The 54,100-nt window shown below is 60.1% G+C and carries 64 protein-coding genes, 5 tRNA genes and 1 riboswitch; of the genes, 11 read left to right on the forward strand and 58 right to left on the reverse strand.

Features of this window, described 5'->3' with window-relative positions:
* The first annotated feature begins 109 nt into the window (after positions 1-109).
* Positions 110-1,024 carry a glutaminase gene (locus QUG01_RS15185; RefSeq protein ID WP_500830859.1) on the forward strand — a complete coding sequence of 305 codons (915 nt, stop codon included), beginning with the start codon at positions 110-112 and terminating at the stop codon, positions 1,022-1,024.
* An 89-nt stretch (positions 1,025-1,113) separates the two neighbouring features.
* On the opposite strand, the gene rplQ is transcribed toward QUG01_RS15185, so the two are convergent.
* The 49 genes from rplQ to rsmD all read right to left on the reverse strand — a co-directional run bounded on the left by rplQ (position 1,114) and on the right by rsmD (position 34,255).
* The gene (gene rplQ, locus QUG01_RS15190; RefSeq protein WP_011137706.1) at positions 1,114-1,509 is read right to left on the reverse strand and encodes a 50S ribosomal protein L17; all 396 of its coding nucleotides are present in this window, start codon (positions 1,507-1,509) and stop codon (positions 1,114-1,116) included.
* Between the two features lie 24 nt (positions 1,510-1,533).
* A complete protein-coding gene (locus QUG01_RS15195) occupies positions 1,534-2,517 on the reverse strand; it encodes a DNA-directed RNA polymerase subunit alpha (protein ID WP_043627098.1) in 984 nt (327 codons plus the stop codon).
* 23 nt (positions 2,518-2,540) lie between these two features.
* Positions 2,541-3,161 carry a 30S ribosomal protein S4 gene (gene rpsD / locus QUG01_RS15200; RefSeq protein WP_043627100.1) on the reverse strand — a complete coding sequence of 207 codons (621 nt, stop codon included), beginning with the start codon at positions 3,159-3,161 and terminating at the stop codon, positions 2,541-2,543.
* Between the two features lie 18 nt (positions 3,162-3,179).
* On the reverse strand, positions 3,180-3,575 hold the full coding sequence (gene rpsK, locus QUG01_RS15205; protein WP_011137709.1) for a 30S ribosomal protein S11: 396 nt from the start codon (positions 3,573-3,575) through the stop codon (positions 3,180-3,182).
* 18 nt (positions 3,576-3,593) lie between these two features.
* Complete coding sequence (rpsM, locus tag QUG01_RS15210) at positions 3,594-3,956, reverse strand: 30S ribosomal protein S13 (protein ID WP_043627102.1); 363 nt, start codon at positions 3,954-3,956, stop codon at positions 3,594-3,596.
* Positions 3,957-4,026: 70 nt separating this feature from the next.
* The gene (gene rpmJ / locus QUG01_RS15215) at positions 4,027-4,140 is read right to left on the reverse strand and encodes a 50S ribosomal protein L36 (protein WP_011137711.1); all 114 of its coding nucleotides are present in this window, start codon (positions 4,138-4,140) and stop codon (positions 4,027-4,029) included.
* A 36-nt stretch (positions 4,141-4,176) separates the two neighbouring features.
* Complete coding sequence (infA, locus tag QUG01_RS15220; protein ID WP_031296780.1) at positions 4,177-4,395, reverse strand: translation initiation factor IF-1; 219 nt, start codon at positions 4,393-4,395, stop codon at positions 4,177-4,179.
* 23 nt (positions 4,396-4,418) lie between these two features.
* Positions 4,419-5,738 carry a preprotein translocase subunit SecY gene (gene secY, locus QUG01_RS15225; protein WP_043627105.1) on the reverse strand — a complete coding sequence of 440 codons (1,320 nt, stop codon included), beginning with the start codon at positions 5,736-5,738 and terminating at the stop codon, positions 4,419-4,421.
* 11 nt (positions 5,739-5,749) lie between these two features.
* Entirely contained in the window at positions 5,750-6,181 is a 432-nt protein-coding gene (gene rplO, locus QUG01_RS15230; protein WP_043627107.1) for a 50S ribosomal protein L15, read from the reverse strand.
* Between the two features lie 3 nt (positions 6,182-6,184).
* Positions 6,185-6,370 (reverse strand): 50S ribosomal protein L30, encoded by a 186-nt coding sequence (gene rpmD / locus QUG01_RS15235; protein ID WP_043627110.1) that lies wholly within the window; start codon positions 6,368-6,370, stop codon positions 6,185-6,187.
* On the reverse strand, positions 6,363-6,881 hold the full coding sequence (gene rpsE, locus QUG01_RS15240) for a 30S ribosomal protein S5 (protein ID WP_071109264.1): 519 nt from the start codon (positions 6,879-6,881) through the stop codon (positions 6,363-6,365). The genes rpmD and rpsE overlap by 8 nt, the downstream gene beginning before the upstream one ends.
* A gap of 13 nt (positions 6,882-6,894) precedes the next feature.
* Positions 6,895-7,248: a 50S ribosomal protein L18 gene (gene rplR / locus QUG01_RS15245; protein WP_043627115.1), complete on the reverse strand. Its 354-nt coding sequence runs from the start codon at positions 7,246-7,248 to the stop codon at positions 6,895-6,897.
* A gap of 13 nt (positions 7,249-7,261) precedes the next feature.
* Complete coding sequence (gene rplF, locus QUG01_RS15250) at positions 7,262-7,795, reverse strand: 50S ribosomal protein L6 (protein ID WP_103317550.1); 534 nt, start codon at positions 7,793-7,795, stop codon at positions 7,262-7,264.
* Between the two features lie 9 nt (positions 7,796-7,804).
* Positions 7,805-8,200 carry a 30S ribosomal protein S8 gene (gene rpsH / locus QUG01_RS15255; protein ID WP_043627120.1) on the reverse strand — a complete coding sequence of 132 codons (396 nt, stop codon included), beginning with the start codon at positions 8,198-8,200 and terminating at the stop codon, positions 7,805-7,807.
* Between the two features lie 15 nt (positions 8,201-8,215).
* A complete protein-coding gene (gene rpsN / locus QUG01_RS15260; protein ID WP_500830860.1) occupies positions 8,216-8,521 on the reverse strand; it encodes a 30S ribosomal protein S14 in 306 nt (101 codons plus the stop codon).
* Positions 8,522-8,525: 4 nt separating this feature from the next.
* On the reverse strand, positions 8,526-9,065 hold the full coding sequence (gene rplE, locus QUG01_RS15265; protein WP_043627125.1) for a 50S ribosomal protein L5: 540 nt from the start codon (positions 9,063-9,065) through the stop codon (positions 8,526-8,528).
* A gap of 9 nt (positions 9,066-9,074) precedes the next feature.
* Positions 9,075-9,389 carry a 50S ribosomal protein L24 gene (rplX, locus tag QUG01_RS15270; RefSeq protein ID WP_011137722.1) on the reverse strand — a complete coding sequence of 105 codons (315 nt, stop codon included), beginning with the start codon at positions 9,387-9,389 and terminating at the stop codon, positions 9,075-9,077.
* A gap of 9 nt (positions 9,390-9,398) precedes the next feature.
* The gene (rplN, locus tag QUG01_RS15275; RefSeq protein ID WP_043579386.1) at positions 9,399-9,767 is read right to left on the reverse strand and encodes a 50S ribosomal protein L14; all 369 of its coding nucleotides are present in this window, start codon (positions 9,765-9,767) and stop codon (positions 9,399-9,401) included.
* 205 nt (positions 9,768-9,972) lie between these two features.
* On the reverse strand, positions 9,973-10,236 hold the full coding sequence (gene rpsQ / locus QUG01_RS15280) for a 30S ribosomal protein S17 (protein ID WP_043627127.1): 264 nt from the start codon (positions 10,234-10,236) through the stop codon (positions 9,973-9,975).
* A 1-nt stretch (position 10,237) separates the two neighbouring features.
* Positions 10,238-10,426 carry a 50S ribosomal protein L29 gene (gene rpmC, locus QUG01_RS15285; protein WP_043627129.1) on the reverse strand — a complete coding sequence of 63 codons (189 nt, stop codon included), beginning with the start codon at positions 10,424-10,426 and terminating at the stop codon, positions 10,238-10,240.
* Positions 10,426-10,842, reverse strand: coding sequence for a 50S ribosomal protein L16 (rplP, locus tag QUG01_RS15290; protein ID WP_043627131.1), 417 nt, complete (start codon positions 10,840-10,842; stop codon positions 10,426-10,428). Before rplP ends, rpmC begins: the two co-directional genes overlap by 1 nt.
* On the reverse strand, positions 10,826-11,527 hold the full coding sequence (gene rpsC, locus QUG01_RS15295) for a 30S ribosomal protein S3 (protein ID WP_103317548.1): 702 nt from the start codon (positions 11,525-11,527) through the stop codon (positions 10,826-10,828). Before rpsC ends, rplP begins: the two co-directional genes overlap by 17 nt.
* A 10-nt stretch (positions 11,528-11,537) precedes the next feature.
* Positions 11,538-11,867 carry a 50S ribosomal protein L22 gene (gene rplV / locus QUG01_RS15300; protein WP_043627133.1) on the reverse strand — a complete coding sequence of 110 codons (330 nt, stop codon included), beginning with the start codon at positions 11,865-11,867 and terminating at the stop codon, positions 11,538-11,540.
* Positions 11,868-11,876: 9 nt separating this feature from the next.
* Positions 11,877-12,155, reverse strand: coding sequence for a 30S ribosomal protein S19 (rpsS, locus tag QUG01_RS15305; RefSeq protein WP_011137729.1), 279 nt, complete (start codon positions 12,153-12,155; stop codon positions 11,877-11,879).
* Positions 12,156-12,161: 6 nt separating this feature from the next.
* Complete coding sequence (rplB, locus tag QUG01_RS15310) at positions 12,162-12,995, reverse strand: 50S ribosomal protein L2 (protein WP_011137730.1); 834 nt, start codon at positions 12,993-12,995, stop codon at positions 12,162-12,164.
* 11 nt (positions 12,996-13,006) lie between these two features.
* On the reverse strand, positions 13,007-13,315 hold the full coding sequence (gene rplW, locus QUG01_RS15315; protein WP_019100830.1) for a 50S ribosomal protein L23: 309 nt from the start codon (positions 13,313-13,315) through the stop codon (positions 13,007-13,009).
* Positions 13,312-13,932, reverse strand: coding sequence for a 50S ribosomal protein L4 (gene rplD / locus QUG01_RS15320; protein WP_071109263.1), 621 nt, complete (start codon positions 13,930-13,932; stop codon positions 13,312-13,314). Before rplD ends, rplW begins: the two co-directional genes overlap by 4 nt.
* The gene (gene rplC, locus QUG01_RS15325) at positions 13,932-14,576 is read right to left on the reverse strand and encodes a 50S ribosomal protein L3 (protein WP_043627140.1); all 645 of its coding nucleotides are present in this window, start codon (positions 14,574-14,576) and stop codon (positions 13,932-13,934) included. The genes rplD and rplC overlap by 1 nt, the downstream gene beginning before the upstream one ends.
* Before the next feature lie 158 nt (positions 14,577-14,734).
* Positions 14,735-15,046: a 30S ribosomal protein S10 gene (gene rpsJ / locus QUG01_RS15330; protein ID WP_011137734.1), complete on the reverse strand. Its 312-nt coding sequence runs from the start codon at positions 15,044-15,046 to the stop codon at positions 14,735-14,737.
* 18 nt (positions 15,047-15,064) lie between these two features.
* Positions 15,065-16,255, reverse strand: a complete 1,191-nt coding sequence (gene tuf / locus QUG01_RS15335; protein WP_103317546.1) for an elongation factor Tu — start codon at positions 16,253-16,255, stop codon at positions 15,065-15,067.
* 79 nt (positions 16,256-16,334) lie between these two features.
* Positions 16,335-18,431: an elongation factor G gene (gene fusA, locus QUG01_RS15340; RefSeq protein ID WP_103317545.1), complete on the reverse strand. Its 2,097-nt coding sequence runs from the start codon at positions 18,429-18,431 to the stop codon at positions 16,335-16,337.
* 27 nt (positions 18,432-18,458) lie between these two features.
* Positions 18,459-18,929, reverse strand: coding sequence for a 30S ribosomal protein S7 (rpsG, locus tag QUG01_RS15345; RefSeq protein WP_011137737.1), 471 nt, complete (start codon positions 18,927-18,929; stop codon positions 18,459-18,461).
* 111 nt (positions 18,930-19,040) lie between these two features.
* Positions 19,041-19,412: a 30S ribosomal protein S12 gene (rpsL, locus tag QUG01_RS15350; protein ID WP_011137738.1), complete on the reverse strand. Its 372-nt coding sequence runs from the start codon at positions 19,410-19,412 to the stop codon at positions 19,041-19,043.
* 164 nt (positions 19,413-19,576) lie between these two features.
* Positions 19,577-23,767 carry a DNA-directed RNA polymerase subunit beta' gene (gene rpoC / locus QUG01_RS15355; RefSeq protein ID WP_103317543.1) on the reverse strand — a complete coding sequence of 1,397 codons (4,191 nt, stop codon included), beginning with the start codon at positions 23,765-23,767 and terminating at the stop codon, positions 19,577-19,579.
* 57 nt (positions 23,768-23,824) lie between these two features.
* Positions 23,825-28,000 (reverse strand): DNA-directed RNA polymerase subunit beta, encoded by a 4,176-nt coding sequence (rpoB, locus tag QUG01_RS15360; RefSeq protein WP_500830861.1) that lies wholly within the window; start codon positions 27,998-28,000, stop codon positions 23,825-23,827.
* A 154-nt stretch (positions 28,001-28,154) separates the two neighbouring features.
* Positions 28,155-28,526, reverse strand: coding sequence for a 50S ribosomal protein L7/L12 (gene rplL / locus QUG01_RS15365; RefSeq protein ID WP_043629984.1), 372 nt, complete (start codon positions 28,524-28,526; stop codon positions 28,155-28,157).
* A 36-nt stretch (positions 28,527-28,562) separates the two neighbouring features.
* A complete protein-coding gene (rplJ, locus tag QUG01_RS15370) occupies positions 28,563-29,057 on the reverse strand; it encodes a 50S ribosomal protein L10 (RefSeq protein ID WP_043629983.1) in 495 nt (164 codons plus the stop codon).
* Positions 29,058-29,143: 86 nt separating this feature from the next.
* A tRNA-Thr gene (locus QUG01_RS15375) sits at positions 29,144-29,218 on the reverse strand.
* A 181-nt stretch (positions 29,219-29,399) separates the two neighbouring features.
* The gene (rplA, locus tag QUG01_RS15380; RefSeq protein ID WP_500830862.1) at positions 29,400-30,095 is read right to left on the reverse strand and encodes a 50S ribosomal protein L1; all 696 of its coding nucleotides are present in this window, start codon (positions 30,093-30,095) and stop codon (positions 29,400-29,402) included.
* A gap of 1 nt (position 30,096) precedes the next feature.
* Positions 30,097-30,528, reverse strand: a complete 432-nt coding sequence (gene rplK, locus QUG01_RS15385) for a 50S ribosomal protein L11 (RefSeq protein ID WP_011137744.1) — start codon at positions 30,526-30,528, stop codon at positions 30,097-30,099.
* A 100-nt stretch (positions 30,529-30,628) separates the two neighbouring features.
* A complete protein-coding gene (gene nusG, locus QUG01_RS15390) occupies positions 30,629-31,162 on the reverse strand; it encodes a transcription termination/antitermination protein NusG (protein WP_021479133.1) in 534 nt (177 codons plus the stop codon).
* Positions 31,162-31,518: a preprotein translocase subunit SecE gene (gene secE, locus QUG01_RS15395; RefSeq protein ID WP_052247056.1), complete on the reverse strand. Its 357-nt coding sequence runs from the start codon at positions 31,516-31,518 to the stop codon at positions 31,162-31,164. The genes nusG and secE overlap by 1 nt, the downstream gene beginning before the upstream one ends.
* A gap of 64 nt (positions 31,519-31,582) precedes the next feature.
* Positions 31,583-31,658 (reverse strand) — tRNA-Trp (locus QUG01_RS15400).
* A gap of 7 nt (positions 31,659-31,665) precedes the next feature.
* The gene (tuf, locus tag QUG01_RS15405) at positions 31,666-32,856 is read right to left on the reverse strand and encodes an elongation factor Tu (RefSeq protein WP_103317546.1); all 1,191 of its coding nucleotides are present in this window, start codon (positions 32,854-32,856) and stop codon (positions 31,666-31,668) included.
* 39 nt (positions 32,857-32,895) lie between these two features.
* Positions 32,896-32,970, reverse strand: a tRNA-Thr gene (locus QUG01_RS15410).
* Positions 32,971-32,995: 25 nt separating this feature from the next.
* Positions 32,996-33,069, reverse strand: a tRNA-Gly gene (locus QUG01_RS15415).
* A 52-nt stretch (positions 33,070-33,121) separates the two neighbouring features.
* Positions 33,122-33,206: transfer RNA gene (locus QUG01_RS15420), tRNA-Tyr, on the reverse strand.
* A 139-nt stretch (positions 33,207-33,345) separates the two neighbouring features.
* Positions 33,346-33,597: a YfhL family 4Fe-4S dicluster ferredoxin gene (locus tag QUG01_RS15425; RefSeq protein WP_043627471.1), complete on the reverse strand. Its 252-nt coding sequence runs from the start codon at positions 33,595-33,597 to the stop codon at positions 33,346-33,348.
* Positions 33,598-33,700: 103 nt separating this feature from the next.
* A complete protein-coding gene (rsmD, locus tag QUG01_RS15430) occupies positions 33,701-34,255 on the reverse strand; it encodes a 16S rRNA (guanine(966)-N(2))-methyltransferase RsmD (RefSeq protein ID WP_500830863.1) in 555 nt (184 codons plus the stop codon).
* Positions 34,256-34,482: 227 nt separating this feature from the next.
* Here rsmD and ftsY point away from each other — a divergent pair, with 227 nt between their 5' ends.
* The 4 genes from ftsY to rpoH all read left to right on the forward strand — a co-directional run bounded on the left by ftsY (position 34,483) and on the right by rpoH (position 38,218).
* A complete protein-coding gene (ftsY, locus tag QUG01_RS15435) occupies positions 34,483-35,625 on the forward strand; it encodes a signal recognition particle-docking protein FtsY (RefSeq protein WP_500830864.1) in 1,143 nt (380 codons plus the stop codon).
* A 56-nt stretch (positions 35,626-35,681) separates the two neighbouring features.
* The gene (ftsE, locus tag QUG01_RS15440) at positions 35,682-36,335 is read left to right on the forward strand and encodes a cell division ATP-binding protein FtsE (protein WP_043627476.1); all 654 of its coding nucleotides are present in this window, start codon (positions 35,682-35,684) and stop codon (positions 36,333-36,335) included.
* Positions 36,332-37,240 carry a permease-like cell division protein FtsX gene (gene ftsX, locus QUG01_RS15445; RefSeq protein ID WP_500830865.1) on the forward strand — a complete coding sequence of 303 codons (909 nt, stop codon included), beginning with the start codon at positions 36,332-36,334 and terminating at the stop codon, positions 37,238-37,240. Before ftsE ends, ftsX begins: the two co-directional genes overlap by 4 nt.
* Positions 37,241-37,354: 114 nt before the next feature.
* On the forward strand, positions 37,355-38,218 hold the full coding sequence (gene rpoH, locus QUG01_RS15450; protein WP_043627479.1) for an RNA polymerase sigma factor RpoH: 864 nt from the start codon (positions 37,355-37,357) through the stop codon (positions 38,216-38,218).
* A gap of 83 nt (positions 38,219-38,301) precedes the next feature.
* Here rpoH and QUG01_RS15455 read toward each other — a convergent pair whose 3' ends face one another.
* From QUG01_RS15455 to QUG01_RS15465, 3 genes are all read right to left on the reverse strand, one after another.
* Positions 38,302-40,095 carry a PglL family O-oligosaccharyltransferase gene (locus QUG01_RS15455; protein ID WP_500830866.1) on the reverse strand — a complete coding sequence of 598 codons (1,794 nt, stop codon included), beginning with the start codon at positions 40,093-40,095 and terminating at the stop codon, positions 38,302-38,304.
* A gap of 92 nt (positions 40,096-40,187) precedes the next feature.
* Entirely contained in the window at positions 40,188-42,014 is a 1,827-nt protein-coding gene (locus QUG01_RS15460) for a PglL family O-oligosaccharyltransferase (protein WP_500830867.1), read from the reverse strand.
* A gap of 63 nt (positions 42,015-42,077) precedes the next feature.
* Positions 42,078-42,560 carry a pilin gene (locus QUG01_RS15465; protein ID WP_500830868.1) on the reverse strand — a complete coding sequence of 161 codons (483 nt, stop codon included), beginning with the start codon at positions 42,558-42,560 and terminating at the stop codon, positions 42,078-42,080.
* Between the two features lie 276 nt (positions 42,561-42,836).
* Here QUG01_RS15465 and QUG01_RS15470 point away from each other — a divergent pair, with 276 nt between their 5' ends.
* The 4 genes from QUG01_RS15470 to QUG01_RS15485 all read left to right on the forward strand — a co-directional run bounded on the left by QUG01_RS15470 (position 42,837) and on the right by QUG01_RS15485 (position 48,163).
* Entirely contained in the window at positions 42,837-44,186 is a 1,350-nt protein-coding gene (locus tag QUG01_RS15470) for an adenosylmethionine--8-amino-7-oxononanoate transaminase (protein ID WP_500830869.1), read from the forward strand.
* Between the two features lie 94 nt (positions 44,187-44,280).
* The gene (locus tag QUG01_RS15475; protein ID WP_500830870.1) at positions 44,281-45,783 is read left to right on the forward strand and encodes a cyclic-di-GMP receptor FimW-related protein; all 1,503 of its coding nucleotides are present in this window, start codon (positions 44,281-44,283) and stop codon (positions 45,781-45,783) included.
* A gap of 86 nt (positions 45,784-45,869) precedes the next feature.
* Complete coding sequence (gene proB / locus QUG01_RS15480; protein WP_261174812.1) at positions 45,870-46,988, forward strand: glutamate 5-kinase; 1,119 nt, start codon at positions 45,870-45,872, stop codon at positions 46,986-46,988.
* Between the two features lie 101 nt (positions 46,989-47,089).
* Positions 47,090-48,163: an ABC transporter substrate-binding protein gene (locus QUG01_RS15485; protein WP_500830871.1), complete on the forward strand. Its 1,074-nt coding sequence runs from the start codon at positions 47,090-47,092 to the stop codon at positions 48,161-48,163.
* Positions 48,164-48,303: 140 nt separating this feature from the next.
* On the opposite strand, the gene QUG01_RS15490 is transcribed toward QUG01_RS15485, so the two are convergent.
* Complete coding sequence (locus tag QUG01_RS15490) at positions 48,304-48,726, reverse strand: hypothetical protein (RefSeq protein WP_500830872.1); 423 nt, start codon at positions 48,724-48,726, stop codon at positions 48,304-48,306.
* Positions 48,727-48,810: 84 nt separating this feature from the next.
* Positions 48,811-49,848 carry a Holliday junction branch migration DNA helicase RuvB gene (gene ruvB / locus QUG01_RS15495; protein WP_103317519.1) on the reverse strand — a complete coding sequence of 346 codons (1,038 nt, stop codon included), beginning with the start codon at positions 49,846-49,848 and terminating at the stop codon, positions 48,811-48,813.
* 78 nt (positions 49,849-49,926) lie between these two features.
* Positions 49,927-50,076, forward strand: a riboswitch (FMN riboswitch).
* Between the two features lie 132 nt (positions 50,077-50,208).
* On the opposite strand from ruvB, the gene ribB reads away from it, so the two are divergent.
* Together ribB and QUG01_RS15505 are read left to right on the forward strand one after the other, a co-directional pair.
* Positions 50,209-50,841: a 3,4-dihydroxy-2-butanone-4-phosphate synthase gene (gene ribB, locus QUG01_RS15500; RefSeq protein WP_500830873.1), complete on the forward strand. Its 633-nt coding sequence runs from the start codon at positions 50,209-50,211 to the stop codon at positions 50,839-50,841.
* On the forward strand, positions 50,838-51,539 hold the full coding sequence (locus QUG01_RS15505; RefSeq protein ID WP_500830874.1) for a riboflavin synthase subunit alpha: 702 nt from the start codon (positions 50,838-50,840) through the stop codon (positions 51,537-51,539). The genes ribB and QUG01_RS15505 overlap by 4 nt, the downstream gene beginning before the upstream one ends.
* A gap of 52 nt (positions 51,540-51,591) precedes the next feature.
* On the opposite strand, the gene ruvA is transcribed toward QUG01_RS15505, so the two are convergent.
* The 4 genes from ruvA to QUG01_RS15525 all read right to left on the reverse strand — a co-directional run bounded on the left by ruvA (position 51,592) and on the right by QUG01_RS15525 (position 53,997).
* The gene (ruvA, locus tag QUG01_RS15510; RefSeq protein WP_500830875.1) at positions 51,592-52,185 is read right to left on the reverse strand and encodes a Holliday junction branch migration protein RuvA; all 594 of its coding nucleotides are present in this window, start codon (positions 52,183-52,185) and stop codon (positions 51,592-51,594) included.
* Positions 52,186-52,428: 243 nt separating this feature from the next.
* Positions 52,429-52,959 (reverse strand): crossover junction endodeoxyribonuclease RuvC, encoded by a 531-nt coding sequence (gene ruvC, locus QUG01_RS15515; protein WP_500830876.1) that lies wholly within the window; start codon positions 52,957-52,959, stop codon positions 52,429-52,431.
* Positions 52,956-53,654 (reverse strand): N-acetylmuramate alpha-1-phosphate uridylyltransferase MurU, encoded by a 699-nt coding sequence (gene murU, locus QUG01_RS15520; protein ID WP_500830877.1) that lies wholly within the window; start codon positions 53,652-53,654, stop codon positions 52,956-52,958. Before murU ends, ruvC begins: the two co-directional genes overlap by 4 nt.
* A 10-nt stretch (positions 53,655-53,664) precedes the next feature.
* Positions 53,665-53,997 (reverse strand): hypothetical protein, encoded by a 333-nt coding sequence (locus tag QUG01_RS15525; protein ID WP_500830878.1) that lies wholly within the window; start codon positions 53,995-53,997, stop codon positions 53,665-53,667.
* Positions 53,998-54,100 lie beyond the last annotated feature (103 nt).

Raw genomic sequence — 54,100 nt, forward strand, 5'->3', positions numbered from 1 at the left:
CGTCGGACTGCGCGCCTTGCTTCCGGCCCAAATCGGCGCAAACGCGATCCACTCACCAAACGTCAACAGCCCCTAGACTGGCAGCCCAGGCCATGATTAAAATCTGTCGATGAATCTGCAAGCGCTTATTGAAGATATCCGGCAGCAAGTGCTGCCTTTCTACGATCAAGGCCGGGTAGCCGACTACATCCCCGCTCTGGCCTCGGTCGCCCCGCACCAGTTCGGCTTCGCCATCCATACGCTGGATGGGCAGCAATTCGCCTGCGGCGACGCCGACACGCCGTTTTCCATGCAAAGCATCAGCAAGGCCTTCATGCTGGCGCTGACGCTGCAAGCCGACGGGGAGACGCTGTGGCGCCATGTCGGCAAGGAACCGTCCGGCAACCCCTTCAACTCGCTGGTGCAGCTGGAATACGAGCACGGCATCCCGCGCAATCCCTTCATCAATGCCGGCGCCCTGGTCGTCACCGATCGCGCCATGGGCCACTTCGGCGACGCCCATCGCCATCTGCTGCATTGGCTGCGCCAGGAAACCGGCAACCCTAAGCTGGATGCCGATCCTGTCATTGCCGCATCGGAGCGCGAGCACGGCGACCGCAATGCGGCCTTGGCCCACTTCATGAAAAGTTACGGCAATATCGAACACGCGGTGCAGACCGTGCTGGAGCAATACTTCGATAGCTGCAGCATCGCTTTGACCTGCCGCGAGCTGGCGCGCGCCGGCCTCTTTCTCGCTAACCATGGCGTGTCGCCGCTGACCGGTGAACGATACCTGAGCCGCAGCCAGGCCAAACAGGTGAATGCCGTCATGTTGACCTGCGGCACCTACGATGCCGCTGGCGAATTCGCTTATCGTGTTGGCTTGCCGGTCAAGAGCGGCGTAGGCGGGGGCTTGCTGGCGGTGATCCCGGGCAAGATGAGCATCGCGGTATGGAGCCCGCAACTGGACAGCCGCGGCAATTCGGTGCTGGGTTTGGAGGCGCTGGATCGCTTTACCACGCAAACCGGCTTGTCTATCTTCTAGCTTTCGCGCCTGCGCGGACTATTGCGCCAGGCAGCAGGCATGAAAAAAGCCAGCTCAAGTGAGCTGGCTTTTTTCTGCAACTGCGTCGATTACTCGGCGGAGTTGTCTTCAACGGCAACGGCATCTTCCGGACGGTCCACCAGCTCTACCAGAGCCATCGGGGCGTTGTCGCCCTTGCGGAAACCGTACTTCAGGATACGCACGTAACCACCGTTGCGGGTAGCGTAGCGCGCGCCGAGCACGTCAAAGAGTTTAACCACGATTTCGCGGTCACGGGTGCGGTCGAACGCCAGACGACGGTTGGCGAGAGACGGCTTTTTGCCGAGCGTGATGAGCGGCTCGGCCACACGACGCAGTTCCTTGGCCTTCGGCAGCGTGGTCACGATAACTTCGTGCTTCAGCAGCGAGTTGGCCATGTTGCGCAGCATCGCCAGACGATGGCTGGTCGTGCGGTTCAGTTTACGATTACTGTAACGATGACGCATTGTTAATGTCCTTTAGTCTCAAACTTACGGCTTTTCCAGACCAGCCGGAGGCCAGTTCTCGAGCTTCATGCCGAGAGTCAGGCCCTTGGAAGCGAGAACTTCCTTGATCTCGTTCAGCGACTTGCGGCCGAGGTTCGGTGTCTTCAGAAGCTCGGTTTCGGTACGCTGGATCAGATCGCCGATGTAATAAATGTTCTCTGCTTTCAGGCAGTTGGCCGAACGGACCGTCAGTTCAAGATCGTCTACCGGACGCAGCAGGATCGGATCGATCGGCGGCGCCTTTTCAACGACTTCTTCAACCGCTGTGCCTTGGAGATCTGCAAAGATCGACAGCTGATCCATCAGGATGCGGGCTGCGTTGCGCACAGCCTGCTCCGGCTCGATGACGCCATTGGTCTCGATGTCGAGAACCAGGCGGTCGAGGTCGGTACGCTGTTCCACACGGGCGCTTTCCACAGCAAAGCTCACGCGGCGAACCGGCGAGAAGGAAGCGTCCAGTTGGATGGTACCGATGGAACGGTTGTCGTCATGGCTGGTGCGGACGGACACCGGCTGATAGCCGCGGCCCTTCTCCACCTTGACCTCCATGTCGATCTTGCCGCCAGCGGAGATGTGACAAATCACGTGTTCCGGATTGATCACTTCCACGTCGTGCGGCAGCTCGATATCGCTAGCCAAGACAGCGCCCTCGCCTTCCTTTTTCAAGGTCAGCACGACACTGTCGCGACCATGCAGCTTAAGCACTACGCCCTTGAGGTTGAGGAGGATGTCAACGACATCCTCCCGCACGCCATCAAGTGCGGAATACTCATGCAAAACGCCAGCGATAGTCACTTCGGTCGGAGCATAGCCCGGCATCGACGACAGCAGAATACGGCGCAGCGAATTGCCCAGGGTATGGGCGTAGCCGCGCTCGAACGGCTCCATCGACACGCGAGCGTGGGTGGCGGAAACCGGCTGTACGTCAATCAGACGAGGTTTCAGAAATTCCGAAGCGCTGTTTTGCATAGTCATTCCCTAAGAGCTAGCGATTACTTGGAGTAGAATTCCACAACGAGTTGTTCGTTGATATCGCTAGACAGTTCGGAACGTTCCGGAGCGGATTTGAAGACGCCTTCCATTTTCTTGGAGTCAACGGACACCCAAGTCGGGAAGCCGCCTTGCTCAGCCAGAGCCAGGCCTTCGACGATACGAGCCTGCTTCTTGGCTTTTTCGCGGACGGACACTACGTCACCGGCTTTAACCTGGTAGGACGGAATGTTCACAACCTGGCCGTTCACAACGATAGCCTTGTGGCTGACCAGCTGGCGCGCTTCGGCGCGAGTGGAGCCAAAGCCCATGCGATATACAACATTGTCCAGGCGGGACTCAAGCAGCTTCAGCAGGTTTTCACCCGTGGAGCCCTTGCGGCGAACAGCTTCCGCAAAGTAGTTGCGGAACTGACGCTCGAGTACGCCGTAGATGCGGCGGATTTTCTGCTTTTCACGCAGCTGAACGCCATAGTCGGACAGGCGGCCGCGACGGGCGCCATGCTGACCAGGAGCGGTGTCCAGTTTGCATTTGGAATCCAGTGCACGACGCGCGCTCTTCAGGAAAAGGTCGGTGCCTTCACGACGAGCGAGCTTACACTTCGGGCCAATATAACGTGCCATGTTCTCACACTCTCCGAATTAAATACGACGTTTTTTGGGCGGACGGCAACCGTTGTGCGGTACCGGCGTCACGTCGGAGATGCTGGTGATCTTGAAGCCCAGCGAGTTGAGTGCGCGAACAGCGGATTCACGACCCGGGCCCGGGCCTTTAATACGAACTTCGAGGTTCTTCACACCGTATTCTTGGGCAACTTTACCAGCGTGCTCTGCAGCTACCTGAGCGGCAAAGGGTGTACTCTTGCGCGAGCCCTTAAAACCAGCGCCGCCAGAGGTAGCCCAAGACAGTGCATTGCCTTGACGGTCGGTGATAGTGATGATGGTGTTGTTGAACGAAGCGTGCACGTGCACGATACCTTCGCTAACAGACTTGCGCACTTTTTTACGTACACGGACAGCTGTGTTTGCTTTAGCCATTCTCTGTGTTCCTTAAGATTACTTCTTGCCGGCGATCGCCTTACGCGGTCCCTTACGGGTACGCGCGTTAGTGCGAGTGCGCTGACCGCGGCACGGCAAGCCGCGACGATGGCGGAAGCCGCGATAGCAGCCCATGTCCATCAGACGCTTGATGCTCATGGTGATTTCGCGACGCAGGTCACCTTCAACGGTGAACTTAGCCACTTGATCACGCAGAGTTTCCATTTCAGCTTCAGTCAGATCCTTCACCTTGGTGGAGGGATTCACGCCAGCAGCAGCACAAATTTGCTGCGCGCGAGTCTGACCGATGCCGAAAATTGCCTGCAGGCCGATAACGGCATGCGCATGATTGGGGATATTTACCCCTGCAATACGGGCCATACTCTTTCCTTAAGCCTTAAGACCTTGAAAAGTTTGCGATTGTATCACGCAAATCCAGGTCTAACAAATGTTAGCCTTGCTTTTGCTTGTGACGCGGGTCCGTGCAGATCACGCGAACCACGCGATTGCGACGAATAATTTTGCAATTACGGCAAATCTTCTTTACAGAAGGCTGTACTCGCATGTTCAGATCCTTTCAAATCCTAAAAGAGCGAATGCGTTACTTCGCGCGGAACACAATTCGGGCGCGGGACAGATCGTATGGAGTCAACTCCACAGTCACCTTGTCACCTGGCAGGATGCGGATGTAGTGCATCCGCATCTTTCCAGAGATATGCCCGAGTACCACGTGTCCATTTTCGAGCTTGATCTTGAAAGTTGCGCTAGGCAAATTTTCCAAGATCTCGCCTTGCATCTGGATAGTGTCTTCCTTAGCCATATAACCCAGTGTGAACTCGTGTGTCAGCGGGTAAGGGCGTTGCCTTTGAAGTTAGCCTTCTTCAGCAAGCTCTCGTATTGATGCGACAACACATAGGACTGCACCTGCGCCATGAAGTCCATGGTCACCACCACCATGATCAGCAGCGATGTACCGCCGAAGTAGAACGGTACGTTCCACTTCAGGATCAGGAATTCCGGCATCAGGCAGACCAGCGTGATGTAGATCGCACCGATCAGTGTCAGCCGCAGGATGATCTTCTCAATGTAACGAGAAGTCTGCTCACCTGGACGGATGCCCGGGATGAACGCCCCGCTCTTCTTCAGGTTGTCAGCCGTTTCCTTCGGGCTGAAAACCAGCGCCGTGTAGAAATAGCAGAAGAAGATGATCGCCGCCGCGTACAGCAGCACATAGATCGGCTGACCCGGATGCAGCTTGTCAGCCACGCCCTTCAGCCAAGACATGTGCTCGCCCTGGCCAAACCAGCCGATAACGGTGGCCGGGAACAGGATGATGCTGGAGGCAAAGATCGGAGGAATCACCCCCGCCATGTTGAGCTTGAGCGGCAAATGCGTGCTCTGGCCCTGCATGACGCGGTTGCCCACCTGACGCTTGGCATAGTTCACCAGAACTTTGCGCTGGCCACGCTCGGCGTAGACCACCACGAAAGTCACCAGGATCACTGCGACAAACAGCAAGATGGCAAACGGAATGGGCAAAGAGCCCTGACTGGTCAGAGTCAGGGTTTTACCAATGGCAGCCGGAACACCTGAAGCGATACCCGCGCAGATGATCAACGAGATACCGTTGCCGATACCCCGCTCGGTGATCTGTTCACCCAACCACATCAAGAACATGGTACCGGTAACCAGACACACTACGGATGTCAGATAAAACTCCCACTGAGCAGTCATCACCAGGTTTGGCTGCTTGTACAACATCACCGCGATGCCGAAACTTTGGAAAGTCGCCAGCGCCACAGTGGCATAACGCGTGTACTGGGTTATCTTGCGACGTCCCGCATCGCCTTCCTTCTTCAGCTGTTTCAGCGTCGGAATCACTTCCGCCGCCAACTGCAGAATGATGGAAGCCGAGATATACGGCGTGATGCCCAGGGCAAACACGGTAAACCTCGAGAGGGCGCCGCCCGAGAACATGTTGAACATGTCGAGCAGGCCCGTCTGCGATGTGTGGAACAACTTCGCTAGCTCGGCAGGATTGACGCCCGGAACCGGAATGTGGGCACCGATACGGAAAACGATCAGCGCGCCAATCAGGAACCAGATGCGACGTTTCAGATCACCAAACTTATTGGCATTTGCCACTAGAGAAGTATTCGCCACAGATAAATGCCTTATTCAATACTGCCGCCGGCAGCTTCGATGGCAGCGCGGGCACCGGCGGTAGCGCCGATACCACGCAGTTTCACTGCGCGCTCAATCTTGCCGGACAGAACCACTTTGGCCACCAGGGCTTGAGCGGATACCAGACCAGCTTGCTTGAGAGACAGCAGATCGATTTCGTTGACCGGCAGCAGGTTCAGTTCGGACAGGCGAACCTCAGCAACCTTGCGAGCGGTCAGCGACTTGAAGCCACGCTTCGGCAGGCGACGTTGCAGCGGCATTTGACCGCCTTCGAAGCCAACCTTGTGGAAACCACCGGCACGGCTCTTCTGACCCTTGTGGCCGCGGCCGCAAGTTTTGCCCAGGCCGCTGCCAATGCCACGGCCGACACGGCGCTTGGCATGCTTGGCGCCGACGCCCGGTTGTACGGTGTTCAGCAGCATCTCTTAGCCCTCGAATTTGAGCAGGTAGCTGATCTTGTTGATCATGCCACGGTTTTCAGGGGTATCGAGCACTTCGACGGTCTGGCGGATCTTGCGCAGACCCAGACCACGGGCGCAAGCCTTGTGAGACTCCAGGCGACCGATCAGGCTCTTTACCAGAGTGACCTTGACAGTCTTGGCGTTACTCATGACCCACCCCCAGGATGTCCTCGACGCTCAGGCCACGCTTGGCAGCGATTTGCGCCGGGGTGTTGATGTTGCTCAGGCCATTCAGGGTTGCACGCACCACGTTGTACGGGTTGGTGGAACCATGAATCTTGGCCGAAACATTGTGAACACCCATTGCATCAAAGATCGCGCGCATCGGGCCGCCGGCCTTCACGCCGGTACCTTCTTTGGCCGGCTGGATGAAGACGGTGGTGGCACCGTGCTTGCCGATAACGGTGTGTTGCAGCGTACCGTTCTTCAGCGGGATCTTAACCATGTTGTGGCGGGCTTGTTCCATTGCCTTTTGTACGGCAACCGGAACTTCCTTGGAACGGCCCTTACCCATGCCGATACCGCCGTCGCCATCACCAACCACGGTCAGGGCGGAGAAAGCCATGATACGGCCGCCCTTAACCACTTTGGTGACGCGGTTGACGCTGATCATTTTCTCGACCAGACCGTCGCCGCGATCTTCCATTTCGTGCTTAGCCATTCTTCACTCCGAATTAGAATACGAGGCCGTGTTCGCGAGCGGCGTCAGCCAGGGCCTTCATGCGACCGTGGTATTTGAAACCGGAGCGGTCGAAGGCCACGTTCACGATGCCAGCGGCTTTTGCCTTTTCGGCAATGCGCTTGCCGATCACGGCCGCAGCTGCCACGTTGCCGCCATTGGCGAGTTCGGCGCGGACTTCTGCTTCCAGCGAAGATGCGCTGGCCAGTACCTTGCTGCCGGTCTCGTCAATGATCTGGGCGTAAATGTGGCTATTGGTGCGATGCACAGAGAGGCGCACCATCTTGAGCTCCGCAATCCGTGCACGGGTTTTACGTGCGCGGCGGAGTCGAGCTTGTTTCTTGTCCATGTCAGTGCCTCAGTTACTTCTTCTTGGTTTCTTTCAGAACCACAACCTCGTCGGCATAACGAACGCCCTTGCCCTTGTAGGGCTCCGGCGAGCGGTAAGCGCGGATTTCGGCTGCGACCTGACCAACGAGCTGCTTGTTAGCGCCCTTGACCAGAATCTCGGTCTGAGTCGGAGTCTCAACCTTGATGCCTTCGGGCATCTTGTGAGCCACCGGGTGCGAGAAACCCAGAGACAGGTTCAGGGTATCGCCTTGGGCTTGGGCACGATAGCCCACGCCGACCAGCTGCAGCTTCTTCTCGAAGCCCTTCGATACGCCGTTCACCATGTTGTTCAGCAGGGCACGCAGGGTGCCGGACATGGCACGTGCGAACTTGCTGTCGTTCTTGGCGGCGAAAGTCAGCTGGTTGTTGTCCAGCTTCACTTCCACGTCGTTGCACAGAGCGGTGCTCAGGGAGCCCAGGGCACCCTTAACAGTCACTTCTGCAGCGCCGAACTTCACTTCGACGCCGGCCGGGATGGCTACCGGATTCTTAGCTACGCGAGACATTTGACCCCCTTACGCCACGACGCAGAGCAGTTCGCCGCCGATACCGGCTGCGCGTGCCTTGCGATCGGTCATCACGCCCTTGGAGGTGGACAGAATCGCCACGCCCAGACCATTCATGACCTTCGGGATTTCGGTGGAGCCCTTGTACACGCGCAGGCCAGGACGGGATACGCGCTCGATGCGCTCGATCACCGGACGGCCAGCGTAGTACTTGAGCTGGATATCAAGAACAGGCTTCTTCTCTTCGCCGGCAACGGCGAAGTCTTCGATGTAGCCTTCTTCCTTCAGCACCTGCGCCAGCGCAACCTTCAGCTTCGAGCAAGGCATGGAAACCTTGACCTTGGAAGCGGTTTGGCCGTTGCGGATGCGGGTCAACATATCGGAAATAGGATCGTGCATGCTCATTCTATGTGTCTCCTATTACCAGCTGGCCTTCACAACACCCGGAATCTCGCCCTTCATGGCGATCTCACGCAGTTTGTTGCGACCCAGGCCGAATTTACGGAACACACCACGCGGACGACCGGTCACGGCGCAGCGACGACGCTGGCGAACCGGAGAAGCGTTGCGCGGCAGTTGCTGCAGTTGCAGGCGGGCGGCGAAACGCTCTTCTTCCGAGAGGTTCTGGTTGTTGATGGTGGCGATCAGGGCTTCACGCTTGGCAGCAAACTTAGTGGCCAGCTTGACGCGCTTTTCTTCACGGTTAATCAGTGCAAGTCGTGCCATGTGCTTAACCCTTGAACGGGAACTTGAACGCGGCCAGCAGAGCGCGGGCCTCTTCGTCAGTCTTCGCCGTGGTGGTGATAGTGATGTTCATACCACGCAGAGCATCGATCTTGTCGTACTCGATTTCCGGGAAGATGATCTGTTCTTTAACGCCCATGTTGTAGTTGCCACGGCCATCAAAGGACTTGGCAGATACACCACGGAAGTCGCGAACGCGCGGCAAAGCGATGGTTACCAGGCGGTCCAGGAACTCGTACATGCGTTCGCGACGCAGAGTCACCTTGCAACCTACCGGGTAGTTGTCGCGAATCTTGAAGCCTGCGATGGACTTGCGAGCGGTGGTGACAACCGGCTTCTGGCCGGCGATCTTTTCCAGGTCGCCCACGGCGAATTCCATTACCTTCTTATCGGCAACGGCTTCGCCCACGCCCATGTTCACGGTGATCTTCTCGATACGCGGAACTTGCATGATCGACTTGTAGCCGAACTGTTTCATCAGTTCTGGCACTACGCTGTCTTTGTAGAAATCGTAGAGACGTGCCATGTTAGCTCCTTAGGCGCCGATAACTTCGCCGCTGGACTTGAACACGCGCACCTTGCGGCCGTCTTCAAGAACCTTGAAGCCTACGCGGTCAGCCTTTTGGCTTGCCGGATTGAAAATCGCGACGTTGGAAGCATCGATGGGCATGGTCTTCTCGACGATGCCGCCAGCTACGCCACGTACCGGGTTCGGCTTCTGGTGTTTCTTGGCGACATTCACGCCTTCAACTACCAGCTTGGTTTCCAGAACACGCAGGACGGTACCGCGCTTGCCTTTGTCTTTACCGGTGATTACTACGACTTCATCACCTTTACGAATTTTGCGCATGTGACCTCCTTACAGCACTTCAGGAGCCAGCGATACGATCTTCATGAAGCGTTCGGTACGCAGTTCACGCGTAACGGGCCCGAAGATACGTGTGCCGATCGGCTCAAGCTTGTTGTTGAGCAGTACGGCAGCATTGCTGTCAAACTTGATCAAAGAGCCATCCGGACGGCGCACGCCTTTGGCAGTGCGTACCACGACCGCGTTGTATACGTCGCCTTTTTTGACGCGACCACGCGGAGCGGCATCCTTGATGCTCACCTTGATGATGTCACCTACGCTAGCATAGCGACGCTTGGAGCCACCCAGCACCTTGATGCACATAACGTGACGCGCACCAGTGTTGTCAGCGACCTCAAGCATGGTCTGCATTTGGATCATTTGAGATTACCTTTCTAATCCAACTTTATCCGTCACTTTCCACTGCCGTTAGCTTGGGCGCGATGCCAGGCTCGAACAGCGGAAACGCCACAGATCATTCTGTGGCGTATCAAACGGCCAGTTTTGGACCCCGTAAGGGCGGAACTCCTGCACGAAGAGTGCAGGAGATGGCCATTATACAGAGGACCGAGGTCCTCTGCAAGCTTTATACCTGGCGAGATTTCTCAACCAGGCCAGTTACCACCCACGATTTGGTCTTCGAGAGCGGGCGGGACTCGCTGATTACTACGATGTCGCCGGCCTTGAACTCGTTGTTTTCGTCGTGTGCGTGGAACTTCTTGGAGCGACGGATGATCTTGCCGTAGATCGGGTGCTTGACTTTGCGCTCGACCAGTACGGTCACGGTCTTATCCATCTTGTCGCTGACCACAACGCCGGTCAGCGTACGTACCACTTTGGTTTCGCTCATCTTAAACTGCCTTTTCTTTCAGAACGGTACGAACACGAGCGATGTCGCGACGCACTTTCTTCAGTTCAGAGGTCTTGGCGAGTTGCTGAGTAGCGTGCTGCATGCGCAGCGCAAACTGGGCCTTCAGCAGGCTCAGCAGTTCCGCCTTCAGCTCTTCAACAGTTTTGGCTTTCAGTTCGGACGCTTTCATTACTGACCTACCTGTTTGGTTACGAACACAGTGGCGATCGGCAACTTAGCTGCGGCCAGACGGAAAGCTTCGCGAGCGAGTTCCTCGGATACGCCATCCATTTCGTACAGCATCTTGCCAGGCTGAATCTCAGCCACATAGTACTCCGGAGAGCCCTTACCCCCGCCCATACGGACTTCGGCCGGCTTGGAGGTGATCGGTTTGTCCGGGAAGATACGGATCCAGATGCGACCGCCACGCTTGATGTGACGAGTCATCGCACGACGCGCAGCTTCGATCTGACGCGCGGTCAGACGACCACGACCAACAGCCTTCAGACCGAAATCACCAAAGCTCACCTTGTTGCCACGAGTGGCGATACCGGTGTTACGGCCTTTGTGCTGTTTGCGGTACTTGAGTCTAGTTGGCTGCAGCATTGCGGGCACCCTTTCTCATTTTCTTCTCGGGAGCTGCCGGCGTAGCCACTACTTGGCCCGGCTTCAGCTCGCCTTTGTATACCCATACCTTGATGCCGATGATACCGTAGGTAGTCTTGGCTTCGGAGGTAGCGTAATCCACGTCAGCGCGTAGGGTATGCAGCGGAACGCGGCCTTCGCGGTACCATTCGCTGCGAGCGATGTCGATACCGTTCAGACGACCGGACGACATGATCTTGATGCCTTCGGCACCCAGACGCATGGCGTTTTGCATGGCGCGTTTCATGGCGCGACGGAACATAACACGCTTTTCCAGCTGGGAAGCGATGCCGTCGGCGATGATTTGCGCGTCCAGTTCCGGCTTGCGAACTTCTTCGATGTTCACGTGAACCGGCACGCCCAGGCGCTTTTGCAGTTCTTGCTTCAGAACTTCAATGTCTTCGCCCTTCTTGCCAATCACCACGCCCGGACGGGCGCTGTGAATGGTGATGCGGGCGGACTTGGCCGGACGCTCGATGGTTACGCGGCCAACCGAAGCGTGACCCAGACGCTTCTTCAGGAATTCGCGAACTTCGATATCCTGCTTCAGCATTTCCGGGAAGTTCTGCGAAGACGCGAACCACTTGGAAGACCAGTTTTTGTTAACGGCAAGACGGAATCCCGTCGGATGAATCTTCTGACCCATTTCTTACCCCTTAATTGCCAACGGTCAACGAGATGTGGCAGGTCTGCTTTTCGATGCGATTGCCACGACCCTTAGCACGGGCAGTGAAACGCTTCAGACTAGCGCCCTTGTCAACAAAGATGCTGGTGACACGCAGGGTGTCGATGTCAGCGCCTTCGTTGTGTTCGGCGTTAGCGATTGCAGATTCCAGCACTTTCTTGATGATTACCGCGCCCTTCTTCGGGGAGAAGGCCAGGATATTCAGCGCCTGATCAACGGGCTTGCCGCGGACCAGATCGGCCACCAGACGACACTTTTGTGCCGACAGGCGAACACTTTTCAGATTTGCAGATACTCTCATCGCTTCACCTTACTTCTTCTTCGCCTTCTTATCGGCAGCATGGCCTTTGAAGGTGCGAGTCAGCGAGAATTCACCCAGTTTGTGGCCGACCATGTTTTCAGAAACATAGACGGGAACGTGAGTGCGACCGTTGTGTACAGCGATGGTCAAACCAATGAAGTCCGGCAGGATGGTCGAACGACGGGACCAGGTCTTGATCGGACGCTTGTCGCTGGTTGCCCGTACCGCATCTACCTTCTTCAGGAGATGCAGGTCAACGAACGGGCCTTTTTTCTGCGAACGTGCCATTGTCAATTACCCTTTGTTGGAATAGCGACGGCGTACGATCATGTTGTCGGTACGCTTGTTGCGACGGGTACGGAAGCCCTTAGCCGGAGTGCCCCATGGGCTAACCGGTACGCGGCCTTCGCCAGTGCGGCCTTCACCACCACCGTGCGGGTGATCGATCGGGTTCATCGCCGTACCGCGAACGGTCGGACGGATGCCGCGCCAACGAGTCGCACCGGCCTTGCCCAGCTTGCGCAGGGAGTGCTCTTCGTTACCCACTTCGCCAACGGTCGCACGGCAATCGACGTGCACCAGGCGGATCTCGCCAGAGCGCAGACGCAGTTGAGCGTACACGCCTTCACGAGCCAGCAGCATTGCAGAAGCGCCAGCGGAACGAACCATCTGAGCGCCCTTGCCGGGTTGCATTTCCACGCAGTGGATAGTGGTACCCACCGGGATGTTGCGGATCGGCAGAGCGTTACCGGCCTTGATCGGAGCCTCGGAACCGGACAGCAGAACCGCGCCCACCTTCACGCCACGCGGGGCGATGATGTAGCGGCGCTCGCCATCGGCGTAGCACAACAGAGCGATGTGGGCAGTGCGGTTCGGATCGTATTCGATGCGTTCCACTTTTGCCGGGATGCCATCCTTGTTGCGACGGAAGTCGATCAGACGGTAGTGCTTCTTGTGGCCACCACCGCGATGACGCGTGGTGATGTGACCATTGTGATTGCGACCACCGGTGGAGTTTTTCTTCTCAACCAGGGCAGCGTGCGGAGCACCCTTGTGCAGGTCAGGGTTTACCACCTTGACGACAGCACGGCGACCCGCGGAAGTCGGTTTTACCTTAACGATAGGCATGCTCTATCTCCTTACTCCGCCGCGGCCGGGGTAGCGGTCAGGTCGATTTCTTGACCTTCAACCAGGCTAACGTAGGCCTTTTTCCAGTCACTGCGACGACCGATGCTACGGCCGAAACGCTTAACCTTGCCCTTGACGTTCACAGTGGAAACGCCTTCAACTTTTACGTTGAACAGCATTTCAACAGCGGCCTTGATTTCCGGCTTGGTTGCGTCTTTAGCAACACGGAACGCCATTTGCTGGTTCTTCTCAGCAATCATGGTGCTCTTTTCGGAAACGATCGGAGCAAGGATTACTTGCAACAGACGTTCTTGGTTCATGCCCACTGCTCCTCCAGTTGCTTCACGGCGTCGCGGGTGATCACGGTCTTCTTGAAGCGCAGCAGGCTGTACGGGTCAGCTTGTTGAGCTTCGATAACCAGCACGTTCGGCAGGTTACGGGAAGACAGATACAGGTTTTCGTTCAGCTCGCCAGTGATGAACAGAGCTTGCTCCAGACCCATCGGCTGCACAGTACCCACGAATTCCTTGGTCTTCGGGCTGGCTACATTGAGCTCGTCCACGATGATCAGACGCTCGTCACGCACCAGTTGCGACAGGATAGCTGCCATGCCAGCGCGGAACATCTTGCGGTTGATCTTCTGGGTGAAGTTCTCGTCCGGCTTGTTCGGGAAGGCGCGGCCACCACCACGACGGTTCGGGGTGGAAGTCATACCTGCACGAGCGTTACCAGTGCCCTTCTGACGGAACGGCTTCTTGGTCGAGTGCTTCACTTCGGCACGAGTCAGCTGGGCACGGTTGCCGCTACGGGCGTTCGCCAGGAACGCGGTAACAACTTGGTGTACCAGAGCTTCGTTGTAGTCGCGGCCGAACAGGGAGTCGGACACTTGCAGGCTACCAACAGCCTTGCCTTGGGTATTGATTACATTCAATTCCATCACGCACCCGCTTTCACGCTAGGACGCACGACTACGTCGCCGTTCTTGGCACCCGGGACTGCGCCCTTAACCAGGATCAGCTGACGCTCGGCGTCGATACGAACGATCTCGAGGCACTGAACCGTGCTCTTGACGTTACCGTACTGACCGGCCATGCGCTTACCCGGGAATACACGACCCGGATCCTGAGCTTGACCAATGGAACCCGGCGTATTGTGCGAACGCGAGTTACCGTGGGAAGCACGGTTGGAAGAGAAGTTGTGACGCTTGATCACACCGGAGAAGCCCTTACCCTTGGAGGTACCGGTCACATCAACCAGTTGACCAACGGAGAAGGTTTCAACAGCGACAGCATCGCCCAGCTTCAGGTTGGAGACAGCTTCGGCGGACAGAGCGAACTCTACCAGAACCTCACCTGCTTCAACGCCGGCTTTGGCGAAGTGGCCGGCTGCAGCCTTGTTTACACGATTGGCCTTCTTGGAGCCAAAAGTGACCTGAACGGCATTGTAGCCGTCAGTTTCTGCAGTTTTGATTTGCGTGACGCGGTTAGCGGACATGTCCAGCACAGTTACCGGGATGGTTGCGCCATCTTCGGCAAAAATGCGGGTCATGCCGACTTTGCGACCGACAAGACCTAAACTCATGTTTATTTCCTTTTTCAGGCGCCGATTGCGATTGACCGGCATAAAAAACACGACATAAAAAACAAAAACGGACTCGCCTAAATGGCGAGTCCGCTAATGTATCACAGAAAATTCAAGAATCGCAAGCACTTAGCCTGCAAACCCTTGAACTTAAGCGATTACTGCAGCTTGATTTCCACATCCACACCGGCCGGCAGGTCGAGCTTCATCAGAGCATCAACAGTCTTGTCGGTCGGGTCTACGATGTCCATCAGACGCAGGTGAGTGCGGATTTCCAGCTGGTCGCGGGAAGTCTTGTTCACGTGCGGGGAGCGCAGAACGTTGAAACGCTCGATCTTGGTCGGCAGCGGAACTGGGCCCTTGACTACGGCGCCGGTACGCTTAGCGGTTTCAACGATTTCCTGAGCGGAACGATCGATCAGGTTGTAATCGAACGCCTTCAGGCGGATGCGGATCTTTTGGCTAGACATGAAAAATCTCCGCTTCCGTTACTTGAGGATCTTGGCAACCACGCCGGCGCCGACGGTACGGCCGCCTTCGCGGATAGCGAAGCGCAGACCTTCTTCCATGGCGATCGGTGCGATCAGTTCAACGGAGATTTCCACGTTGTCGCCCGGCATTACCATTTCCACGCCTTCAGCCAGCTTGATCGCGCCGGTCACGTCGGTCGTACGGAAGTAGAACTGCGGACGGTAGTTCGCGAAGAACGGGGTGTGACGGCCACCTTCGTCCTTGGACAGCACGTACACGGAAGCTTGGAACTCGGTGTGCGGGGTGATGGAACCCGGCTTGGCCAGTACTTGGCCACGCTCCACGTCTTCACGCTTGGTGCCGCGCAGCAGCACACCCACGTTGTCGCCGGCTTGACCTTGGTCCAGCAGCTTGCGGAACATTTCCACGCCGGTGCAGGTGGTCTTCACGGTAGCCTTCAGGCCCACGATTTCCAGCTCTTCGCCGACCTTGACGATGCCGCGCTCGACGCGACCGGTCACCACGGTGCCGCGGCCAGAGATCGAGAACACGTCTTCGATCGGCAGCAGGAACGGCTTGTCGATGGCGCGTTCCGGAGTCGGGATGTAGGAGTCCAGAGCAGCAGCCAGACGGAAGATGGACGGTTCACCCATTTCGGACTGGTCGCCTTCCAGCGCCAGACGAGCGGAGCCGATCACGATCGGGGTGTCGTCGCCCGGGAAGTCGTAGGAAGACAGCAGATCGCGCACTTCCATTTCCACCAGTTCCAGCAGCTCAGCATCGTCAACCAGGTCAGCCTTGTTCAGGTAAACGATGATGTACGGCACGCCAACCTGACGGGACAGCAGGATGTGTTCGCGGGTTTGCGGCATCGGACCGTCAGCGGCCGAGCAAACCAGGATAGCGCCGTCCATCTGGGCAGCACCGGTAATCATGTTCTTAACGTAGTCGGCGTGACCCGGGCAGTCTACGTGAGCGTAGTGGCGCGCTTCGGTTTCGTATTCAACGTGCGCGGTATTGATGGTGATACCACGAGCCTTCTCTTCCGGCGCGCTGTCGATCTGGGAGTAATCCTTAGCTTCGCCACCGAACTTCTTGGACAGAATGGTGGTGATAGCGGCGGTCAGGGTGGTCTTACCGTGGTCCACGTGACCGATGGTGCCTACGTTTACGTGCGGTTTGGTCCGCTCAAACTTTTCTTTTGCCATTTTGCAAAAATCCTTAATTAAAGAACATTAGATCGGGACTGGCCGGACAAATCGAGATGCCAGCCAGCCTCAGCGCGCATTACTTCTTGGCGGCCATTACGGCTTCAGCAACGTGCTTCGGAGCCTCGGAGTAGTGCTTGAACTCCATGGAGTACGTCGCACGGCCCTGGGTCGCGGAACGCAGGTCGGTGGAGTAACCGAACATCTCGGCCAGCGGTACTTCGGCCTTGATCTTCTTGCCACCCAAACCGTCATCGTCCATGCCTTGAACCATGCCGCGGCGACGGTTCAGGTCGCCCATCACGTCACCCATGTACTCTTCCGGAGTTTCCACTTCCACGGCCATCATCGGCTCGAGAATGCACGGACCGGCGCGGCGCATGGCTTCCTTGAATGCCAGCGAGCCTGCCAGTTCGAACGCGATCTGCGAGGAGTCGACGTCGTGGTAGGAACCGAAGGTCAGACGCACAGTCACGTCCACCACCGGGAAGCCGGCAAGGATACCGCTACCCAGAGTGTTCTGGATACCCTTGTCGACGGACGGAATGAATTCACGCGGAATCACGCCACCCTTGATCTCGTCGAAGAACTTGTAGCCCTGGCCTTCGCCGGACGGTTCCAACGTGATCACGGCATGACCGTACTGACCCTTACCACCAGACTGCTTAACGTGCTTACCTTCAACATCGGTAACCGTCTTGGTGATGGTTTCGCGGTAGGCCACTTGCGGAGCGCCGACGTTGGCTTCCACGCCGAATTCGCGCTTCATGCGGTCAACCAGAATTTCCAGGTGCAGTTCGCCCATACCGGAAATGATGGTTTGGCCGGATTCTTCGTCGGTACGCACGCGGAACGACGGGTCTTCCTTGGCCAGGCGGTTCAGGGCCACGCCCATCTTTTCCTGGTCGGCCTTGGTCTTCGGCTCAACGGCGACGTGAATCACCGGATCCGGGAACTCCATGCGCTCCAGGATGATTTCCGCGTCAACGGCGCACAGGGTTTCACCAGTGGTGACTTCCTTCAGGCCGATGGCGGCGGCGATGTCGCCGGCGCGCACTTCGTCGATTTCCTTACGGTCGTTGGCGTGCATCTGCACGATACGGCCGATACGCTCTTTCTTGCCCTTGACCGAGTTCAGCACGGTGTCGCCGGACTTCACCACGCCGGAGTAGACGCGGAAGAAGGTCAGCTGGCCCACGTACGGGTCGTTCATCAGCTTGAACGCCAGAGCCGAGAACGGCTCTTCGTCGGAAGCGTGACGCTCGGCTTCCACGCCGTCGGTTTCGCCCTTGATCGCCGGAACTTCAACCGGCGACGGCAGCAGTTCAATCACGGCGTCCAGCATGCGCTGAACACCCTTGTTCTTGAACGCGGAGCCGCACAGCATCGGCTGGATTTCGCACTTCAGGGTACGCTCGCGCAGACCGGCGATGATTTCTTCCTCGGTCAGCGCTTCGCCGCCCAAGTACTTGTCCATCATCTCGTCGCTGACTTCGGCAGCGGCTTCGACCATCTTCTCGCGCCATTCTTCGGCAACGGCAACCAGGTCGGCCGGGATTTCGCCATATTCGAACTTCATGCCTTGCGAGGCTTCGTCCCAAATGATGGCTTTCATCTTCAGCAGGTCAACCACGCCGCTGAAACCGTCTTCAGCGCCGATCGGCACCACGATAGGCACCGGATTGCCGCGCAGACGGGTTTTCACCTGTTCTACGGCACGGAAGAAGTTGGCACCTTGACGGTCCATCTTGTTCACGAAGGCAATACGCGGAACCTTGTACTTGTTAGCCTGACGCCATACGGTTTCAGACTGCGGCTGCACGCCGCCCACAGCGCAGTACACCATCACGGCGCCGTCCAGAACGCGCATGGAACGCTCCACCTCAATGGTGAAGTCCACGTGTCCCGGGGTGTCGATGATGTTGAAACGGTGCTCGGGGAATTGCATCCCCATGCCCTTCCAGAACGTGGTGGTGGCGGCGGAGGTGATGGTGATGCCACGCTCCTGCTCTTGCTCCATCCAGTCCATGGTAGCGGCGCCGTCGTGAACCTCGCCGATCTTGTGGTTCACACCGGTGTAAAACAGAATACGCTCGGTAGTAGTCGTCTTACCGGCGTCAATGTGAGCGGAGATACCGATATTACGGTAGCGCTCGATGGGGGTTTTCCGTGCCACGGTTTACACCTTAAAAAGTGAACTAGCTTAGAAACGGAAGTGCGAGAAGGCCTTGTTGGCTTCTGCCATGCGGTGCACTTCGTCACGCTTCTTCATCGCGCCGCCACGGCCTTCAGCCGCGTCGATCAGCTCACCAGCCAGGCGCAGGTCCATGGACTTTTCGCCGCGCTTGCGCGCAGCGTCACGCAGCCAGCGCATGGCCAGGGCCATACGACGGGACGGACGGACTTCAACAGGAACTTGATAGTTTGCACCACCTACGCGGCGGCTCTTCACTTCCACCACCGGCTTGGCGTTGGACAGTGCGGTGTTGAACACTTCGATAGCGTTCTTGCCGGTTTTCTTTTCGATCTGTTCCAGCGCGCCGTAAATGATGCGTTCTGCAACAGACTTCTTGCCGTCGATCATCACGACGTTCATGAATTTGGAGAGATCCTGGGAGCCGAACTTCGGATCCGGCAGAATTTCACGCTTGGGGACTTCTCTGCGACGTGGCATGTTACTTCCTTAATTATTCAGTTGAGCTCTACTTGCTCATGACTACCCAACGGAGCAGTCACTTACTAGACGACCCTGAGTGTTGATCAGGCCGCCTTGAGTACGTCCCAATTACTTAGGACGCTTGGCGCCGTACTTGGAGCGAGCTTGCTTACGGTCTTTCACGCCAGCGGTATCCAGGGAACCGCGCACGGTGTGGTAACGCACACCCGGCAAGTCCTTGACACGACCGCCGCGGATCAGCACCACGGAGTGTTCCTGCAGGTTGTGGCCTTCACCGCCGATGTACGAAATGACTTCGAAACCGTTGGTCAGACGAACCTTGCACACTTTACGCAGAGCCGAGTTCGGCTTCTTCGGAGTGGTGGTGTAAACACGGGTGCACACGCCACGCTTCTGCGGGCAGGCTTCCAGCGCAGGCACCTTGCTCTTCGCCGTGATGGCGACGCGGCCCTTGCGAACGAGTTGGTTAATGGTTGGCATTACTATCAGTTCCTAGTTGAAGCTTCCCGGAAGCAACACGCCTCCAGAAAGGACGGAGGATTATATTTTAGTCAACGGCTTACCGTCAAATAAAAAACGCCGCCCCAGCAACGTTAACCGTTGATGGAGCAGCGTTTTTTCAACACTTGGCCGCGAGGCCCAGCTTAGTCGTCGCTTTCCAGCGCGGCCGGAGCCGGATCGAACAGCTGCGAATCGCCAGCGTCCAGGCCCAGGTGTTGACGGCGACGGGTGCGGTGGTAGGCGAGACCGGTGCCGGCCGGGATCAGACGGCCGACGATCACGTTCTCCTTCAGACCGCGCAGGTCGTCCTTCTTGCCCATGATGGCCGCTTCGGTCAGCACGCGCGTGGTTTCCTGGAAGGAAGCCGCAGAGATGAACGAGTCGGTGGACAGGGAGGCCTTGGTGATACCCAGCAGCACGTTTTCGTACTGCGCCGGCTCCTTGCCTTCCGCCATCATCTTGTCGTTCATTTCCAGCACGTCGGCGCGCTCCACCTGCTCGCCCTGGATGAATTCGGTGTCGCCGCTGTCGGAGATGACCACGCGACGCAGCATCTGGCGAATGATCACCTCGATGTGCTTGTCGTTGATCTTCACACCCTGCAGACGATACACCTCCTGCACTTCCTGGACGATGTAGCGGGCCAGCGCCTCGATACCCTGCAGACGCAGAATGTCGTGCGGATCGACCGGACCGTCGACGATGGATTCGCCGCGGTTCACCACCTGACCATCGTGGACCAGCACGTGCTTGTCCTTCGGAATCAGGTTTTCGTAACCGCTGCCTTCCAGATCGGTGATGATCAGGCGCTGCTTGCCCTTGGTGTCCTTACCGAACGATACGGTACCGGTCACCTCGGCAAGCATGCCGGCATCCTTCGGCGAACGGGCTTCGAACAGCTCGGCCACGCGCGGCAGACCACCGGTAATGTCGCGGGTCTTGGACGATTCCTGCGGGATACGGGCCAGCACTTCGCCCTTGCCCACATCCTGGCCGTCGCGCACGGTGATGATGGCGCCGACTTGGAAGGTGATCGATACCGACGCGTCGGAACCGGCCAGCTTCACTTCGTTGCCGCTGTCGTCCAGCAGCTTCACCAGCGGACGCAGCATCTTCGACTGGGCGCCTGCGCGGCGTTTCGGGTCGATGACCACCAGCGTGGACAGGCCGGTCACTTCGTCGGTCTGCTTGGCTACGGTCACGCCTTCTTCGACGTTCTCGAACTTCACGCGGCCAGCGTACTCGGTGATGATCGGACGGGTGTGCGGGTCCCAGGTGGCCAGCACGGTGCCCGCCTTGATCTGCAGACCATCGGTCACCATCAGGGTCGCGCCGTACGGCACCTTGTGACGCTCGCGCTCACGGCCCATATCGTCGTGGATCACCACTTCGCCGGAGCGGGTGATGACGATGAGCTCGCCCTTGGTATTCGCCACGTAGCGCATCTGGCTGGAGAAGCGCACGGTACCGTTGGACTTGCCTTCCACCTGGCTGGCGGCTGCGTTTCGAGACGCGGCGCCACCGATGTGGAAGGTACGCATGGTCAGCTGGGTACCCGGCTCACCAATCGACTGCGCAGCGATCACGCCCACGGCTTCGCCGGCGTTGACCTGCTTGCCGCGCGCCAGATCGCGGCCGTAGCACTTGGCGCACAGGCCGTAGCGCGTGTCGCAAGTGATGGCGGTGCGGACCTTGACTTCGTCGATGCCCAGGCTGTCGATCAGATCGACCATCTGCTCGTCCAGCAGCGTAGCGGCTTCGATCACGGTTTCGCCGGTGGACGGATCCACCACGTCAACCGCGGTCACGCGGCCGAGGATACGGTCGCGCAGCGCTTCGATCACGTCGCCGCCCTGCAGCACGGCCTTCATGGTGAAGCCGTTGGTGGTGCCGCAATCGTCCTCGATCACCACCAGATCCTGGGTCACGTCGACCAGACGACGCGTCAGGTAACCGGAGTTCGCGGTCTTCAAGGCCGTATCCGCCAGACCCTTACGCGCACCGTGGGTGGAGATAAAGTACTGCAATACGGTCAGGCCTTCGCGGAAGTTCGCGGTAATCGGCGTTTCGATAATCGAGCCGTCCGGCTTGGCCATCAGACCCCGCATGCCGGCCAGCTGCTTGATCTGGGCAGCGGAACCCCGCGCGCCCGAGTCGGCCATCATGTAAATGGAGTTGAAGGATTCCTGATCGACTTCCTTGCCGTCGCGATCCAGCACCTTCTGCTTGGACAGCTCGTCCATCATCGCCTTGGCGATCTTGTCGCCGGTGCGGCCCCAGATGTCCACTACCTTGTTGTAGCGTTCGCCCTGGGTCACCAGACCTTGACGGTACTGTTCCTCGATCTCCTTGACTTCCTTGTTGGCCTCGCCCAGCAGGTCAACTTTCTTGGCCGGGATCTGCATGTCGTCCACGCAGATGGAGATACCGCCGCGGGTGGAGTAGGCGAAACCGGTGTACATCAGCTGGTCGGCGAAGATCACCGTGTCGCGGATGCCGCAACGACGGAACGAAACGTTGATCAGTTTCGAGATTTCTTTCTTCTTCAGCGCCTTGTTGATGTGCTCGAACGGCAGGCCCTTCGGCAGGATGTCGGACAGGATGGCGCGGCCCACGGTGGTGTCGTAACGCTTGATCACCGGTTGGAATTCGCCCTGCTCGTCCTTTTCCCATTCCTTCAGACGGACGGTGATGCGGGTGGCCAGCTCAACCTGACGGGTTTCGTAGGCGCGATGGACTTCCTTGGTGTCGGCGAACACCATGCCTTCGCCCTTGCCATTCACCTTGTCGCGGGTCATGTAATAGAGACCCAGCACGATATCCTGCGACGGCACGATGATAGGCTCGCCGTTGGCCGGGGACAGCACGTTGTTGGTGGCCAGCATCAAGGTGCGGGCTTCCATCTGCGCTTCCAGCGACAGCGGGACGTGGACGGCCATTTGGTCGCCGTCGAAGTCGGCGTTGAACGCCGCGCAAACCAGCGGATGCAGCTGGATGGCCTTGCCTTCGATCAGCACCGGCTCGAACGCCTGGATACCCAGACGGTGCAGCGTCGGCGCGCGGTTCAGCAGCACCGGATGCTCGCGGATCACGTCTTCCAGGATGTCCCACACTTCCGGCACTTCCTGCTCGACCAGCTTCTTGGCCGCCTTGATGGTGGACGCCAGACCCATCACTTCCAGCTTGTGGAAGATGAACGGCTTGAACAGTTCCAGCGCCATCTTCTTCGGCAGGCCGCACTGATGCAGACGCAGGGTCGGGCCCACGGTAATCACGGAACGACCGGAGTAGTCCACGCGCTTACCCAGCAGGTTCTGACGGAAACGACCGCCCTTGCCCTTGATCATGTCGGCCAGCGACTTCAGCGGACGCTTGTTGGCGCCGGTCATGGCCTTGCCGCGACGGCCGTTGTCCAGCAGCGAGTCAACCGATTCCTGCAGCATGCGCTTTTCGTTGCGCACGATGATGTCCGGCGCGCGCAGTTCCAGCAGACGCTTCAGACGGTTGTTACGGTTGATGACGCGGCGGTACAGGTCGTTCAGGTCGGAGGTCGCGAAACGACCGCCGTCCAGCGGCACCAGCGGACGCAGCTCCGGCGGCAGCACCGGCAGCACTTCCAGGATCATCCATTCCGGCTTCATGCCGGAACGTTGGAAGGCCTCCAGCACTTTCAGGCGCTTGGCGATCTTCTTGATCTTGGTGTCGGAGTTGGTGGCTTCCAGCTCGCGGCGCAGGTTCTCGATCTCGCTGTCAAGGTCCAGCTTCTTCAGCAGTTCCTTGACCGCCTCGGCGCCCATCATGGCGACGAACTCTTCACCGTACTGGTCTTCCTTGTCCAGGAAGTCCTCTTCGGTCAACAGCTGGCGGTACTGCAGCGGAGTCATGCCCGGGTCGGTCACGACGAACGCTTCGAAGTACAGCACGCGTTCGATGTCGCGCAGCGTCATGTCCAGCACCATGCCCAGACGCGACGGCAGCGACTTCAGGAACCAGATGTGCGCGGTCGGGCTGGCCAGTTCGATGTGGCCCATGCGCTCGCGGCGCACTTTGGACAGCGTGACTTCCACGCCGCACTTCTCGCAGATGACGCCGCGATGCTTCAGGCGCTTGTACTTGCCGCACAAGCATTCGTAGTCCTTCACCGGTCCGAAGATGCGGGCGCAGAACAGGCCGTCGCGTTCCGGCTTGAAGGTACGATAGTTGATGGTTTCCGGCTTTTTGACTTCGCCATAAGACCAGGAACGGATCTTGTCAGGCGAGGCGATGCCGATCTTAATCGCATCAAACTCTTCTTCTTGCGTGACTTGCTTAAAGAGGTCGAGCAGAGCTTTCATTGCGTCTCCAGTCAGGGGACAGGCGCGGCGTCAATCTTGCCGCGCCCATGGACCCAATCAATAACGTTCCAGGTCGATATCCAGGCCGAGCGAACGGATTTCCTTCACCAGCACGTTGAAGGATTCCGGCATGCCGGCATCGATCTTGTGCTCGCCCTTGACGATGTTTTCGTAGACCTTGGTACGGCCGGTCACATCGTCAGACTTCACCGTCAGCATTTCCTGCAGGGTGTAGGCGGCGCCATAGGCTTCCAGCGCCCACACTTCCATCTCACCGAAACGCTGGCCGCCGAACTGGGCCTTGCCGCCCAGCGGCTGCTGGGTCACCAGCGAGTACGGGCCGGTGGAACGGGCGTGCATCTTGTCGTCGACCAAGTGGTGCAGCTTCAGGTAGTGCATCACGCCTACGGTGACCTTGCGGTCGAAGGCTTCGCCGGAGCGGCCGTCGAACAGGGTCATCTGGGTCTTGGACTCGTTGAACTCCATCTTTTCGGTCAGCTCGTCGCCATCCGGGTAAGCCAGATCCAGCATGTGCTTGATCTCGGCCTCCTTGGCGCCGTCGAATACCGGCGTGGCGAAGGTCATGCCCTTGCGCAGGTTCTGCGCCAGTTGCAGCACTTCGTCGTCGCTCAGGCTGGCGATCTGCTCCGGCTTGCCGGTTTCGTTGTAGATGCGCTCCAGGTAGCCGCGGATTTCGGCAACCGACTGCTGCTGCTTCAGCATGCGGTCGATGCGCTCGCCGATGCCCTTGGCGGCCCAACCCAGGTGCACTTCCAGAATCTGACCGATGTTCATACGCGACGGTACGCCCAGCGGGTTCAGCACGATGTCGACCGGACGGCCGTCGCCCATGTACGGCATGTCTTCCACCGGCAGGATGCGCGATACCACACCCTTGTTGCCGTGGCGGCCGGCCATCTTGTCGCCGGCCTGCAGGCGGCGCTTCACAGCCAGGTAAACCTTGACCATCTTCTGCACGCCCGGCGGCAGCTCGTCGCCCTGGGTCAGCTTGCGCTTCTTGTCTTCGAACTTCAGATCGAATTCTTCGCGCTTCTGCGCCAGGCTTTCCTTGATCAGTTCCAGCTGCTTGGCGATGTCTTCATCGCTCATGCGGATGTCGAACCAATCGTGCTTGGTCGGCAGGCCGGCCAGGTATTCCTGGTCGATCACGGTGCCCTTGGCCAGACGCTTCGGACCGCCGTTGGCGACCTTGCCCACGATCAGGCGCTCGATACGGCTGAAGGCGTCGTTGTCGAAAATCCGCAGCTGGTCGTTCAGGTCCAGACGGTAGCGCTTCAGTTCCGCGTCGATGATGGACTGGGCGCGCTTGTCGCGCTCGATGCCTTCGCGGGTGAACACCTGCACGTCGATCACGGTGCCCACGGTGCCGGTCGGCACGCGCAAGCTCGTGTCCTTCACGTCGGAGGCCTTTTCGCCGAAGATCGCGCGCAGCAGCTTTTCTTCCGGCGTCAGCTGGGTTTCGCCCTTCGGCGTGACCTTGCCCACCAGCACGTCGCCGGCTTCGACTTCCGCGCCGATGTAGACGATGCCGGACTCATCCAGACGGCCTGCCATGCGTTCAGACAGGTTCGGGATGTCGCGGGTGATTTCTTCCGGCCCCAGCTTGGTGTCGCGGGCCACCACGGACAGTTCTTCGATGTGGATCGAGGTGTAGCGGTCTTCTGCAACCAGCTTTTCCGAGATCAGAATCGAGTCTTCGTAGTTGTAGCCGTTCCACGGCATGAAGGCGATGGTCATGTTCTGACCCAGCGCCAGCTCGCCCAGGTCGGTGGAGGCGCCATCGGCCACCACGTCGCCGCGCGCGATGTGGTCGCCCACCTTCACGATCGGACGCTGGTTGATGTTGGTGTTCTGGTTGGAACGGGTGAACTTGGTCAGGTTGTAGATGTCCACGCCCACTTCGCCAGCGGTCGCTTCTTCATCGTTGACGCGGACCACCACGCGGCCGGCATCGACGTAGTCGACCACGCCGCCGCGACGCGCCACCACGGTGGTGCCGGAGTCAACCGCCACGGAACGCTCGATGCCGGTGCCGACATAAGCCTTTTCCGGGCGCAGGCACGGCACGGCCTGACGTTGCATGTTGGCGCCCATCAAGGCACGGTTCGCGTCGTCATGTTCCAGGAACGGAATCAGCGACGCAGCCACGGACACCACCTGGCCGGTGGCCACGTCCATGTACTGCACACGATCCGGCGTCGCCAGAATGGTTTCGCCCTTCTCGCGGCAGGTCACCAGCTCGTCGACCAGGCGGCCTTCGCCATCCAGCTCGGCGTTGGCCTGAGCGATGACGTAGCGGCCTTCCTCGATCGCGGACAGGTAATCGATCTCGTTGGTGACCTTGCCGTCCACGACCTTGCGGTACGGGGTTTCCAGGAAACCGAACTCGTTGGTGCGGGCATAGACCGACAGCGAGTTGATCAGACCGATGTTCGGACCTTCCGGCGTTTCGATCGGGCACACGCGGCCGTAGTGGGTCGGGTGCACGTCGCGCACCTCGAAGCCCGCGCGTTCGCGGGTCAGACCGCCCGGACCCAGGGCCGATACGCGGCGCTTGTGGGTGATTTCCGACAGCGGGTTGGTCTGGTCCATGAACTGGGACAGCTGCGAGGAACCAAAGAATTCCTTGATCGCGGCGGACACCGGCTTGGCGTTGATCAGGTCGTGCGGCATCAGGTTGTCGGACTCGGCCTGGTTCAGGCGTTCCTTCACCGCGCGCTCGACGCGCACCAGACCGGCGCGGAACTGGTTCTCAGCCAGTTCGCCCACGGAACGGACGCGACGGTTGCCCAGGTGATCGATATCGTCCACTTCGCCGCGGCCGTTGCGCAGCTCGGTCAGGATGGCGATCACGGACACGATGTCTTCAGTCGACAGCGTGCCTTCGGTCACATCGCGGCGCGAAGCGAACTTCTCGCCGATCAGGGTCTTGAACCACTCAGGGGTCTTGTCGTCGAACTTGTACTGATAAGTGCGGGAGCTGAACTTCATGCGGCCCACGCGCGACAGATCATAGGTTTCTTCGCTGAAGAACAGGCGCTGGAACAGCGCTTCCACTGCGTCTTCGGTCGGCGGTTCGCCCGGACGCATCATGCGGTAGATCGCCACGCGCGCCTGGGTCTGGTCCAGGATGTCGTCGGTACGCAGGGTTTGCGAGATGTAAGCGCCCTGATCCAGATCGTTGGTGAACAGCACCTCGACCTGATCCACCTCGGCCAGCGCCAGCTTGGCCAACACTTCCTCGGTCACTTCCTCGTTGGCGCGGGCGATCACTTCGCCGGTGTTCTGGTTCACCACATTGACGGCCAGCACCTTGCCCAGCAGCGCGTCGGCCGGCACTTCGATGCGGTCCAGCTCGGCGGTCTGGATGTCGCGGATGTGCTTGGCGGTGATGCGCTTATCCTTGGCGACGATCAGCTTGCCGTCGGCGGCCACGATGTCGAACTTGGCCACTTCGCCCTTCAGACGTTCCGGCACCACGCGCATGAATACGCCGGTCTTGGTCAGGTAGAAGGTGTCGAAGCTGTAGAACTCGGACAGGATCTCTTCGTTGGTGTAACCCAGCGCCTTCAGCAGGATGGTCACCGGCATCTTGCGGCGACGGTCGATACGGAAGTACAGCAGATCCTTCGGGTCGAATTCGAAGTCCAGCCAGGAGCCGCGGTAAGGGATCACGCGAGCCGAGAACAGCAGCTTGCCGGACGAGTGCGTCTTGCCGCGGTCGTGCTCGAAGAACACGCCCGGAGAGCGGTGCAGCTGGGAGACGATCACGCGCTCGGTGCCGTTGATGATGAAGGAGCCATTGGCGGTCATGAGCGGAATCTCGCCCATGTACACCTCGTTCTCACGCACTTCCTTCACGACCGGCTTGGACGATTCCTTGTCGAAAATCGTCAGGCGGATGCGCGCGCGCAGAGGCGCGGCGAACGTGATGCCGCGCAGTTGGCATTCCTGTACGTCAAACGGCGGCTCGCCCAGAATATAGTGGGCAAAGTCGAGACGCGCATAGCCGTTGTGGCTGACGATCGGAAAGATCGACTTGAACGCAGCCTGAAGACCCACATCCTTGCGCTCATCCAGCGACACACCCAGCTGGAGAAATTCGGTGTAGGAATCAATCTGGGTCGCCAACAGGAAGGGGACGTCGAGAACACTGGCACGTTTCGCAAAGCTCTTACGAATACGTTTCTTCTCAGTAAACGAATAACTCATAGAGTCTCCATCGAGGTGGGTGGCGCAAGAAACCAAAAGTCAGCAGCCACGCCAAGTATATTGCTGGCTTTTACCTTCTTCGTTTCCGCCAACTACAAGCGCAATAAGGCTGGCGGATTTCTCCGCCAGCCTCACCTTCTTTTTTCAAAGAAGATTATTTGATTTCAGCCTTGGCACCGGCTTCGGTCAGTTGCTTAACGATGTCTTCGGCTTCAGCCTTGGCAACGCCTTCCTTCACGGACTTCGGAGCGCCGTCAACCAGATCCTTGGCTTCTTTCAGGCCCAGACCGGTGATTGCACGGACAACCTTGATCACGCCAACCTTGTTGTCGCCAGCGGCGGACAGGATAACGTCAAACTCGGTCTTCTCTTCAGCAGCAGCAGCGCCACCAGCGGCCGGGCCGGCAACGGCTACGGCAGCGGCGGAAACGCCGAACTTCTCTTCGAACGCCTTAACCAGGTCGTTCAGTTCCATCACGGTCAGACCAGCAACGGCCTCGAGGATGTCTTCTTTGGTGATTGCCATGTGAAAATCTCCTGAATTCTATAAGAATCAAATAAGTTAAGCGGCTTCGGCTTGCTTCTCGGCCAATGCAGCCAGCGCGCGGGCGAAGCCAGCGACCGGAGCCTGCATAACGTAGAGAAGCTTGGACAGCAGTTCTTCGCGGCTCGGGATAGAAGCCAGCTCAGCAACCTGAGCAGCGTTCAGTACCTTGCCATCGTAGGAACCGGCCTTGACGATGATCTTGTCGTCAGCCTTGGCAAATTGATGCAGCACCTTGGCAGCAGCAACCGGGTCGGCAGAAACGGCGTAAACCAGCGGACCGACCATTTGGTCAGCCAGGCCAGCAAACGGAGTGCCTTCCACAGCGCGACGCACCAGCGTGTTCTTCAGAACGCGCAGGTAAACGCCGTTCTCGCGCGCCTGAGCGCGGAGTTTGGTCATGCTGCTAACCTCGATGCCCCGATATTCAGCGATAACGAGGGTCTGAGCTTCTGCCAGCTGGGCAGATACTTCAGCGACTACCGCCTTTTTATCTTCGATATTGAGACTCAAGGTCTACCTCCTAGACTGAAATGAGACGAAAGGATTTTCGCCTCGCTTTGCAGCGGCGACCTGTATCAGGAGACATCAAAAAGAACTGGTGCTCATGGGCGGAATTGAACCGCCGACCTCTCCCTTACCAAGGGAGTGCTCTACCCCTGAGCTACATGAGCCTTGAACTTAAGAAGCCTGTTTCGGGTACACCATCTGCGTAGGATGCGGACTTCCATACTGGCCAATCTGCTATTAAGCCTTGCGGCACCTACGGTCTTTGACAATCTGGCAGGCAAGCCTGCCAGCCCAAAGCCTTTAACCAGGCGGCTTTCGCCGCCCGATCATGCTCCGGCAACGCGATTAGGCGCTGACGGTAGCGGTATCTACGCGAGCGCCGATGCCCATGGTGCTGGAAACGGCGATCTTTTTCAGATACACGCCCTTGGAAGCTGCCGGCTTGGCTTTCACCAGGGCATCCACCAGAGCGGAGAAGTTTTCACGCAGGGCTTCAGCTTCGAACGAAGCGCGGCCGATGGTGGCGTGAATGATACCAGCCTTGTCGGTACGGTACTGAACCTGACCGGCCTTGGCGTTCTTCACCGCCTCGGCGACGTTCGGGGTAACCGTGCCAACCTTCGGGTTCGGCATCAGGCCACGCGGACCCAGGATCTGGCCCAGCTGACCCACAACGCGCATCGCGTCCGGGGATGCGATCACCACGTCGAAGTCCAGATTGCCGGCCTTGACTTGCTCGGCCAGGTCTTCAAAACCGACCACTTCAGCGCCGGCAGCCTTGGCGGCTTCGGCGTTGGCGCCTTGAGCAAATACGGCAACGCGTACGGACTTGCCGGTGCCGCGCGGCAGAACCACGGAACCACGGACCACTTGGTCGGATTTACGCGGATCCACGCCCAGGTTGACGGCGATATCGATCGACTCGTCGAACTTGGCGGTGGCGGCAGCCTTAACCAGGGCGATAGCTTCGTCAACAGCGTACAGCTTGTTGCGATCAACGGTAGCCTTCAGCGCTTGCATGCGCTTGGAGATCTTAGCCATGTTATACGCCCTCCACTTCCAGACCCATCGAACGGGCGGAGCCGGCGATGGTGCGAACAGCGGCGTCCAGATCAGCAGCGGTCAGATCCGCTTGCTTGGTCTTGGCGATTTCTTCCAGCTGAGCGCGGGTCACTTTACCAACCTTGTCCACATGCGCCTTGGCGGAGCCGGACTTGATGCCAGCAGCCTTCTTCAGCAGGAAGGTCGCCGGCGGCGTCTTCATGGTGAAGGTGAAGGACTTGTCTGCGTAAGCGGTGATTACAACCGGAATCGGCATGCCCGGCTCCATGCCCTGAGTTTGAGCATTGAACGCCTTGCAGAATTCCATGATGTTCAGACCACGCTGACCCAGTGCCGGACCGATCGGAGGCGACGGGTTGGCCTTGCCAGCGGGCACTTGCAGCTTGATATAGCCGACAATTTTCTTTGCCACGATTAAAGCTCCTAAAATGGGTATAGCGCGAAGAGGACTTCGCTCCCCGGACGAAAGCGCAACATGTTACACGCTTTCAAAAATCTTGCCAAGCAAAATCTTACAGCTTTTCGACCTGGCCGAATTCCAGCTCAACCGGCGTGTCGCGACCGAAGATCTGCACCGACACGCGCAACTTGTTGCGCTCGTAATTGACTTCATCCACCGAACCATTGAAGTCATTGAACGGACCATCGATGACGCGCACGCGCTCACCGACTTCGAACAAGACTTTCGGCTTCGGCTTTTCCACGCCCTCTTGCATCTGCTGCATGATGGCTTCGACTTCCTTCTTGGAAATCGGCGCCGGGCGGTTGGCCGTGCCGCCGACAAAACCGGTCACCTTGGGCGTACTCTTCACCAAGTGCCAGGTATCGTCGGTCATTTCCATCTCCACCAGCACGTAGCCAGGGAAGAACTTGCGCTCGGTGATGGACTTGCGGCCGTTCTTGACGTCCACAACCTCTTCCACCGGCACCAGAATCTGACCAAATTGGTCTGCGATGTCGGAACGCTCGATACGTTCACGCAGCGCCTTTTGCACGCTTTTCTCAAAACCCGAATAAGCGTGTACCACATACCAGCGCTTTGCCATTATCTACCTCGACCGAGAATCACATCGTAAAACAGCCAGGACAGGCTGGAATCCACCAGCCACATGAAGAGCGCCAGCACCGCGACGAATACAAACACCATCAGCGTCACCTGGGTCGCCTCCTTGCGCGTCGGCCATACCACCTTACGAGCCTCGACAATCGACTCGTTGGCATAGACCACCAGCCCCTTGCCAGGAGCAGACGTCCATACTACGCCAGCAGCCAGCAAAATAGATACGATGAACGCCAGCGCGCGCAGCAGCCCCTGCCCTTCCGGAATCAGGTAAAAGCCGACGATGCCGGCAACAACTACAAGACCAGCTACGTACAACTTGATCTTATCTTGCATTTCCATGTCGAATCTTCTCTCGCATATGCGACAAAAGACCAACCGGCGCAGAGCGCCGGCTGGTCTTAATTGGCAGGCCAGGAGGGTCTCGAACCCCCAACCCTCGGTTTTGGAGACCGATACTCTACCAATTGAGCTACTGGCCTATAAACCTTACTTCAGAATCTTGGCAACCACGCCGGCGCCGACGGTACGGCCGCCTTCGCGGATAGCGAAGCGCAGACCTTCTTCCATGGCGATCGGTGCGATCAGTTCAACGGAGATTTCCACGTTGTCGCCCGGCATTACCATTTCCACGCCTTCAGCCAGCTTGATCGCGCCAGTCACGTCGGTCGTACGGAAGTAGAACTGCGGACGGTAGTTCGCGAAGAACGGGGTGTGACGGCCACCTTCGTCCTTGGACAGCACGTACACAGAAGCCTGGAACTCGGTGTGCGGGGTGATGGAACCCGGCTTGGCCAGCACTTGACCACGCTCCACGTCTTCACGCTTGGTGCCACGCAGCAGCACGCCCACGTTGTCGCCGGCTTGACCTTGGTCCAGCAGCTTGCGGAACATTTCCACGCCGGTGCAGGTGGTCTTCACGGTAGCCTTCAGGCCCACGATTTCCAGCTCTTCGCCGACCTTGACGATGCCGCGCTCAACGCGACCGGTCACCACGGTGCCGCGGCCGGAGATCGAGAACACGTCTTCGATCGGCAGCAGGAACGGCTTGTCGATGGCGCGTTCCGGAGTCGGGATGTAGGAGTCCAGAGCAGCAGCCAGACGGAAGATGGACGGTTCGCCCATTTCGGATTGGTCGCCTTCCAGCGCCAGACGAGCGGAGCCGATCACGATCGGGGTGTCGTCGCCCGGGAAGTCGTAGGAAGACAGCAGATCGCGCACTTCCATTTCCACCAGTTCCAGCAGCTCAGCGTCGTCAACCAGGTCAGCCTTGTTCAGGTAAACGATGATATACGGCACGCCAACCTGACGGGACAGCAGGATGTGTTCGCGGGTTTGCGGCATCGGACCGTCAGCGGCCGAGCAAACCAGGATAGCGCCGTCCATCTGGGCAGCACCGGTAATCATGTTCTTAACGTAGTCGGCGTGACCCGGGCAGTCTACGTGAGCGTAGTGGCGCGCTTCGGTTTCGTATTCAACGTGCGCGGTATTGATGGTGATACCACGAGCCTTCTCTTCCGGCGCGCTGTCGATCTGGGAGTAATCCTTAGCTTCGCCACCGAACTTCTTGGACAGAATGGTGGTGATAGCGGCGGTCAGAGTGGTTTTACCATGGTCAACGTGACCGATGGTGCCGACGTTTACGTGCGGTTTGGTCCGCTCGAACTTTTCCTTAGCCATGGCAAATTTCCTGAATACGAAACAAGCAAAGTAAAATGGTGGTGCCCATGGGCAGAATTGAACTGCCGACCTCTCCCTTACCAAGGGAGTGCTCTACCCCTGAGCTACATGGGCCCTAAAACAGGCTATATCAAACGCTTGGAGCGGGTGAAGGGAATCGAACCCTCGTCGTAAGCTTGGAAGGCTTCTGCTCTACCATTGAGCTACACCCGCCTGGCTTCACAACTAGACAGCAATGCTTCACTGCCAAGCGCTTTTCTAAATCTGGTGGAGGGAGAAGGATTCGAACCTTCGAAGGCAGAGCCGTCAGATTTACAGTCTGATCCCTTTGACCGCTCGGGAATCCCTCCTGAAAGAGACCCGAATATTATAGATGGCCTTGCAGGCCGTCAACACCTTTTGCGAAAAAAATTACAGTTTTTGGCTCCAAAAGAAAAACCGCCCCATCCAAGACGGGGCATCTTCTTTTTAAACAAGCACTTGCCAGAATCAGGCCTGGCCGGAAATCTTCAGATACTTCTGGTACAACTCATCCTTGGTCTCCGGATGCGACGGATCCAGCGGGATGCAATCGACCGGACAGACCTGCTGGCACTGCGGCTCATCGTAGTGGCCGACGCACTGGGTGCACAGATTGGGGTCGATCTGATAGATCTCCTCGCCTTGCGAGATCGCGTTATTCGGGCACTCCGGCTCACAGACGTCGCAGTTGATGCACTCGTCGGTAATGATCAAAGACATAGTAATTTCCTCAAGTATTCCACATCGTGAATTCTGTCACCCGCCGCCGCCAGCCGCAAGGGCGCGCTGGTTATATCGTTAGACGGGCGCGGGACTGAAGGCGCTAGGCAGAGGCTAGCCCCAGCAGGCCGTACTGCACCATGCCGGCCTTGTCGCGCTTGAGCAGCGTCAGCCCTTCCGGCAGCGTGTCCGGCCATTGGCGGGCCTCGACGTAGGCCACGCCGTCTTCTGACAGACACTGCGCCAAGAGCGGCAGCACCTGCTGCAACAAATCGGAGTCATATGGCGGATCGACGAAAATCACATCGAAGCGCTCGCGACAGTTCTTCAAATACAGCAGCGCGTCGCCGCTCATCACTTCCAACGCGCCAGCCTGCAGCAACTGCCGATTCGCCTGCAGCGATTCGCACACCTGCCGCGATTTTTCCACCATCACCACGCGCCGCGCCGAGCGCGATGCGGCCTCAAAGCCCAGCGCGCCGCTACCGGCGAACAAATCCAGGCAGTTTTTTCCATACAAATCCTGGCCCAACCAGTTGAACAGCGTCTCGCGGACGCGATCCGGCGTCGGCCGCAGTCCGGCCGCATCGGGAAAAGGCAACATGCGGCGTCGGAACTCGCCGCCAATGATTCGGACCTTGTTACGTGACTGACTCATGACTCTCGTCTTTTTGAAACAAGGGCAGGAGTTTAACCCGATCAGCACTTTAGCGCCTCTTTCACGCTGCTTTGCCGGCAAATCTGTCGCGTGTCCGACGAAATTCCGACCTATTCCTTATATATGTTTTGCGTGAATCGCTTCGATCCCATGCGTGCAAGCCTGTACGAGACGCCGTTTGAGGATACAATTTAGCCATTTATCGCTTTTCCCTGGTTCATTTACGCATGTTCAGCTTCTTCAAGAAAAAGCCCAAGCCGGTGGAAACGCCGCAAATCGAGACCCCGGCCCAGCCAACGGCCGCTATCGAAGACGTAGCGCCCGCCATGCCGCAGCCCGCGGCGGAAACGCCGGCGCCGGCGGCCGCAGCGCCATCGCCCGTTGAAACTGCCGCCCCGGCAGCCGAAGCGGCAGCAATCAGCCCCCCGCCGCAGCCGGCGGAGGAAGCCGTGCCGCTGAAGAAAATGAGCTGGACCGAACGCCTGAAGGCCGGCCTGTCCAAAACCCGCGACAAGCTGGGCAAGCAGCTGGCCGGCCTGTTCGGCGGCGGCAAGATCGACGAGGAACTGTACGAAGACCTGGAAACGGTGCTGTTGACCGCCGACATGGGCATGGATGCCACCGTCCATCTATTGAAGGACGTGCGCGAGCGCGTGTCGCTGAAGGGCTTGAAGGACGCATCGGAACTGAAGGGCGCGCTGAAGGATTCCCTGCAGGACCTGATCGGCCCGCTGCAGGCGCCGCTGAACGTGGAAGGCAAGAAACCGTTCGTGATCATGATGACCGGCGTCAACGGCGCCGGCAAGACCACTTCCATCGGCAAGCTGGCCAAATATTATCAAAGCCAGGGCAAGAGCGTGCTGCTGGCCGCCGGCGACACCTTCCGCGCCGCCGCGCGCGAGCAGCTGATCGCCTGGGGCGAGCGCAACAACGTGACGGTGATCGCGCAGCAGGGCGGCGACTCGGCCGCCGTCTGCTATGACGCGATCCAGGCCGCCATGGCACGCGGCATCGACATCGTGCTGGCCGACACCGCCGGCCGTCTGCCGACGCAGCTGCACCTGATGGAAGAAATCAAGAAGGTGAAGCGAGTGATCCAGAAAGCGCTGCCGGACGCGCCGCACGAGGTGGTGCTGGTGCTGGACGCCAATATCGGCCAGAACACCGTCAATCAGGTGAAGGCCTTCGACGACGCGCTGGGCCTGACCGGCCTGATCCTGACCAAGCTGGACGGCACGGCCAAGGGCGGCGTGATCGCCGCCATCGCCAAGCAGCGGCCGATTCCGCTGCGTTTCATCGGCGTGGGCGAGAGCATAGACGACCTGCGGCCGTTCAATAGCCGCGACTACATTGACGCGCTGTTCGAATAACATGATCGCGGCTGCCGATGCGGCCGCCTTTCTCAGCCAACAAGCGGGAAACCTCAATGATACAGTTCGACCAGGTCACCAAGCGCTACCCTGGTGGCAACGAAGCCCTGAAGAACCTGTCGTTCACCATCGAAACCGGCGAAATGGTGTTTCTGGCCGGCCACTCCGGCGCCGGCAAATCCACCCTGCTCAAGCTGATCGCCGGCATCGAGCGCGCCACCAGCGGCGGCGTGCTGGTCAATGGCCAGAACCTGTCCAAGCTGCGCGGCAGCCAGCTGCCGTATGTGCGCCAGCATCTGGGCATGGTTTTTCAGGATCATAAAATCCTGTTCGACCGCAGCGTGTTCGACAACGTGATGCTGCCGCTGGACATCATAGGCTTCGACCGCCGCGACGCCGCCAAGCGCGTGCGCGCCGCGCTGGACAAGGTGGGCCTGCTGAACAAGGAAAAGATGATGCCGATCCGCCTGTCCGGCGGCGAACAGCAACGGCTGTGCATCGCGCGCGCCGTGGTGCACCGCCCCAGCATCCTGCTGGCGGACGAGCCGTCGGCCAACCTGGACCGCGCCTACGCGCTGGACATCATGGAGTTGTTCAAATCCTTCCATCAGGTGGGCGTGACGGTGCTGATCTCCGCTCACGATGAAACCCTGATGGAAGACTACGGCCGCCGCATCATCCGCCTGAGGGAAGGACAGTTCGCCGCATGAAACACTTTCTCTATCTGAACTGGCAAAGCGCCAAGCTGGCGCTGATCAAGATCCTGCGCCAACCATTCGGCAGCATGTTGACGCTATTGATGCTGGCCTTGGCGCTGGCCCTGCCCTTGTCGCTGTACCTGGCCGTCAGCAGCGTGCAGGACTGGGTGGGCCGCCTGACCGCCACGCCGCAGATCACCCTGTTCATGGAGCTGTCGGCCGAGGAGGCGGACATCGCCGCGGTGCAGACCACACTGGCTCACCACCCCAAGGTGAAAAGCTTCACTTTCGTCAGCAAGGGCAAGGCATTGCAAGATCTGGAACAGCGCAACGGCCTGTCCGGCCTGTCCGATGGGCTGGAAGGCAACCCGCTGCCCGACGCCTTCGTGGTGACGCCCAAGACGCTGGAACCGCGCGAAATGGAAATGCTGCAGAAGGAGCTGTCCGGCCTGCCGATGGTGGAAACGGCGCAGTTCGACGCCCATTGGGCCAAGCGGCTGCACGGCATGGTGGAGATGGGCCAGAAGCTGACCGCCTTCCTCGCCGCGGCGCTGGGCCTGGCGCTGGTGCTGGTGACGCACAACGCCATCCGCATGCAGATTCTGGCGCGACAGGATGAAATCGAGGTATCCAAGCTGATCGGCGCCACGGATAGCTTCATCCGGCGTCCCTTCCTGTACCATGCGCTGTGGCAGGGGGTGCTGGCCGCCCTGCTGGCCTGGGGCCTGTCGTGCTGGCTGTCGTCGATGGCCAATCCGGCCATCCGCGAATTCGCCATGCTGTACGGCGAACGCGTGGAGCTGCGCGTCCTGACGCCGCTGGAGCTGGCGGCCCTGATCGGCATCTCCGCGCTGCTGGCGATGCTGGGCGCGCGATTGGCCGCGGACCACCATCTGCGCAAGGTCGAACCCAAATAAACAAAATGGCTATCGGGCCGATTGTTAAAAATCATTGACTCGGGAACCTTTCCTTGCTAGCACTCTCAATACACGAGTGCTAACATAGCACTACCCAAGGAGGTAGCCATCGCAATGAACACAACATTTGCCCTTCCCGTACCGTCGACCAGCGGCAGCCTGGAACAGTACATCCAGGCGGTCAACAGCGTGCCGATGCTGACGCAGGAGCAAGAAACCGAGCTCGCAACCCGTTTCCAGCAGGAAAACGATCTGGAAGCGGCGCGGCAAATGGTGCTGTCGCACCTGCGCGTGGTGGTGTCCGTCGCTCGCGGCTATGCCGGCTACGGCCTGCCGCAAGCCGACCTGATCCAGGAAGGCAATATCGGCCTGATGAAGGCGGTCAAGCGCTTTGAACCGGGCCGCGGCGTGCGCCTGTTCTCGTTCGCCATTCATTGGATCAAAGCCGAGATCCACGAATTCATCCTGCGCAACTGGCGTCTGGTGCGCATCGCCACCACCAAGCCGCAGCGCAAGCTGTTCTTCAACCTGCGCAGCATGAAGAGCGGTTTTTCCGCCCTGTCCGAACAGGAAGCCAAATCCATCGCCGCCGACCTGGGCGTCAAGCCCGAGGAAGTGCGCGAGATGGAAATCCGCATGAATGGCCAGGACGTGTCGCTGATCGGCGATTCCGACGACGACGACAGCTACGCGCCGATCGACTGGCTGGCGGACAGCCACAGCGAGCCGACGCGCGCGCTGGAACGCCGCGCCTTCGACCATCTGCAGTCCGAAGGCCTGGAATACGCGCTGTCCACGCTCGACGCGCGCAGCCGCCGCATCGTCGAAGCGCGCTGGTTGACCGACGACAGCGGCTCCACGCTGCACGAGCTGGCGGCGGAATTCGGCGTATCCGCCGAGCGCATCCGCCAGATCGAAGCCAAGGCGCTGAGCAAGATGAAAACCGCGCTGAGCGAAGGCGTGGTGCTGGACAACTAAGCTCCCCGCCGCAGCCTACAAAAAAGCCGCTCGAAGCATAGAGCGGCTTTTTACTTGCCCGCCTTCCCGCGGGCGCATGCCCATCACTCCTGCAAGGTGCGGAACTTGGCCGGCAATTTGTCGTAGGCTTCGCGGCTGATCTTGCGCAGCGGCTCCCATTCCGGGTTGGCGTCGCCCAGCGTCTCGATGAACTGGCCGGCGTAAGTGGGGAAGGACGCCAGCGTGGTGCGCAGCGTCTGCTCCGCCTTGGCCTGCTGCCCGGCCAGGATTTCCATCTGGGCGCGCTTCAGCATCACGTCCGGATACGGACGGAAGGCGGTCAGCCTGTCCTCCAGCGCCAGCTTCTGCTTCAGATTGTCTCGCGTGATCGGCAGATAATCGTCCAGCGTGTACAAGGCGTGATAGGCGAACAAGGGCTTGGTTTCGATGATCTCGATCAGCCGCTCGCTGCGCTTGGCATCCTTTTGCGCGTTGCCGGTCGGCGTATACAGATTAACCAGCTCCCAGAACATCGGCGTGGTGCTGATGGACAACCAGCCCACCCACGCCAGCGCGCCCAACAACGGCAATCGCAGCCAGAGCGACGGCCGCTTTTCGTCCCGCGGCGCCATGGCGACGAAGATCACCAGCATCGCCAGGAAGTAGAAGTACCACAGCGGGTACTCCAGCATGCTGTGGGTCAAGGTCACCGCCACGCAGCCCAAGGCCAGCACGCCCTCCGGCGTGGCCGCGCGGCGGAAGAACGGCAGCACCACCCACAGGAAGCCACCCACCACCAATGCCGTGGCCGGGCCGCCCATTTCCGCCAACAGCTGCATCACCAGATTGTGCGCGTTGGTGAACAAGCCGCTGTTGTAGCCGGCCGCGGCGAACTGCGGCAGCGGCTGCAGGCGCACGCTCTCCGCCGCGTACTGCGACCAACCCACGCCCCATAGCGGATGCGCCTGGAAAGTCATCCAGGCCTTGTGCATCTCGGCGAAGCGGCGCGCGCCCATATCGTCGCCATTGGCCGCCAGCCGCGCCACGCCGGAGGCGTTTTCCACGTCGGTGTGAGTCAGCAAGGAGATCAGATGATTGAACAGCGGCAAGGCGAACTGCGCGGCGACGATCACCACGCTGGTCAGCCACATCGCCTTCATCAGCCGGCCCAGCGTTTCATCGCGGTTGCGCCAGTACCACAGGCCCGCCAGCGCCGACATCGCCACCAGATACAGCAAAATGGAGCGCGAGCCGGCCCAGGCCAGCATCAGCGACATCCACAGCACCAGCGCGATCAGCCAGTTGCGGCCCAGGCGGCCCACCGCGAACAGATAGACGCCGGACAGCACCGACCACATCAGATAATGAGCGTACTGATTGCGCTGGCCGATATGGCCGAAGATATTGCTGGTGGGGTGGGAGCTGTCATAGAACAGGCCCAGCACCGGCGCCAGCCCGGTCACCTGGGCCGTGCCGATCAACGACTGCACCAAGCCGCCCACGACGATGGCGCGGGCCAGCCATACCGCAAACTCCCGCTCGCCGAAGGCGCCGCGCAGCGACGCCGTCACCGAGGCCAGCAAGGCCAGCGCCAGCCAGCCCAGCGCGGTGACGTAGCTCATGCCCGGGAACAATAGATGGACGAATTGCGGTTGCAGCGCCCACACCGCCGCCAGCAGCAGACACCACCAGCTGGCGCGCGGCACCGCGTCGAACAGGCGGCCGGACGGCATCAGCAAGATGCCGGCGGCCAGCAGCAGCCAGATCACATTGATTTCGCCGAACCACTGCGGCAGCGGCACAAAGTGCACGCGCGAGGCGAACGGCACGATGGCGATCAAGCCCAGCGCCAGCAGCGCCAGCAGCGCCAGGCGCTCGGATAGTTTCTGAAAAGTCATGGCAGACCAGAGGTTGAAAACAGCGGAGCCGGCAGCATACCGCATGCGCCGGCTCCATTGAACACGCCATATGTTTCGGGCTGTTACAAGGCTCAGAAGATAGGCTGGCGCGTCACTGGGGCGGCGACGGTCATCACGGCGGCGAGGCGGCCGGCGTCAGTGGCCCCGCCCTGCGCCGCGCCGGCTTTCACCGCCTTGGAAGCCATGTCCTGCAAAGGCTGCAATTCCGGCTGGCGGTAGCGCGCCAGCTCATGCTGGAACACCGGCGTGTAATCCGGATAATTGGCAATCGCCATCGTCAACGCCTGCTTGGCCGGCTCGGGCTGGCCATTCAAGGCCCGCAGAATGGACAGCTTGATCAGCACGGTCGGAAACGGCTGGTAGCGCGCCACGCGCTCCGCGAGTTCCAGTTGCAAATCGCGCATGATGCCGTCCGGCTGCAAATAGTTGACCATGCCCAAATCCGCCTCCCAGCTCCACAACGGATTGCGCGACAACTCGGACAGTTTCAGCGAACGCTTGGCATTGTCCAGACTGGCCTGAAAGGAATTCTCGCTGCGCGGCGTGAAATTCTGAATCAGCTGCCGATAAGGCAGGATGCCGGTTGCCACATAGGCCAGGGCCAGCACGCCGGCGCTCACGCCCAGCACCTGCCGGAAGCGCCCGCTCAATTGCACCGTCCACCCTTTGGCAGGGCTCAGCGTGCAAATGATCACCAGCATCAGCAGGAAGGGCAAATACCACAGCGGGTATTCAAACATCGAATGCCCCAGCAACATCATGGCGATGCTGATCAGCAGCAGATTGTCCGCCGTCTGCTCGCCGCGCCGGAAATACGGCAGCAAGCAGTACAGCAAACCACCCACCACAAGCAAAGTCCCAACCAGACCGGTTTCCGCCAGCAGCTGGAAAATCAGATTATGGCAATGGGTAAACAGCCAGCTCTCCGGTTCCTTGGGCCAGCCGCCATACGCCTCCAGCCAGGCCGAATGCCAGGCATAGCCGCCCAGCCCCACGCCAAGCCACGGATGTTGCAGGAACACTTCCCATGCCTTGCTCCATTCGATGCGGCGGCGCGCGCCGAAACCAGCGTCCAGCAGACGGTCGGAACCGCTTTGCACATGGATGGGCAAGCCGATAGCTTGCAAAACGCTATCAATATGCTGGTTAAATATCTGAATCAAGGCGAGAGCCAGCACCGTCCAAGCCAAGGCGCGGGCCATGCGCGCCACGGTCTCATCCTGCGGCACGCGTCGATGCCAAAACCAGGCCAGCAAGGCCAGGCCCAAGCCGTACGCCAGCGGCAGCCGCGCGCCGGTCCAGCTCATCAGCAGCGCCAGCACCAGCACGGCGCTGCCCGTCGCCACTCGCCCCATGCGGTCCGTAGCGTAAAGGAAGGCTGCGCAAACGATTCCCCAACCCAAAAACTGCGCCAGCTGGTTGCGCTGACCGAAGTTGCCCATCACATCGCTAGCACCTGGGTTGAACAACACCCAGCCATGGGTCTGCGGCGCCAGACCCAACGCTTGGACAAAACCAAATAAGGCTTGCACCAACGCAGTAATCAGTATCAGTTGCGCCAATATCACAACCAACCTAGCACGATCTATTTTATCGTGCTTTACCACATCAAAACTGACCAATGCAAAAAGGAATATGACCACCGCTGAAAATGGCAAACTGTACTGCGGCCTCACCAGAAAAAAAAGACTAAGTATCAAAAGAAAAATAAATGCAGGAGAACATGTATATATCTTACCCCCTACGAATTTAATAGAATTCAAAACCAAAACAATACCAATCAAGCATATGCATAGTGCCGATGTCACCCAATCACCAACAGGCTGTAAATGAAGTGGGTTCAAAAATGGCAAAACTACTGCTAATGCCAGCGCTCCGTGCGAAAAACTTATTCGCATAAATAAAATCCAAATAAAAACGGGCAGCTTCCACTGCCCGTAACAAACATTCCTTCAAACCTACTATCTACATTCAGCAGGCGCATTTTTAGCGGGAAGAGTAGCTGTATAATCCTGCGGTGCTACTGGGCTAGCTGCTTTACCCGCTGCGTAACAAGTCCAAACGATTGCAGTAGTAGGAACTGTACCGGCAGTCAGTGCTACTGAACTTGCAGTTGGCACAAGAACTAGCGAGTTAGTAGCGGAAGCTGAGACATTAGATTGATATTGAATCTGAATTTCACCATGAGTACCGATATTTACTGCCGCAACATTTTTGGTGGCACCCGGACTACTAAAACCAGTACCAAGGACTGCAGCTCCATTTGCCGCATTTTCTGCGACCGTTACTTTAGCGGCAGATGCCAGACTCAAACCTTCAGTAACACGTGCGCGAATTGTATAGTCTTGATACGCCGGAATCGCAATCGCCGCCAAAATACCGACAATCGCCACCACGATCATCAGCTCGATCAGGGTGAAACCCTGTTGCATTTGTTTCTTCATGTTGAACTCCATGGTCTAGTCAAGCTTGAGCCTGGCAAGGCGCCGCGCAATCCGCGCGGCTTGCCCGCCTCTTCTTCAAAAAACGGACACGTGCCGCGCGTCTTCTTTCTCTGTCAATTAAGAGAGCAGGAAGCATGCCACCCTGCTCCCTCATGACTTTACGCTGCGCGCATGACAGCTCATCGGTCGACACGCGTCACAAACTGACGTTTTTCGTCACATCGGCCATTCCCTCTGCCTGTGTTAGCATCGGCCATCACCCCACAGGAGGCACCCATGAGCAACCAAGCCTGGCTGGAGCGCAGCCGCGCCGCCGTTTGGCACCCGTGCACGCAGATGAAGCGCCACGAAAGCCTGCCCATCGTCCCCATCGCCAGCGCGGAGGGCGTCTGGCTGACCGATTTTGACGGCAAGCGCTATCTGGACGGCGTCAGCTCGTGGTGGGTCAATCTGTTCGGCCACGGCAATCCGCGCATCAAACAGGCGATACGCGAACAATTGGATGGCCTGGAGCATGTGATGCTGGCCGGCTTCACCCACCGCCCGGTGGTGGAGTTGTCCGAGCGGCTGGCCGCGCTGTCCGGCCTGGGCCATGCCTTTTATGGTTCCGATGGCGCCAGCGCGACGGAAATCGCGCTGAAGATGAGCTTCCATTATTGGAAAAACAGCGGCCAGCCGCAGAAGACGCGCTTCGTCAGCCTGGAAAACAGCTACCACGGCGAAACCGTGGGCGCGCTGGCGGTGACCGATGTGCCGATTTTCTCGTCCACCTATGCCGATCTGCTGAAACCCAGCCTGCGCGCGCCGTCGCCGGACGCCCGGCAGGCCGCGCCGGGCGAAACGGCTGCCGACGTGGCGCGCCGCGCCGCCGCCTCGTTGGGCAATCTGCTGGCCAAACGCAGCCATGAGATCGCCGCCGTCATCGTGGAGCCGCTGGTGCAGGGCGCGGCCGGGATGGCGATGTACGATCCGGTCTATCTGACGGAACTGCGCCGGCTGTGCGATCAATACCAGGTGCACTTGATCGCCGACGAAATCGCCGTCGGCTTCGGCCGCACCGGCAGCTTCTTCGCCTGCCAGCAGGCCGGCGTCGCTCCGGACTTCCTGTGCCTGTCCAAGGGCATCACCGGCGGCTTTTTGCCGCTGTCCTGCGTGCTGACGCGGGACGATATTTACCAAGCCTTTTACCACGACGACGTGGCGCGCGGCTTTTTGCATTCGCACAGCTATACCGGCAACGCGCTGGCCTGCGCGGCGGCGCTGGCGGTGCTGGACATCTTTGAAGACGAAAATGTGCTGGAAGCCAACCGCATCCTGGCGGAGGACTTTACCCGCCGCATGCAGCCGCTGCGCCAGCGGCCGGATGTCCGCCATTTCCGCCAGCGCGGCATGATCTGGGCCTTCGACGTGGAGACTTCGCGCACGGACTTTGCATTGGCCTATTTTTCGGCCATGCTGAAACGCGGATGCTTGTTGCGGCCCATCGGCAAGACGGTCTACTTCATGCCGCCGTACACCTTGACCGGCGAAGAAATGCAGTGGCTGGTCGATGCCAGCCTGGAGGCGCTGGACGAGGTGCAGGCCGGCGATGCCTGCGCGGAGGGGGACGCCACCGCTCTGCCATGAAATCCTTGCCGCGGCCACACAATACCAATAGCATGCCGCATCCCGATACCGGAGCCTGGTCTGGATGCTGTGGCTTGCCTTGCCAAAGAGGAATATGGACCCGCAACTCGTCGACACCCAGCCCGCCAGCGTGGAAGCCTGGCTGGAGCGGCTGCCTTACACCGACTTGCTGGAATGCGGCCGTCTGCTGGCGCAGGCGCTATACCACCTGGGCCGCACGCCGCTGGAGCCGATGCTGCGCTACAAGCTGCTGATGCTGTATCTGAAGGCGCTGGACCGTTATTACCCGCTGCTGGAAGGCGAGACCCAGCACAGCGACATCCTGTCCTCGCCCAAGAGCCGCCAGTTGGCGGTGGTGGGCGTCAAGCTGTTTTCCAATCTGTTCGTCGGCTTCAAACAGGCGCTGCAGGACAAGCTGGCCCGCCCCAGCCTGCTGGAGCGGGAACAGCCCAAAGTAGAGCTGCTGCTGTATACGATGATGGCGGCGCGGCAGTGCCTGAACATCTATCAGCAATACTATTGCCCGCTGCCAGACGGCTTCTGGCTGGATTGCCATCAGCTGTATGCGACGGCGGTGGAAAAGGGCTGGCAAGACCGCTCGCTGGCCAATGACGACACCCTGGCCGACATCTACCGCCAGATCCTGCTGCTGGGGCTGACCGCCACCAATCGCTTGTCGCCGGCCGAAATGCAGCTGGCCCGGCAACTGGTTTACAGCCTGGCCAAGCAGGTGACGCTGCTGCCGGTGGGCGGGCGGGACGAAAACCGTCACGGCTACCTGCTGGACCCGCAGGAAGACGCCCCGCCGCGCTACCTGCTGGCCAACGCCGCCGCGCTGCCGCACGCCTGCTACTTGCTGGAAATGGCGGGCGCCTTGGCCAGCATACGCCGCAGCCTGGCCCAGTTGCAGAAAGCCAGCGCCGCCGCCTCCGGCGGGCAGGTCAACGAAGAAATCCATGTACTGACCCAACTCAGCGAAGCCTGGCAGCGTCCACGGCGGCGCAAACACAGCCGCGAATCGGCGCAAGGGGTGGTGGAAGTCATCGCCGGCACCGCCCAGATCTGGCACCGCGTCAATGGCGGCAGCTGGCAATTGCCCGGCGCCGGCGCGGCCGAAGAAACCTCGCGCTTGCGCCCCCCGCCGCTGCCCTGCCTGATGACCATCGTCAACCACAGCGACAGCGGCTATCTGCTGCGCGGCGTGCCGCGCGAGCAGCCGCTGCGCGCCGGCGAAATCCTGCTGATCAATCCGCCGGACCAGCCTGAGGCCGCCCGCTTATGCGCCGTGCGCTGGGTGCTGATGCAGCCGACCGGCAAGGAAATCGAATGCGGCGTGGAGATTCTCTGCCCGGCGCCGGCGCCTGCACTGGTCATGCCCAGCATCACCTACCACGGCGACACGTATCAGCGTTGCCTGCTGCTGCCGCCGCACGGCAACCATCCGGAGCTGCTGGAAATGGTGGGGCGGCCGTTCAGCCAGTTGCGCGAGTTCCGGCTGCGCGCCGCCGACGGCGAGCGTTTGATCCGCGCAAGCAAGCTGCATCAGCAATCGCCGTATTTCCAGCTGATGGAATATCGCCCCAGCGAGCTGTTTTGACTTGGCTCAAGCCTCGCTCAAGCCCAGCCCTTTTTCGGGTACACTGAGCTCTCTATAATCATTTGCTTTAATAGAGAGGTCTGTCGATGCATTCGGTGATTCACGCTTCCGACCGTATCGTGGTCAAGGTCGGCTCCAGCCTGGTGACCAACGACGGCAAGGGCCTGGACCTGTCCGCACTGGCGCGCTGGGCCGCCGAAATCGCCGAACTGAAACGCCGCGGCAAGCAGGTGGTGCTGGTTTCCAGCGGCGCCATCGCCGAAGGCTGCCAGCGGCTGGGCTGGACCGTGCGGCCCAAGGGCGTGCATGAGCTGCAAGCCGCCGCCGCCGTCGGCCAGATGGGGCTGTGCCAGGCCTACGAGAGCGCCTTCCGCGCCTTTGGCCTGCAGACGGCGCAGATTCTGCTGACCCACGAAGACCTGGCCGACCGCACCCGCTATCTGAACGCCCGCTCCACGCTCACGAGCCTGCTGAATCTCAATGTGGTGCCCATCATCAATGAGAACGACACCGTGGTCACCAGCGAAATCCGCTTTGGCGACAACGACACGCTGGGCGCGCTGGTCACCAACCTGATCGAAGCCGACGCGTTGGTGATCCTGACCGACCAGCAGGGCCTGTTCAGCGCCGACCCGCGCAAGCACCCGGACGCCGAATTCATCCACGAGGCCGAGGCCGGCGATCCCCGGCTGGAAGAGATGGCCGGCGGCGCCGGTTCCAGCGTCGGCACCGGGGGCATGATCACCAAGATCCTGGCCGCCAAGCGCGCGGCGCGCAGCGGCGCCGCCACCGTGATCGCCTGCGGCCGCGAGCCGCATGTGCTGTCGCGGCTGGCCGACGGCGAAGCCATCGGCACCCAGCTGGTGGCCGCCACCAACCGCATGGCGGCGCGCAAGCAATGGCTGGCCGATCACCTGAAGCTGGCCGGCCGCCTGCTGCTGGACGACGGCGCCGCCCGCGCCATCCGCGAACGCGGCACCAGCCTGCTGCCGGTGGGCGTCAGCGCGGTGGAGGGCGACTTCCTGCGCGGCGAGGCGGTGGCATGCGTCGACGCGGAAGGAAACGAAGTGGCGCGCGGCCTGGTCAACTACAGTTCGGACGAGGCGCGCCAGATCATGCGCAAGGGCACCCGCGAGATCGAAGCCGCGCTCGGCTACATCGTCGAGCCGGAATTGATACACCGCGACAATATGGTGGCCTTGTAAGCACACCGTGTCCTCCCCGCAGCGGGAGGCGCGAGGTTTTCCCGACCCCTGCCAGTGTCTGGCCGGGGTTTCATTTTTCGCTATCACAAGGATGACATGGTATGAACAAGCTGGCTCTTTCGGCGCTGATGACACTAGCCTGGGGTTCGGCATCCGCCGCGGATGTGCTGCACATCTACAACTGGAACAATGCGCTGTCCGCGGACACCGCCAAGCGTTTCGAGCAATCCTGCAACTGCAAGCTGGTGCAGGACTACTACGGCGACAACGAGGAAATGCTGGCCAAGCTGGCCGCCGGCGCCAAGGGCTACGATATGGTGTTCCCCACCGCCTTCGCCGTGAACACGCTGCTCAAGCAGGGCAAACTGCAGCCCCTGGACAAGAGCAAACTGCCCAACTGGAAAAACCTGAACAGCGGCTATCTGGCGCTGAACCAGCCATTCGATCCCGGCAACCGCTACGCCGCGCCGACAGTGGTGTCGCTGACGCTGCTGGGCTACAACGCCACCCAGCTGAAGAAAGCCGGCGTGACCGACAAGGCGAACAGCTGGGCCTTGGTCTTCGATCCGGCCGTGCTGGCCAAAATCAAGGGCAAAGTGACGGTGCTGGACAGCCAGCGCGAGCTGATGGCCGCCGCGCTGATGTATCTGGGCAAGGACGCCAACTCCGCCAATCCGGCGGACTGGAAGGCCGCGGCGGAGGTGATCCGCCAGGCCAAGCCGTACTGGGCGGCGTTCAACAACCAGAGCTACATCAAGGAGCTGACGGTCGGCAATATCTGGGTGGCGTTGGGCTACTCGAACGACCTGTTCCAGGCGCAGCAGGACGCCAAGGCCGCCAAGCGGCCGTTCGAGCTGGCCTACCAGCCGCAGAAGGAAGGCAATGTGCTGGCCATCGACAATATGACCATCCTGAAGGACGCGCCGCGCCCGGACCTGGCGCACAAGTTCATCAACTTTATGCTGGACGGCAAGAACGCGGCGGAAATCTCCAACCAGATCGGCGCCACCAATCCGGTGAAGGCGGCCGAAGCCTTCTTCAAGCCGCAGATCAAGGCCAATCAAGTCATCATGCTGGAGCCGGCCAAGGGCAAGTATGTGGCGCTGAAGGACCTGGACGTGAAGTCACGCCGCGAGCTGAACCGCTTGTGGTCGCAAATCAAGATCGGCCGCTGAGCCCGCGCTTATGAAACAACCCCGTCCATGGACGGGGTTGTTTTTCCAGCGCCTTATCGCCCTGAAGCCTGCAGGCATCCGGCGTCAAAATGAAACACGCCTGACGGGAACGCAGCGTCCCCTGACAGGCTTGCGGCAGCTCACTCCATCTCGTTCGGACGACGGCCCTCCGCTTCCTGGCGGCGGAACTCGACCGCCCGCATGATCACATAGGCCAGCATGGCGAACAGGAAGAACAGGAGCACCACCCAGGCGATGGAGCGCAGCGTTTCAATGCCGGCGGTGTACAGTTCCAGCATCCAGCGCTGCCCGCTCAGCTCCAACTGAGTGCTGCCCTTGCCCGGCGCCGGCGCCAGGTAGCGCTCCAGCGACCACGGCCGCACGCCGCCGGAAATGCCGCTGACGACGATGGCGAAGAACACATACTTGCGCCAGGCATCGGCCAGCTCCTGGCCCAAGGTGCGGCCCAGTATCTTGGCCACCGCCGGGTCGAAGAAGCGGGCGGCGGCGACGGCGGTCGCAACCACCACGATCAGAATGGTGGCGAACAACACATAGAACATGATTTCTCGCTTACGGTGCAAATAAATTCATTGTACGCGATTCGCATGCCCGCCACCGGCATCCTGGCTTGCCATGGCGCAAACTCAGGCGTCTTTGACCGGCAAGCCGAAGTGCAGATAAGCCTGCGCCGTCGCCATGCGGCCGCGCGGCGTGCGCTGCAGATAGCCTTGCTGGATCAGGAACGGTTCGATCACATCTTCTATGGTGTCGGTGGATTCGCCTATCGCCGCGGCGACATTGTCCAGCCCCACCGGCCCGCCGCCAAATTTCTCCAGGATGGCCGACAGCAGCTTGCGGTCCATCACGTCCAGACCGGCCGGGTCCACATCCAGCATGGCCAGCGCGGCGTCCGCCACCGCCGCCGTCACCACGCCATCGGCCTTCACCTCGGCGTAGTCGCGCACGCGGCGCAGCAGGCGGTTGGCGATACGCGGCGTGCCGCGCGAGCGCTTGGCCACTTCGAAGGCGCCGTCGTCGGACAAGGTGACATTGAGCAGGCCGGCCGAGCGGCTGACGATGCGCGTCAGCTCGTCCGCGGTGTAAAACTCCAGCCGGGCGACGATGCCGAAACGGTCGCGCAGCGGATTGGTCAGCATGCCGGCTCGGGTGGTGGCGCCCACCAGCGTGAACGGCGGCAGGTCCAGCTTCACCGACCGCGCCGCCGGCCCCTCGCCTATCATGATGTCGATCTGGTAATCCTCCAGCGCCGGGTAGAGGATTTCCTCGACGACCGGCGACAGACGGTGGATTTCGTCGATGAACAGGACATCGTGCGGCTCAAGGTTAGTCAGCAATGCCGCCAGATCGCCGGCGCGCTCCAGCACCGGGCCGGACGTCTGGCGCAGGTTGACGCCCATCTCGCGCGCCACGATGTGGGCCAGCGTGGTCTTGCCCAGGCCCGGCGGGCCGAACAGCAGCACATGATCCAGCGCCTCGCCGCGCTTCTTCGCCGCCTCGATGAAGATTTCCAGTTGCTCGCGCGCCTTTTTCTGGCCGACGTACTCGTCCAAGAGCTTGGGCCGCAGCGCGCGCTCCAGCGCCTCTTCCTGGTCGGAAGCGCGTTGCGGGGTAACGATGCGGCGCTCCGGCGCGGCGCCGAACAGCTTGTCAGTTTCTATCATCGGGGACTCTTGGTGGCGGATTCTTGCTGCCGATATTCTAACACCGCGCTATACTCGCCGCTGGCCGCACTGTGCGGCCAACGTCTTCGGGGCGGGGTGAAATTCCCCACCGGCGGTATGGCGCGATACGCGCCGAGCCCGCGAGCGCCTTCGCCGCACGGCGAAGGGTCAGCAGATCTGGTGAAACGCCAGAGCCGACGGTTATAGTCCGGATGAAAGAAGACGACGCCAGTCATCCGTCCGCGCCTGCGGCTGGAAAACTGTGTCGTATCCGCGCGTTTATCGCGCCGGATAGCCATGCGCTATCCGCTTCACGCCCACGGGACGTGTTTCTCAATCCATTATTTGAGGACCGTTTCCATGAACGCCAACACCGATATCCTGTCCCTGCGCGTCCAAGCCGCGCTGTCCGCCCTGCGGCTAGGCCTGCCGGTCATCGTCGCCGACGACGCCGACCGCGAGAACGAGGCCGATTTGATCCTGGCCGCCGATGCCCTCACCGTGCCGGAAATGGCCAGGCTGATCCGCGACTGCAGCGGCATCGTCTGCCTGTGCCTCACCCCGGAACATGCCGAGCGCCTGCAGCTGCCGCCGATGGCGGCGCAGAACGGCAGCCGCTACGGCACCAACTTCACCGTCGCCATCGAGGCGGCCGAGGGCGTGACCACCGGCGTCTCCGCCGCCGACCGCGTCACCACCATACGCGCCGCCATCGCCCCGGACGCCAAGCCCGGCGACCTGGTGCGGCCCGGCCACGTCTATCCCATCGTCGCCCGCGCCGGCGGCGTGCGCGAGCGGCGCGGCCATACCGAGGCCTCGGTGGAGCTGGCGCGGCTGGCCGGCTTCAGCCCGGCCGGCGTGCTGTGCGAGCTGATGAACCCGGACGGCACGATGATGCGCGGCCAGCAAGTGCAGGATTACGCCGCGCGCCACGATCTGCCGCAGCTGTCCGTCGCCGAGCTGGCCGAATGGCTGCAACGCAATCAGGCATGAAGGGACGGACCATGTTCAGCGGCATCACCCAAAGCATCGCCCGCGTCATCGCCATCCAGGACGGCGACGGCAGCCGGCGGCTCACGCTGGCCTTCGCGCCTGGCTTCTGCCAGGGGCTGCGCCAGGGCGCCAGCGTGGCCGTCAATGGCGCCTGCCTCACCGTGGCCGCGCCGCCGCGCCAAGACAACGCCGAGTTCGACCTGATCCTGCCGACGCTGATCACCAGCACGCTGGCCAATTGCCGGGTGGGCGACGCGGTCAACGTCGAGCGGGCGCTGGCCGATGGCGCGGAAAACGGCGGCCACGCGCTGTCCGGCCATGTCGATTACCAGGCCAAGGTCGAGCAGACGCGCCGCCTCGGCGATAATCTGTGTTTGCGGCTGACGGTGCCGGCGGGCGCCTTGCGCTACCTGTTCGCCAAAGGCTACGCGGCGCTGGACGGCGTCAGCCTGACCATCGCCGCCATCGACAAGCTCGAGGGCTGGTTCGAGGTATGGCTGATTCCGGAAACCCGCCGCGCCACCACGCTGGGCCAGAAAAAGCCGGGAGACCGGCTCAATCTGGAGATCGAGCGGCACACGCAGGTGCTGGTGGATTCAACGCGAGAAGCGCTGGAGGAAAAACTGAACGCGCTGCTGGAGCTGCTGGGGCCGCAGTTGGCGCACGCCGGCCGGCCTGTACTGGCGCTGCCGGCCTAAACGACGGCAACAAAAAGGGCGGCCTGAGCCGCCCTTGTTTGATTCGTCCGCCTCAACCCTTCATCAAATTCTTCAGCGCCAGCCGCACGCCTTCGCTGACAGTGACGTCGGCGGGCAGGCTCTTGGTCGCGGCCGATGCCTCCTTGTCGTTGTAGCCCAAAGCCAGCAGCGCGTTGACAATGTCGCTTTTCTCGTCCGGCGTGGCGGCAAACGGAAGGCCGCCCGGCACCGTCAGGTTGCCGCCGGTGGCCAGCTTACCGCGCAGCTCCAGCACCAGACGCTCGGCCGTTTTCTTGCCGATGCCGGGCACCGACGACAAACGCTTGATGTCTTCGCTGGCCACCGCGATGGCCAGCTCGTCGGCAGTCATGCCGGACAGGATGGCCAGCGCGATCTTGGCGCCGATGCCGCTCACCTTGATCAGCTGGCGGAAAGTCTGCCGCTCTTCCTTGCTGGCGAAGCCGAACAGCAAGTGGGCATCCTCGCGCACCACCAGATGGGTGAACAAGGTGCAGGGCTGGCCCAGGGCCGGCAGCTGGTAAAACGTGGTCATCGGCACGTCGACTTCATAGCCAACGCCGCCCACATCCACCACCACCTGCGGCGGCAGTTTCTCTATCAATTTGCCGCTAAGGCGTCCGATCATAATGATTCTTTCTTATGAGTTCGTTGTGATTCAAACGTAGGGCGGATGCCCCAAAGGGGCGATCCGCCAAGCTCGTCCATGCGCATGGGCTGCGGAATCGCTGCTGTGCTGAGCGACTTGAATCACCAAGCTCGTCCGCGCGCGCCGGCTGCGGCGACCTCTCCCAGACCGCTCTTACACGCGGGAGAGGGTCTTTGGCCGGCGCGCTGCGGCGGAACGCCCGGCCACGGCCGGGCTTCCGCCCTACACCAGCCGGCCGCCGCGCACTTTGAGGCCGCGCCGCGCCAGTTGGCCGATGGCGCCGCCGCTATGATTGGCGTGGGTCAGCGCCACCGCCAGCGCATCGGCGGCGTCGGCCTGCGGCGTGCCGGACAGGTTCAACATGCGCACCACCATGTACTGCACCTGCTCCTTCGGCGCCTTGCCCTGGCCGACGACGGACTGCTTGACCTGCAGCGCCGTATATTCCGCCACCGGCAAGTCTTTCAACACCAGCGCCGTCATGCAGGCGCCGCGCGCCTGGCCCAGCATCAGCGTAGCGGCCGGGTTGACGTTGACGAACACCTGCTCCAGCGCCGCCTCGGTCGGCTGGTAAGTGGCGATCACCTGATGGATGCCATCGACGATCACTTTGACCCGCTCGGCCAGGCTGGCGCCTTGCGGGGTGCGGATGGCGCCGGAGGCGACGTAATGGCGCTGATTGCCGACCACCTCTATCACGCCGAAGCCGCAGATGCGGCTGCCGGGATCGATGCCGAGAATGCGCCGGCTCATGCCGTCCAGCCGGCGGCGATGCGGTCAGCCTCGGCCAGCCGTTCCGGTGTGCCGACGTCCAGCCACAGTCCGGTCTGCACTTGGCCGCGGACTTTGCCCTGTTCCATCGCCGCCAGCAGCCACGGCAGCAAGGGGCTGGCCACGCCAGGCTGAACTTCTCGGAAGAAAGCCGGATGGTAGGCGGCCAGGCCGCAGAAGGTATACGGTGTGTCGCCGTCCCCGCAGGCCGCGACGCGGCCGTCGCTGCGCAAGGTCAAGTCGCGTCCGGTCTGGTAGCCGGCCTTCGGCGTCAATACCAAATGCGCTAGCGCGGATTCGCCATCCAGGCTGGCGGCGGTCGCCAGCAGTTGCGCGAGCGGGAAGTCGCACAACACATCGCCATTCAGCACCAGGAAAGGCTTATCGCCCAGCAAGGGCAAGGCGGTGGCGATGCCGCCGGCGGTCTCCAGCGCCTGGCCTTCCGGCGAATACGCGATCGACACGCCGAAGCGCGAGCCATCGCCGAGCGCTTCTTCTATCTGCGCGCCCAGCCAGGCATGATTGATCACCAGCTCGCTCACGCCGGCGCGGGCCAGCCGTTCGATATGCCACTGGATCAGCGGCTTGCCGCCGGCCATCAGCAGCGGCTTGGGCGTATGGTCGGTCAAGGGCCGCATCCGTTCGCCGCGGCCGGCGGCAAGAATCATAGCTTTCATATACAAGCGCTTATAACTTCATCACGATACTAAAATTCATGGGCTCGAGGCCGTAACGCTGGCCCCCAACGAAGTAATACGCTTCGCCATTCTCAGCAATAAGTACGGTTAATGTAGGAAATGATTCTCCGGGCTTGTAAGGATGATGGGTTTTCTCCAAATCTAGTTTCGCGAACACATTAGGCTCAGACAATGCAGTGGATTGGGATATCCGAATTGTGAAAGTTTCCCCATAATCTCTATGGCAAATAACTTTATCTGACTCCCTGACTGACTGAGAATACCCCTTTTCAGCCATAAGATCACAAAGCCACTGGATGATTCTTTCTATTTTTGCATCCATCAAAACCTCCTCTTCCTATCGAAATTAAAGGCTATGTCCCAATTGTAAGTTGGTAGCCTCTCCCCACCGCTTCCTGCAAACAATGCACAGGTTGTATCTGCTG

The sequence above is a fragment of the Chromobacterium sp. CCUG 76385 genome (assembly GCF_059916625.1).

Bases quoted from the DNA above. Each gene is read 5' to 3' on its own strand.
- proB (WP_261174812.1), top strand. From the start codon at position 45,870: ATGCATTCGGTGATTCACGCTTCCGACCGTATCGTGGTCAAGGTCGGC.
- rplE (WP_043627125.1), bottom strand. From the start codon at position 9,065: ATGGCACGTCTCTACGATTTCTACAAAGACAGCGTAGTGCCAGAACTG.
- rplC (WP_043627140.1), bottom strand. From the start codon at position 14,576: ATGAGTTTAGGTCTTGTCGGTCGCAAAGTCGGCATGACCCGCATTTTT.
- rpoH (WP_043627479.1), top strand. From the start codon at position 37,355: ATGAACACAACATTTGCCCTTCCCGTACCGTCGACCAGCGGCAGCCTG.
- rpmJ (WP_011137711.1), bottom strand. From the start codon at position 4,140: ATGCGAGTACAGCCTTCTGTAAAGAAGATTTGCCGTAATTGCAAAATT.
- ftsE (WP_043627476.1), top strand. From the start codon at position 35,682: ATGATACAGTTCGACCAGGTCACCAAGCGCTACCCTGGTGGCAACGAA.
- ruvC (WP_500830876.1), bottom strand. From the start codon at position 52,959: ATGAGCCGGCGCATTCTCGGCATCGATCCCGGCAGCCGCATCTGCGGC.
- rpsL (WP_011137738.1), bottom strand. From the start codon at position 19,412: ATGCCAACCATTAACCAACTCGTTCGCAAGGGCCGCGTCGCCATCACG.
- infA (WP_031296780.1), bottom strand. From the start codon at position 4,395: ATGGCTAAGGAAGACACTATCCAGATGCAAGGCGAGATCTTGGAAAAT.
- QUG01_RS15490 (WP_500830872.1), bottom strand. From the start codon at position 48,726: ATGTTCTATGTGTTGTTCGCCACCATTCTGATCGTGGTGGTTGCGACC.
- ruvB (WP_103317519.1), bottom strand. From the start codon at position 49,848: ATGATAGAAACTGACAAGCTGTTCGGCGCCGCGCCGGAGCGCCGCATC.
- rpoC (WP_103317543.1), bottom strand. From the start codon at position 23,767: ATGAAAGCTCTGCTCGACCTCTTTAAGCAAGTCACGCAAGAAGAAGAG.
- rpmC (WP_043627129.1), bottom strand. From the start codon at position 10,426: ATGAAAGCGTCCGAACTGAAAGCCAAAACTGTTGAAGAGCTGAAGGCG.
- rplW (WP_019100830.1), bottom strand. From the start codon at position 13,315: ATGAACCAAGAACGTCTGTTGCAAGTAATCCTTGCTCCGATCGTTTCC.
- rpmD (WP_043627110.1), bottom strand. From the start codon at position 6,370: ATGAGTAACGCCAAGACTGTCAAGGTCACTCTGGTAAAGAGCCTGATC.
- rplO (WP_043627107.1), bottom strand. From the start codon at position 6,181: ATGCTGCTGAACACCGTACAACCGGGCGTCGGCGCCAAGCATGCCAAG.
- ftsX (WP_500830865.1), top strand. From the start codon at position 36,332: ATGAAACACTTTCTCTATCTGAACTGGCAAAGCGCCAAGCTGGCGCTG.
- QUG01_RS15505 (WP_500830874.1), top strand. From the start codon at position 50,838: ATGAAGGGACGGACCATGTTCAGCGGCATCACCCAAAGCATCGCCCGC.
- QUG01_RS15475 (WP_500830870.1), top strand. From the start codon at position 44,281: ATGGACCCGCAACTCGTCGACACCCAGCCCGCCAGCGTGGAAGCCTGG.
- QUG01_RS15455 (WP_500830866.1), bottom strand. From the start codon at position 40,095: ATGACTTTTCAGAAACTATCCGAGCGCCTGGCGCTGCTGGCGCTGCTG.
- rplQ (WP_011137706.1), bottom strand. From the start codon at position 1,509: ATGCGTCATCGTTACAGTAATCGTAAACTGAACCGCACGACCAGCCAT.
- QUG01_RS15425 (WP_043627471.1), bottom strand. From the start codon at position 33,597: ATGTCTTTGATCATTACCGACGAGTGCATCAACTGCGACGTCTGTGAG.
- rplD (WP_071109263.1), bottom strand. From the start codon at position 13,932: ATGGAATTGAATGTAATCAATACCCAAGGCAAGGCTGTTGGTAGCCTG.
- QUG01_RS15525 (WP_500830878.1), bottom strand. From the start codon at position 53,997: ATGGATGCAAAAATAGAAAGAATCATCCAGTGGCTTTGTGATCTTATG.
- rpsC (WP_103317548.1), bottom strand. From the start codon at position 11,527: ATGGGTCAGAAGATTCATCCGACGGGATTCCGTCTTGCCGTTAACAAA.
- rpsE (WP_071109264.1), bottom strand. From the start codon at position 6,881: ATGGCTAAGCACGAAATGGAAGATCGCGGCGACGGTCTGGTCGAGAAA.
- QUG01_RS15460 (WP_500830867.1), bottom strand. From the start codon at position 42,014: ATGCGAATAAGTTTTTCGCACGGAGCGCTGGCATTAGCAGTAGTTTTG.
- rpsH (WP_043627120.1), bottom strand. From the start codon at position 8,200: ATGAGCATGCACGATCCTATTTCCGATATGTTGACCCGCATCCGCAAC.
- tuf (WP_103317546.1), bottom strand. From the start codon at position 16,255: ATGGCAAAAGAAAAGTTTGAGCGGACCAAACCGCACGTAAACGTAGGC.
- QUG01_RS15465 (WP_500830868.1), bottom strand. From the start codon at position 42,560: ATGAAGAAACAAATGCAACAGGGTTTCACCCTGATCGAGCTGATGATC.
- nusG (WP_021479133.1), bottom strand. From the start codon at position 31,162: ATGGCAAAGCGCTGGTATGTGGTACACGCTTATTCGGGTTTTGAGAAA.
- rplL (WP_043629984.1), bottom strand. From the start codon at position 28,526: ATGGCAATCACCAAAGAAGACATCCTCGAGGCCGTTGCTGGTCTGACC.
- ruvA (WP_500830875.1), bottom strand. From the start codon at position 52,185: ATGATCGGACGCCTTAGCGGCAAATTGATAGAGAAACTGCCGCCGCAG.
- QUG01_RS15470 (WP_500830869.1), top strand. From the start codon at position 42,837: ATGAGCAACCAAGCCTGGCTGGAGCGCAGCCGCGCCGCCGTTTGGCAC.
- rplP (WP_043627131.1), bottom strand. From the start codon at position 10,842: ATGCTGCAGCCAACTAGACTCAAGTACCGCAAACAGCACAAAGGCCGT.
- rpsS (WP_011137729.1), bottom strand. From the start codon at position 12,155: ATGGCACGTTCGCAGAAAAAAGGCCCGTTCGTTGACCTGCATCTCCTG.
- rpsD (WP_043627100.1), bottom strand. From the start codon at position 3,161: ATGGCACGTTATATTGGCCCGAAGTGTAAGCTCGCTCGTCGTGAAGGC.
- rplF (WP_103317550.1), bottom strand. From the start codon at position 7,795: ATGTCTCGCGTAGCTAAGAATCCGGTAGCCATCCCGGCCGGCGTCGAA.
- rpsG (WP_011137737.1), bottom strand. From the start codon at position 18,929: ATGCCACGTCGCAGAGAAGTCCCCAAGCGTGAAATTCTGCCGGATCCG.
- secE (WP_052247056.1), bottom strand. From the start codon at position 31,518: ATGGAAATGCAAGATAAGATCAAGTTGTACGTAGCTGGTCTTGTAGTT.
- ribB (WP_500830873.1), top strand. From the start codon at position 50,209: ATGAACGCCAACACCGATATCCTGTCCCTGCGCGTCCAAGCCGCGCTG.
- rplR (WP_043627115.1), bottom strand. From the start codon at position 7,248: ATGGACAAGAAACAAGCTCGACTCCGCCGCGCACGTAAAACCCGTGCA.
- rsmD (WP_500830863.1), bottom strand. From the start codon at position 34,255: ATGAGTCAGTCACGTAACAAGGTCCGAATCATTGGCGGCGAGTTCCGA.
- tuf (WP_103317546.1), bottom strand. From the start codon at position 32,856: ATGGCTAAGGAAAAGTTCGAGCGGACCAAACCGCACGTAAACGTCGGC.
- rpsM (WP_043627102.1), bottom strand. From the start codon at position 3,956: ATGGCCCGTATTGCAGGGGTAAATATCCCCAATCATGCGCATGCCGTT.
- rpsK (WP_011137709.1), bottom strand. From the start codon at position 3,575: ATGGCTAAAGCAAACACAGCTGTCCGTGTACGTAAAAAAGTGCGCAAG.
- QUG01_RS15485 (WP_500830871.1), top strand. From the start codon at position 47,090: ATGAACAAGCTGGCTCTTTCGGCGCTGATGACACTAGCCTGGGGTTCG.
- rplV (WP_043627133.1), bottom strand. From the start codon at position 11,867: ATGAGAGTATCTGCAAATCTGAAAAGTGTTCGCCTGTCGGCACAAAAG.
- rplB (WP_011137730.1), bottom strand. From the start codon at position 12,995: ATGCCTATCGTTAAGGTAAAACCGACTTCCGCGGGTCGCCGTGCTGTC.
- rplN (WP_043579386.1), bottom strand. From the start codon at position 9,767: ATGATCCAAATGCAGACCATGCTTGAGGTCGCTGACAACACTGGTGCG.
- ftsY (WP_500830864.1), top strand. From the start codon at position 34,483: ATGTTCAGCTTCTTCAAGAAAAAGCCCAAGCCGGTGGAAACGCCGCAA.
- QUG01_RS15185 (WP_500830859.1), top strand. From the start codon at position 110: ATGAATCTGCAAGCGCTTATTGAAGATATCCGGCAGCAAGTGCTGCCT.
- rpsN (WP_500830860.1), bottom strand. From the start codon at position 8,521: ATGGCACGACTTGCACTGATTAACCGTGAAGAAAAGCGCGTCAAGCTG.
- rplX (WP_011137722.1), bottom strand. From the start codon at position 9,389: ATGCGCAAAATTCGTAAAGGTGATGAAGTCGTAGTAATCACCGGTAAA.
- murU (WP_500830877.1), bottom strand. From the start codon at position 53,654: ATGAAAGCTATGATTCTTGCCGCCGGCCGCGGCGAACGGATGCGGCCC.
- rpsJ (WP_011137734.1), bottom strand. From the start codon at position 15,046: ATGTCTAGCCAAAAGATCCGCATCCGCCTGAAGGCGTTCGATTACAAC.
- QUG01_RS15195 (WP_043627098.1), bottom strand. From the start codon at position 2,517: ATGCAAAACAGCGCTTCGGAATTTCTGAAACCTCGTCTGATTGACGTA.
- rpoB (WP_500830861.1), bottom strand. From the start codon at position 28,000: ATGAGTTATTCGTTTACTGAGAAGAAACGTATTCGTAAGAGCTTTGCG.
- rplA (WP_500830862.1), bottom strand. From the start codon at position 30,095: ATGGCTAAGATCTCCAAGCGCATGCAAGCGCTGAAGGCTACCGTTGAT.
- rpsQ (WP_043627127.1), bottom strand. From the start codon at position 10,236: ATGAGCGAAACCAAAGTGGTACGTACGCTGACCGGCGTTGTGGTCAGC.